We start from the raw sequence: 46,922 nt of genomic DNA on the forward strand, positions 1-46,922 counted from the left end.
GTGTTAGGCCTGCCGCCAGCGTTCAATCTGAGCCATGATCAAACTCTTCAGTTTAAATCGTTGTGTTAACCCGAAGGCTAACGGCTCAATGTCACAATTAAACGTACATGAATTTACAGGTATGTTCACTTGATCAATTAAGCATCTTAAAGTGTTCAAAGCCGAAGCTTTGTTACCGATGCAATCGCACAAGCGCCCACACGAATTGTCTGATATCTTGTTAAAGAACGTTTGCTCTGGATAACTGGTCACTGGCAACCGCCAACCGACCACCGAAAGCAAGGCCGCCTATCTTACCGTGGCGGCTTTCGTTGTCAAGCATTCGTTTTTCAGAAGAAGAAAGAAGCTTTCCAACTCGCTAACGTTGCTCTCAAGCCCTGTCAGCGGAGGCGCAACTTACCGCGCCAGTTTGATTTGTCAACCGGTTGTTTTTCATTCAACCCATCTTCAAACCGTACTTCCCGGTCAGCGATGATGATTCATTCTGCTGATCCGTGGGTGACCGTTTGGGTCAGTCCGTGGAAGTGGGGCGCATTATACGCAATTGAATGACTGTGCCAACCCTCGGTTAGCACGTATACGACATCAGCTTTATGTTTCAGTCTCCCGATGCAGCAGACCAGTATCTGGAAATATAGCTACCGCTTTCTGCCAAGAGAAAACACCCGGGTCCTCAGCAGCAACAGGATCGCCAGTAAAGCGCCATAAATGACAGGTTCCGTATAGTCACTTTTAACCAGCCAGAGAAAATGAATAACCGCAAGAACAGCAGCAACGTAGACCAGTCGATGTAATTGGCTCCACTGCCTACCCAGCCGCTTCATCATTTTTTTTGTTGAAGTCACACCCAGCGCAACCAGAATCGATAGTGAAAAAGCACCGACAATAATATAAGAACGCTTATAAAGGTCTTCTAACAGTGTCTGCCATTCCCAGGACAGCATAAAAGCCAGGTAAGCCAATAGATGCAAAACTGCATAAAATAAGGCGAATAAACCCAGCATCCGCCGGAACCGGATCAGTTTTCCTATACCCGTCAGCCGTCGTACTGGTGAGATAGCCAGCGATAAGAGCAAAAATATTAATGCCCACTCTCCCAGCCCGTGGGTGAGAGCGCTGGCAGGGTCTGGCCCCAGATTGTTTTCCAGAGCCTTTATGATCAGATCGGCTAATGGAAAAAGGCTGAGAGGAAATACAGCAAGCTTGATGTTGGCAACCCGATCCATAGCCCTGTCCTTTATACAACTCAGTAAAAGCGTGTTAAATCCATGCCCTTGTATAAGTCAGCAACTTCTTCGCCATAGCCATTAAAAGGCTGAGTCTCAATCCGGTTCGGTGCCAGCAGTGTGCTTGGCAACCGTCGTTCATGTTTCTGACTCCAGCGAGGGTGATCAACCGCAGGGTTTACATTGGCATAGAACCCGTACTCCTGAGGTGCTGAGGTTTCCCAGGTGGTTTTCGGCTGCTGTTCGGTCAGACGAATTTTCACTATGGATTTGATGCTTTTGAAACCATACTTCCAGGGTACCACCAGCCGGAACGGCGCACCATTCTGATTGGGCAAGATATCGCCGTATAGCCCGGTCGCCATCAGGGTCAGCGGGTTCATGGCTTCATCGATTCTCAGCCCTTCAACATAAGGCCAGTCCAGGGAGCCAAAGGATGCCTTCTGCCCCGGCATCTGCTCAGGATCATGCAGCGTGGTGAACTCGACAAAACGGGCCTTGGACGTCGGCTCAAACTGCTTAAGGATATTGGCCAGGGGGATACCAATCCAGGGGATCACCATGGACCAGGCTTCAACACATCGCAGCCGATAGATGCGCTCTTCCATCGCATGAGGCTTGAGAATATCTTCCAGATGGTATCGACCAGGCTTTGCAACCTCACCTTCCACCACCACTGACCATGGATCTGTTTTCAGAGAATGAGCGTTTCTGACCGGATCACCTTTCCCTGTGCCAAACTCGTAAAAGTTATTGTAGGTAGTAACCACTTGATGTGGTGTAAGTGCTTCAGTCGTCGTGTAAACGTTAGGGTTAAATGCAATAACCTGCTTTTTTAGCCATTCGGGACCCGGCTGAAAAGGAAGAACATCGTCTTGTGTTTTTTTACTGATGGCTTTGGCTTCACCTTCCTGCGAGCATCCTGCCAACATCAACCCCAACCCGGCCAGAGCAAAACGCCCGGACTGCTGCATAAAACGTCGTCGGTCATGATAGATATGCTCGGGTGTAATTTCACTACTGCCGATATCTGAGCGTTTTTTTATTTTCAGTAGCATGATATCTCCTTACCAAACACTGCTTTTGTTACGGTCATTCTGGCGAGGCGATCACATGAAAGGCCGCATTTCCACATAATGCCAAGGGATATTGCCAAGCTCAAGCCTCCCTCTCTCGCAGGTATAAAAAAGCCAGCAATGCCGGCTTTATCAAGAAGCAAAGAGAAACTAAACCGTTTCTTCGTGATCACTCTTGTTTTCACCAAGCCGCCAGATCGCGGTAATCGGGCCAGAGCAGGCATAAGCGAGAAAGATCATCAGCAGTGTTCGGGGCGGGTCCATAAACACCACGGCAAAGGCCAGAACCATCGCCAGCAGAAACACAAAGTGTACCCGACCTCTCAGATCAATCTTCTTAAAACTCTGATAGCGAATATTGCTGACCATAAGGACACCAGCCCCCCCGGTAATCAGCGCGCCAAGTAAGGCTACCAGGGTGGACTCACCATCGAAACCAAAGTCACTTAATGCCCATACCATACCAATCACTACCGCCGCCGCCGCCGGACTGGCCAGGCCGGTAAAGTAGCGACTGTCGGTGACTTCAATCTGGGCATTAAACCGGGCCAGCCGCAGGGCTGCGCAAGCTGCATAGACAAACGCAATCATCCAGCCAAACTTGCCAAGATCCTGCAGCGCCCAGCTGAAGACCACCATGGCCGGGGCAACACCAAAGGTGACCATATCCGCCAGGCTGTCATACTGCTCACCAAACTTGCTCATGGTGTTGGTCATCCTGGCGACACGACCATCCAGACCATCCAGAATCATGGCGACAAATACGGCAATACAGGCCAGGGAAAAATGACCCGCCTGCGCAGCGATAACGGCGTAAAAACCACAAAACAGGTTGCCGGTGGTGAAAAGATTGGGTAACAGGTAGATCCCTTTGCGACGGATCGCCTGCCCTTCTTCAATCACCTCTTCTTCGTGCTCGTCTACAGGAAAAAAACCGTCGACGGCATCTTTATTACTCTCCGGCTTTTCCATTTTCTCAGTCATTAGTGCATCTGCTCATCATTACAGAATCAGCGTGAGACTGTATCACGAATACGCTTTTTGAGGGACACCGTCAGATCAAACATTAGGTCAGTGACCACCCCTGCTGACATCGTTTACCAAGTGCAGACCAAAACCGCTCAGCGCCGGCGTGCAGACGAACATCATTTCGGTAAAGCTTGATTTCAATAGCGCCCCAATACTTCTCCCGCTGATCCAGACCGACAAAGTCCACCAGCTGAAAACGGGGCAGGTTGTCGATTTTTCTCAGCAGGCCGCTCACCTGACGCCCCATAAAAGCCCCGGAACTGTAGCCCAGCAGCGGAATCGGCCCGGACTTTCCAGTCAGGCGAAAAAGTGGTTGGCCGTGCGCATTTCAGTGGTGCCAAAGGGGAGACTGAGGAATGGCGTTGCAGCAACGCTTCGATATCGAAAGCCAGCAGGCCATCAAATACCATCTGCATACTCCGAGAGCCTTGTTCCGGGCGACCGACTTTAATGTTGTAAATCGCAGTCATCGCCTGTAGCTGGGCGAGATCCTCCGAAACCAGGCACTGACCACCCATGCAAAATGCAGGCACTGCGATCAGGTATTTGCGGTACGTTGTGTACCAGCATCGGCAAATGCTCCTGATCGCTGTTCGCCAGACTCAGGGCGATCACTTTCTGCATAAAATCCACGGTAGCCAGCGGCCCCATTCCCCCAAGGATACCCAGCATTGCTATGCTCCCAACCATAACGGGTTATTGAGCACAGTGTTTGCCAAAACACCACAGGTTGTGAAATGCTGAAAATGGCCGGTTTATGCCGAAAAAGCATTGTGATACAAAATCGGGCAATAGTTAATTAGTGAACAGGTTGACAGGTTATGCGCTATTTTCTGGCCATTATTTTACCGCCGCTGGCTGTGCTACTTTGTGGTAAGCCATTTCAAGTGATCTTGAACATCATCCTTACCTTATGTGCCTGGCTGCCGGGTGTTATCCATGCGTTGTTCGTGGTGAATAGCCATTTGGCCGACAAACGCAACAAAGAACTGATCGACGCCATTGAGAAGAATCACCGATGAAAACTGCAACACTGAAGACAGCCACCCTGTTCGTAGCGACGCTCCTGCTGGCCGGTTGCCAGAGCACTTATTACAGCGCCATGGAAAAAGTAGGCATCCATAAGCGCGATATTATGGTGGATCGCATTGAAGATACCCAAACTGCACAGGAGCAGGCACAGGTGCAATTCCAAAGTGCACTGGAGCAGTTCCAGAGTGTTATCAACTTTGAGGGTGGCGACCTGGAAGCCGCCTACAATGACCTGAACTCAGAATACCAGGACAGCCTGACCGCTGCTGAGCGAGTAAGAGACCGCATTGCCAGTGTCCAGAATGTGTCTGATGCGCTGTTTGACGAATGGGAAGACGAACTCAATCTCTACAAGAGCGATAGTCTGCGCAGAGCCAGTGCCCAGAAGCTGAAAGACACCCGACGTCAGTATCAGCGTATGATGGTCAGCCTGGAAAAATCTGAACAACGGATGCAGCCGGTACTGGATGCCTTTCAGGATCAGGTGCTTTATCTGAAGCATAACCTGAACGCCCGGGCTATTAGCGCATTGAAAGGAGAGTTCAACACCATCAAGGCAGATATTGATCGCCTGATCAGTGATATGCAGGTTTCCATTGACCAGTCACGGCAGTTTATTCAAGCGCTCAAGCAGCCCTGATTTTCGGCTCTTTATATTCAAGAATGTGGTACTCACAGAAAAACAGGATATTTCTGGCAAAATACCCTGTTTTTTCGAGTGGCAACTCTAAATACCCATTCTTAGTTTTTCTCTTTATCAACCAGCTTGTTAGCAGTGATCCAAGGCATCATTTCACGCAGCTGAGCACCCACTTTCTCAATCGGGTGGGCCGCATTATTGCGACGATAGGCGGTCATGGATGGATAATTCAGAGCACCTTCAGAGATAAACTTCTTGGCATACTCACCGTTCTGAATATCTTTCAGCGCTTCACGCATTGCCTTGCGGGACTCGTCGTTGATAACCCGTGGGCCAGTCACATACTCACCGTACTCCGCATTGTTGGAGATGGAGTAGTTCATATTGGCGATACCACCTTCGTACATCAGATCAACAATCAGCTTGAGTTCGTGGAGACACTCAAAGTAAGCCATTTCCGGTGCATAGCCCGCTTCCGTCAGGGTTTCAAAACCGGCCTTGACCAGCTCAACAGCACCACCACAAAGCACGGCCTGTTCACCAAAAAGGTCGGTTTCCGTTTCGTCTTTAAACGTCGTTTCGATAATGCCGGTACGACCACCGCCGACACCAGACGCGTAGGAGAGCGCAACGTTTTTGGCCTGGCCGGAAGCGTCCTGGAAAATAGCAATCAGGTCTGGGATGCCGCCGCCTTTAACAAACTCTGAGCGCACAGTATGGCCCGGTGCCTTGGGGGCAATCATGATGACATCAAGATCAGCACGAGGTACTACCTGGTTGTAGTGGATGGCAAAACCATGGGCAAAAGCCAGGGTCGCTCCCTGCTTCAGGTTCGGTTCAATCACCTCCCTGTAAAGCTGGGACTGGAACTCGTCCGGTGTCAGAATCATAACCACATCAGCCTGGGCAACAGCCTGGGGTACTTCTGCCACCAAAAGACCGGCTGCTTCCGCCTTGGCCCAGGAAGAGGAGCCCTTACGCAGGCCAACCGTTACTTCAACACCAGAGTCTTTCAGGTTATTAGCGTGGGCATGCCCCTGAGAGCCATAGCCAATGATAGAGACTTTTTTGCCACGGATAATGGAGAGGTCACAGTCTTTATCGTAATAAACTTTCATCGAATAGCTCCTGAAAGAAAACACCGGTCCGGTGGATTTAGGCTTGTTATTTACACAGCGGCTTCGCACAGTCGCCGCTCTTCCAACGTGGAGTACACCATAACCGATAGGTGATTCTGCGTATAGTTGCATTTAGTGATATATTTGCAACTTAAGCTTGCAAAACATGAAATAATCTTGATTTATTTATGGCTATAGACCTTCGCCCTCTGAAACAGTTCCTCGCACTGGCAGAATCCCTGCATTTCAACAGGGCCAGCCTTATTTGCCATGTCAGCCCGTCAACCCTTAGTCGCAACATCAAGCAGCTGGAAGATCAGCTGGGGGTAACACTGTTTGAAAGAAATAATCGAAGTGTCTCGCTCACACCAAAAGGCAAACGATTCCAGGCTTATGCCCGTGAAGCGCTCTCGCAATGGGACATAATTCATCATGAACTGGTGGCTGGTGCCGGGGAACTTCATGGCTCATTGAGCATGTATTGCTCAGTCACCGCCAGTTATAGCTTTCTCTATGAGATACTCAGCCAGTTTCGACCAAGATACCCGGGCATTGAAATCAAACTGCATACCGGTGATCCTGAGCCAGCGATTCAACGGGTATTAACCGAACAGGAAGACCTGGCCATTGCCGCCAGGCCTGACAACCTTCCTGCCGGACTGGCATTTCAGCAAATAGCCGTTTCACCGCTACGGTTTATTGCCCCTGCTGAATCCCTGCTGGCAGAAACCCTTAACGCCAAATCCCTGCTGGTTAATGACTTTGAAGGCATTCCCATGATTCTGCAGGAGAAAGGAATAGCAAGGCAAAGACTGGATGCCTGGTTTCAGGCTAATGGCAGGCACCCACAAATCTATGCCCAGGTGGCTGGCAATGAGGCCATTGTCAGTATGGTCAGCCTTGGTTTTGGTGTTGGAGTGGTCCCTGAGATTGTCTTGAATAACAGCCCGCTGGCTGAAAAGGTTCAGGTGTTAACCGTCAGTCCGGAACTTAAGCCTTATCAAGTGGGGCTGTGTGTACTGGAAAAGAAGTTAAAGAATCCACTGATTGCCGCATTCTGGCAGCAGCTGTCCGAGTAACCGGGGTTGCACGTCACTGAATGAGTTGTCTTTTTACAGAGGTAGAACGGCTGTATTTGGAAAATCCAAAAATAGGGGATGTTGCTTTCTGCAAGGGTGACTGGATTCTGGTTGTAGACGGAAGAGTTCTGCCATGCAGACCGTCGACGTTTGATGAACATTATGAACAGGCTGAGTAACTGTAGCCTTTGCGTAAGGCGCACTGGTTCCCTTGACGCTGTTGTTGAACGAAAAGAAAAGCTCCGTGGAGGTGCCGGAGGAATTCACCATCGGCGTTGCTCCCTTCCATAACGGTGATAAGTACGAGCTGAAAGCCCGCCTGCGTTATCGCATCCATGAAGGTCAGCTCACCATCTGGTACCAGCTGATTGAACCGGAGCAGGTCATTGAAGATGACTTTAAAGGCGTCTGTCAGGAGATCGCCGAGGCATTGCCAGAGCTCCAGCTACTGGAAGCAGAGTTGCCACGATAAACAGCCACCGATAACCACAGGCCACCAGCCACTATCACAACAACGAGGTCAGACCATGAGCAACGTATTGCCCTTTCGACCCAAAGCCATTGACCACGAAAAGCGCCTGCAACAGCGCTTTGCCGAAACCGATCGCCTGACCCTGTTGTTTGATCAATGATGAACCGGTCACGGTGCGCGGTGTGGATTACTCCATTAATGACGTCTTTGCTGATTTGGAAAACAGCGAAGACCTGCGCCGCCACCTGATCAACCTTTTACAGGCGACAGAGTCACAGGAAACGGAATGCGTCAGCCGTTTGAATCGTTTCCTGATTGCCGGTGCCAGGGAACTGGCGTTTCGATTACCCGCCGATTTGCCACAACGGAAGAGAAACTAACCATGCGCCTCTCTGCCCAATACCTCCGTCGCCCACTGGTTAATGCTCTGGCCATTGGCTTCAGCCGCCATGATCACAGCGGCGTGCAGCTCCGGTGGAACCCGCAGCATCAGTTTTCCGGAGCAGGGCTTCTGGGCAGGCCTGCCGGTGGTTTCGCTGATGGCGAGGTAGTTATCCACAGACTCATGGAAAGCCTGTTCCAGTTCATCCACCGTGGTACCATGAAAGCCGACAATGTCTTGAATTCCGGCAAGGTGCCCGACAAAAATCCGGTCTTCATCGTCGTATTCCACACGGGCCAGATAGCCCCGGTATTTCATTTTATTCATGGTTTCACTCCTGCGTTTTCGAGAAAGCGCCGGGCGTCTTTTATCCGGTATCTCAGTGAAGCCTTGTCCGGGTGTGGGCGGTGGAAGTCTGCCCGCACACCGTTCAGCACAAAGCTGACCGCCGAGCCGCCCGGCTCCGTGCGTTCTGCCCCAAGGGCCACCAGCAGCGCTTCTACCTTGCGCCACTCCAGGTTGCCATTCACCGGTTCGGCAAAGATCGCCTCAAGGGTTTTTGCGTGTTTTCGGTTCATGGATTTAATGATAGCACTTTTTGCTATCACTGCCAGAAGCCTTTTAACCAGGAGTTACACAATGCCATTGACACCCGCGTCCGTTTGCCACTATCCAGAAAAAGCACTGGCCGTAAATTACCCTTCTACGAAATGACCAAAGACGGCTTCATGTTCCTGGTCATGGGCTGCAAACAGGCCGCCAAATTCAAAGAGGCGAACATCAACTGCTTCAACCAGATGGAAGCCGACCTGCACACCCCACCGGCCACACCGAAGCCCGACAACACCGCCGCGCTGTCCACCGATATGTTTGACCGCGCCCTGGCCGACAGGCAAACCAGCCACCAGCCAATACCACCCGAACCCAAACCGGAACCCAGGGAAACCCTTGCCCAGCGTTACCTGCTGATTGTCGAGAACGGCAAACTCATGCCACCACTGGCACTGCCCTACAACGTGGCCCTGGCCACCAGCGAAAACATCAAAGACCTGGTGGCCGACATGCTGCCCGGTTACAAGCTGGTGCCCTGCAACGAAGCGGACAGGGAGGTGGGGCGCGGCTCTCACGCCTGGTTTCAACAACAAATCGACGAGCTCGGCCCAAAGCCATAGCCACGAGGCAGAAGAAGAAGCAGAGACAGAGCCAGCGACGTTACCCGTCGCGCCAATTATCTGGGGGAGGGATGTCATGGTGAATTACATACGGATTGAGAAGTTCTGTGAACTCACCGGCTGGAAGCCCAGCTGGGTTTACAAACGCATCAGTAAAAAAATCTGGACCGAAGGGAGGGAATATATCCACGTCTCCGGCAACAGGGTCGTCGTCAGCATCAGGGATTATGAACAATGGGTAGAGAGGGGACAACAGGCGTCAGGGCCGTCAGCAACAGCACCATCGAGATCAGTTTCCCCTATAAGGGAAAGCGATGCCGGGAAAGGCTTCGGCTCAAGCCCACCCCCGCTAATATGAAGCGGGCGGCAAGGCACCGGGCAGCGATCATGGACGCCATTGATAAAGGCACCTTCGATTATGCGGTGACCTTCCCCGAATCCCCCAGGGCGAAAGAGTTCGCCAGGATGCCGGGGGACGCCTTTGCCATTCGTGGTTACCTGAGCAACTGGCTGAACGACAAGAAGACCTGGACATTCCTGGCAGGGGAGCACGTTTTCCACAATCCACGCACCAATGAACCGTGGACCGGTGACCAGCCCATTCGCAAAACCCTGTGGACACCGGCACTGAAAAAGGCCGGTGTCCTGTACCGCAACCCGTACCAGACACGGCATACCTATGCTTCCATGATGCTGTCGTCCGGTGAACACCCGATGTGGGTAGCTAAACAGATGGGGCATGCCGACTGGACCATGATTGCCAGGCGTTACGGCAAGTGGATGCCGGATGCGGATCCGGAGTGTGGTAACCGTGCGGTTGGGTTGTATGCACAACCGGAAGATCAACAGCGAAAGAAAGGTAATTCACAATGACCTCTGCTTCAACGGCGCAATCTATCCTTATTCGTTAGGTGGCGTGTTACTTGCTGGCAAGGTGGTTGACGATTTGAATAAGCAACTCTTCGGTTTTGTCGAAACGCTGGTCAACCGCTTTGTTGAATGCTTTTTGTTCTGCAATAAACGCATTAACCTCTTTATTGAATGCTTTTTGTTCTGCAATAAACGCATCAACCTTTTTGAACTTCTCACGTTGTTCATTAAGGATCAGGGATACAACTCCATGAGTCGCTTCAAGGATTTTGTTGTTTTCCTGGAACGCATAGTCGAGAGCGTTTACCTTGGCTTCCAGTGACATAGGTACTACCTGTTTTTATTGAACGAGCCATGAACATAGCAGACTTTGAGAGATAGCACAGGGACACCCGACAATGTGCTTATGCGAACTCATTTCGCATAAGCAACATATCCATTTGTGAAGCCATATTTGATTGCTACTTCTATCCTTAATGATGCCGTTCCGATACACCAGAGCCGGGTGGGGGATCCTCCAGTTTAATCGTTATAAGCAGGGAGTCATTTTGCACAATTTCAGGATTGCTCAGATCATTCAGCGCCAGGAATTTAGAAAAGCCCCATCCGCTATTTACCCGCTTTTGCGGTTTTTGGAAGCTCGGCTTCTCCTCGGAGGCAAACATTCCCCCTGCACGTTTGGCTGGGTCATTTTGATTAACCAGAGACACCGTGATCACCTTATTCATTGGCCAGTGAATCTGCTCATCGTATTGACCTTTCCACACAGCGATATAGACCCCAAGAAAACCTTTTGCACTGGCTTGTTCATAAGAAGAAAGTTGTCCGGACACACAGTAGCGGTCTGTTGTATAGACTGCCGGACAATAATGACTCTGATCTTTCTTTGTTGCGGCATCTGCCAGCCATGACTGGACCCCATCTATTCGCCATAAAAAAACGTCAACACATCTACCTGTATTGTCAGACGACTCCATGGGAGACAAACTTCCAACCGTTACGTAATATCGCTGCAGGTTAATCAGGTATCTTTGCTCGGCGGCTAAACTCTCGGCAGCTGATTGCCGGACACTTCGGAAAACAAAACTATTGAATTGCCGCTCCATGTTACCAGTGCGTTCTTCCAGTCGATCAAGCCGCGTTCGTAATCTGTCGATGCTCCGATTCGCATTGCCTAAGCAGAGAACGGCTCTGGTCAATAATGGCAGCAGGTTCTCTGCATCTCGTTTCAATAGCCGAAGCGTTCCTTGATCCAGCGCTTCATATTTCTGATTCAGAGATTGTATCCTCGCACTTTGTTTCTTCTCTGAATTCATGAGTTGTGCTTGCAGCTCTTTTAGCTGCTGACCCTGCATCATTAATTTGGTGCTGTCGGGAATTCCATTACATTCATCCAGGTGAGATTTGACCTCACGGTAAGCGCCTTTCCAGGTACAGGCCGGTTCATGGCGAGGTTCAAATGTGGTAGCAGAAGGGCAAGGTATCTCTGTGTGCCCGAAACTGCGGGTTTCGGCAATATCATCCACGACATCGGAGCCGTCAAGTGGACATTTGGGCATTTCAGCCAGGGTTCCGGGGCTGGAGGTCAACTGACAATCCCGGCACAAAAGATGCCCTTCTCCCAGACACTGCGCTATCGATGTTATTAAATGGTTTTCACCGCTGCACTGTATTTTTTTCGAGGGAAGATCCATTGTAAAACGAACATTTCGATGAGAAAAAGTGGCCGTTGGGGATTTTTCCGGAACATCGGCAGGATCACTGATATTAGCAGTGGCAATTGAAGCCCGGGCTGAAATCGGTGTCATTATGATTTCCTCTTTAACTACCCTGGAATATTTGACGACTGTTTTCAATATCACCCGTTGACTTACAACATGAGCAGTCTAGATCTTATCTGAGGTAGATCAAGTGTCTATTCAACATCCTGGCATAGCCCGATGATTGAGCACACATATCTCTTTTCAATCCTTGCAGTGGAATAATTCTTAACCTCCTATAGTATAAATTCTCGTAGTACCTATTGGGACATTCAGTTATGCAGTTATAACCATTTCAAGATCTTCTTAATGCTATACCGTTAAATAATCATCAACACAAAAGCAGCAAAATACACGTATTAACGCTTTTTCAGCCAGTAACGAAAAATTGCTTTGGAGATACATTCATGATTAGTAATAATTCTACATTTCAACCTCAATTCACCAATGAACGGATAAAACAAGAAGAAATAATTGAACGAGAAAAAGATACCCGGAATATTGCTGATGACCATGTCAGCCCGGAAAACCACAATACAAAAAAAATCTTTGAAAATGATATTTTTGTAACGTCTGCCATAAATCAGCTAAATAAACCAGAAAATACGCTGGAAAAATTATCACCTGGCAACCTGTCTGAACCAGAGCATTGTTCTGCTCCAACCAATAAAGGAATGAAGTGGCATGATCGAAAAAAAACCGCTTATGAAAGTTCAGCATGTTGGGGAGTCTCGGCAAAAGCAAAAAATCGTAAAAAGTCTTCAATTATTGAAAGTAGTACACTTCAGCAAGTTGATTGCTTGATACCAAAGGACAAACAATGGATATCTTTTCTAGAGAATTTTTTCAAAAAGGCACCGATTCAGGCCTCATCCATGAATAGAATCACCTCTTTACAAACTAAAGCTGGAAAAGTTGAAGAAATCGTTTTCCTGGTAGAAAATCGTTCATATAATCATGGCTATGGTAATTTAAACCTGTATATAGAATTTTTAAGGAATTTTGTCAGACTTTCTCCTGGCACTTTACGTCAAATTCGCTTTTCTGGCTGTGAACACACTCTCAGCACTAAATTACCAAATCTTATTTCTGGCTTACCTGACCGTGATATTGATGATTCGATCATTCACGGGAGTCACAGATCCTCCTCGCCGAAGATAAGACCCAATGAGATCTTTGGTATTCCATTCATAGTACAACGTAGAATACCAACCGACTTTTTATCAAAAAACACACTGCAAATTTACACAGTTTGGGACGCTTTTAGAACAACACCAAAAGCCCCGTTATTTCAAATAACTAATTATCGATGGTTCCCTAGGTGTGTAGAGGTTGACCTCCTGCAAAATGAGGAAAATCATCTGCCTGTTTATCCATACGAAGTCAGTAAAAATACGTCAACACCAGAGTTAATGAAAAAGGAGATCGCTAACATTTTACAAACAATGAATCCAGCAACACTTGGTACTGATAATGATACCGAAACATTAGCTCAATTTTTTACCAACCTATTTCAATCAGCCAAGGAAAAAAAGATATATTTAGCCCTTTCTTATCATTATGCCGGGATGTCAAAATATACGTATTACAACTACACAAACACTGCCAAGGCGTGTTTCAGTGACAAACCTATCATTATTATTGCACCACACAACGAGAAAAAATACCTGTCTGAAAAAAAACAAAAAGAACTCAGTGATACCGGTAAGATACAGTTTTCAACTAATTACTCCTTAAACTTTACCACTGAGAAATCAATTAAAGATAATGTTACCGTATTTGAATTCGGCTTTTTACCGAAGCGATTATTTGAGTTGGTTTGTTATTTTTCCAACATCCCCATTTATGCACCGGGAGCCAGCACCGCTAATATTGCACAGTGCTTAAATAAACCCTACCTGGGACTTTCGGGTCATGAAATTCCAGAAACAGGTAACCCGGAACTCTTGAGCCGCTGGTATTTAGCAAATGTTGCATTGTATTTTGATTCATTCAGAATGCAGGAGGTTAAATCGGCTCTGTTAATAATGAGCAAAGAGCAAATTAAGTTAAGTAGCAGAAAAAACTTTGATTCTTGGCATAAGCCTGAGAATGCCCATTTAGAACTTGAAAAGATATACCAGACAATCACCAGCCATATCTTGACAGGTCATGGGCTGATCGCGACGTTAATGCCACATTTTTTTAATGGAACGGACACCTCAAAAATTTATAAATGTACCATAATCTCAGCTGATGATCGGCAAAGTTACTTTACGCGATTATTAGACGAAGGTAGATTACCCGAGTTTTGCCAATTCGTCTGTGACACATTCAATGAGATATTGCTCGATTATATGTCACGAACGACTACGCCAGGAGATGACTTTTATGAACTGGCCAGGGAATTACAACAAAAGGCATTGCATCCTGACAACAACATGATGCTGGAAGTATTGGAAAGACACCTTCCGAATAACTGACATTCGGCTAAGTCAAAAATAGCCCTTCAAGGTGTTATTGTAAATAACTGACTTGTTAGTAATTTATGAAAAAGCAAATTGTTTACTACTTAACATTATTAACCCAACAACCGTGAAACCCAAGTATTAACACGATCTCAGCTAATGAACGAAAAATTTGGTCAGGAGATATATCATGATGATTAACAATAATATTACAGCTCAGCCTCATCTTACCAATGAACCGCCCAATGAATTGCTAAAACAAAAAGAAATAATTGAACAAGAAAAAGATGACCATAATTTAAGCAAGCCCTTTCAGAATAATATTTTTACAACTTTTATCATAAACCAGGCAAACAAATCGGAAAATACTCCAGAAAAATTATCTGCTGAATTCCTGTCCAAACTAGAGCATCATTCTGTTTCAACTCATGAAGGATTTACATGGTATGATCGAAAAAGGGCAGCTTATGGAAATTTCACAACAGAGGCACTTCCAGAAAATGCAAAAAAAAGTAAAGAGCCGCCTTTCATCAAAAGAACTGCTCTTCAACACGTTGTCTGCCCGATAACAAAGGACAAGCAATGGCTATCTTTTCTTCAGGATTTTTTCAAGCAGATGCCGATTCAAGCATCATCTATAAATAGAATTACCGTTTTACAAACTAAAGCTGCAAAAGTTAAAGAAATCGTTTTTCTTGTAGAAAATAAGTCGTACAATAGGGGTTATGGAAATTTAAACCTCTATATAGAATTCTTGAGGAATTTTGTCAGACTCTCTCCTGGCACTTTAAGTCTAATTCGCTTTTCTGGCTGTAAAGACACTCTGAGCAACAAACTACCAAATCTTCTTTCTGGCTTACCTGACCGTGACATTGATGAATTTATCAATCATGGAGATCACAGGTTATCATTACCAAAAATGTGCTACGATAAGATATTTGGTATTCCATACGTAATACAAGATAGAATACCAAACCTTTTTTTATCGAAAGACACGCTGCAAATTTACACCGTCAGGGACTCATTTTTTGAAATATCACAAAACCATCCATCAATTCAAATAACTAACTATAGATGGTTCCCTGGGAGTGTAAGGAAAAACCTACCAAAAAATCAAGAAAATCATCTACCGATTTATCCGTACGAGGCAAGTAAAAATACCTCAACACCAGAGTTAATGAGAAGGGAAATAGCTGACAGTTTACAAAATTCAGCTACACATGGTTATGATGCTGAAAAATTAGTTCAATTTTTTACCAAATTATTCCAATCGGCCAAAGAAAAAAAAATATATTTAGCCCTTGCTTATCATGCTTCCGGGATGTCAAAACCCATGTATTACAATTACACAAATGCAGCTAAATCGTGTTTTAGAGATAAGCCTATCATCATTATTGCACCACGCAATGAGAAAAAGCGCCTATCTGAAAAAGGACGAAAAGAGCTAAGTGATACTGGTAATATACAGTTTTCAATTAATTACTCCTTAGACTTTACTACTGAGAAATCACTTAAAGATAATGTCACCGTATTTGAATTTGATTTTTTACCGAAACGATTGTTTGAGTTGGTTTGTTATTTTTCCAATATCCCCATTTATGCACCGGGAGCCAGCACCGCTAATATTGCTCAGTGCTTAAATAAACCCTATCTGGCGGAAATTGGTGGTCATGAAATGACAACAATAGGCAATCCGGAATTCTTAGGTGGCTGGCAGGTAGCAAATGATGCATTTGATTTGGACTCATTCCGTATTCAGGAGGTCAAATCAGCCCTGATAACAATGAGCAAAGAGCAAATTAAGTTATGTGACAGACATAACTACAAGCTATGGAGTAATCCTGAGAATGCCCATTTAGAAATCCATAAAATATGTGAGGCAATCACCGACGGTATCCTAAACTATCATGGGCTAATCGCAACACTGATTCCACATTTTTTTAATGGTACGGATACCTCAAAAATCAATGAGTATACCGAACTCTCAGCTGATGATCGGAAAAGTTACTTTATGCGGTTATTAGACGAAGGCAGATTACCTGAGTTTTGCCAGTACGTCTGTGATAAATCCAATGAGATACTGGTCGATTATATGTCACGAGCGACTACACCAGGAGAAAGTTTTTATGAACTGGCCAGGGAATTACAACAAAAGGCATTGCATCCTGACAACAACATGATGCTGGAAGTATTAGAAAGCAATCTTCCCAGTGACTGACATCCGGCTAAGCCAAAAATAACCAGATCAAAGGGTTTTGAATGAACTTCCCCGCATCAAGCTGCGGGGTATATGACTAAAAATTAACAGGCAATGCTTTTGGTAAGCAAAACAGCCCCCACTTTTTTTCTACAGAGGAAATGAACTAATAGCTTATTGGTCAGTCAAACCAATCAAACAGCTTGAAAGATGAGTTATTTCCAAAAATCTGTAACGTAGTGATAATAGTAATGAGTCCCCCCCTGAGCCCGCTCAATGTCGGTCATAGTAACCCGATAACAGCTTCAGCCCCGTTGGTCCGTCAAACAGATGATGTGGAAACTGAAAAATGTGCTATCTGCCTTGAAAACCAGGGTAACAGTCGCATTGCTGCAACGTTTCCCTGTACCCATATCTATCACAAGTGGTGCATTGATAATTGGCTTAAAGATTTAAAGCATGCCGATTTCGGTTGTCCAATCTGTAAACGTAAAATTGCCCTTTGTTTGTACACTGAGAAGACGCCACTCCACGTGGCAGCAGCCAGAGGTCAGTCTGATATTGTCGAAGGTTTGCTAAAACAGGGTGCACATGCCAGCGCCATCACCAAAGGCGGGATAACTGCCCTGCACTGCGCGGCTGGCAAAGGTGATGTAGCGACAATCAAGTGTCTTGTTAAACACGGTGCCGACGTCAATGCCCTCACTAAAGGCAAGCTTGGTGATACCCCCCTCCACCTTGCGATGTTAAATAGTCATCCAGAGGCCATAATAGCCCTTATTGACAGTGGCGCTGACATTAATAGCCTCACCCCTGATGAAAGACGCCCACTTCACTTTGCAGCTGCAAAAGGTTACCTCAAAGTCATCGAGATTTTGCTTAACAAAGGCGCTGATATCAATGCCGGTAGCAAGACCCCCCTCCATTTTGCGGTAGAACATGGGCAACATAATACCATTCGGCTATTGCTTGAAAGGGGCGCTAATATCAATGCCCAAGCCTCATGGTTGCCTAAATTGTGTGCGCTTGAAATTAGAATATGCCATTTCCTTAGTAGCATAGTAAGAATGTGGAATAGAACCGACCAATCCACAGTAAGATACGGTGAAATGGAAGACCACCTGAAACAGTTCGAAAAAACACCGCTTCACATTGCTATTGAGACCGGTCAGGCAAAGACCGTTGATCTTTTGCTGATCGCTGGCGCAGCCACCAATGTACTTATTAACCGTGGCGAGACGCTATGGAGCTGGATAAACAGAGAAAACAAACTGACTGTACCCATAATCAGGTCGTTAGCCAGTGCCCTGTGCCGCTCTGAGGCATCTTGTGACGATATGCGTGCCGGTTTACTCGCTGAACTGATTAAAATCAATGAATGGGATTTATTCGACCGATTGCTAACCAGAACTCCGGGTGCTGACATTAATACACTTCATTATCCAGGCTCTCGTAAATCAGCCTTTTACGAGGTGATTAAAGAGGGACAAAAAGAAAAAATCCAGGCCATGATAACCCGTGGTGCCGATGTTAATGCCCGTGACCATTCTGGAAAGACGCCCCTGCACTGTGCAGTCTTCAGCCGCTACGCAAAGGACGCCATTGAGGTACTGGTTGACGGTAAGGTTGACGTCGATGCCAAAAATAGCCGGGGACAGACACCTCTGCATCTTGCGGCTCAATCTGGTAAGTCAAAGGTTATTGATCAACTGATTGGCCATGGTGCTCTCGTCAATGCTACCAGCAGCACAGTGGATGCCGCACCGGATTGGATGGCAAAGGATGTTGGCATGATGACTCCCCTCCATTATGCGGCCATTGAAGGTCAGTTACATGCAGTTCAGCACCTGATTGACCAAGGTGCCTCCATCAACGACAGAACCCAGTACGGAAAGACCCCCCTTGAACTTGCAGAATCTGTTCTGATGATAGCTGAAGAGTCCGTAGGGGTAGATCACTTCTTTAGTAGTCTGACATTCTCCAACACACTCTATATGGCCAAACAAGCAAAAATCAAAACCTACACAGACATCGTCAAACTTCTGAAGGTTCAGTTGCCATCAGTAAATCTATCTGAGAACCTTTGATGTTGTTATTCAATCGGGGGCAAAATAAGCAGCAGCAAGAGGAATAAAAGGCATGGCATCCTGACAACAACATGATTCTGGAAGTATTAGAAAGAAATCTTCCAAATAACTGAAACCCGGTTAAGCCAAAAACTCCCCCATCAAGGGGCTTTGAATAATTTACCCCGAAGCCCGACTCCGGGGTAAAAGATTAACAGGCAGCGCTTAAAGAGATAACACTTTTTCCCCACGGGAAATCCCGGTCACCCCACTTCGCACAACTTCCAGCACCTGTGCCTGACCAATGGCTTCAATAAAGGCATCCAGCTTTTCACCGGTTCCGGTCAGCTGGATGGTGTAGACAGAGCTGGTCACATCAACGATCTGACCACGGAAGATATCCGCTGTACGCTTCACCTCAGCACGCAGTGGCCCACCGGCACGCACCTTGATCAGCATCATCTCCCGCTCAATATGGGCACCTTCGGTCAGATCCACCAGTTTTACCACATCCACCAGCTTATTCAGCTGTTTGGTAATCTGCTCAACGACCTGGGGATTACCCACCGTGGTCAGCGTCAGGCGGGACAGTGTCTTGTCCTCCGTTGGTGCAACATTCAATGTCTCAATGTTGTAATTACGCTGGGAGAAAAGCCCGACAATACGCGACAGTGCACCGGGTTCGTTCTCAACCAGGACAGAGATAATCCGTTTCATCAGGTCCTCTCCGTTTTGCTGAGCCACATATCGGCCATATTGCCGTCCTTGATCTGCATGGGGTAAACATGCTCACTGGTATCCACCTGGATATCCATAAAGACCAGTCGGTCTTTCAGCGAGAACGCTTCCTCCATAGCCGACGTCAGCCTGGCCGGGTCGGTAATTCTCATGCCCACATGCCCGTAAGACTCCGCCAGTTTGACAAAGTCTGGCAGTGATTCCATGTAAGAATGGGAATAACGACTGTCATACTGCATATCCTGCCACTGTCGTACCATGCCCAGTGCCTGATTATTCAGGTTGATGATTTTGACGTTCAAATCATATTGCAGACAGGTAGAGAGCTCCTGAATATTCATCTGAATACTGCCCTCACCGGTGACACAGGCCACATGGCTGTCCGGAAATGACAGTTTTATCCCCATCGCGGCAGGCAGACCAAAGCCCATGGTTCCCAGGCCGCCGGAGTTAATCCAGCGGTTTGGCTTATCAAATGGATAATACTGGGCAGCAAACATCTGGTGCTGGCCGACATCGGAAGTGATGAAGGTGTCTTCACCCCGGGTCACGTCATACAGTGTTTCAATAACCTGCTGTGGCTTGAGAATGGTGCCGTCGCCCTTGTCGTAAGGGAACAGGCCGCCACGACCTTCACGCCACTCATTGATCTGGTGCCACCAGCTATCGAGCGCTTCCTGACCAATACGGGTATCGGTCTCTTTTATCTGGCGGATCATGGTATCCAGAACGGCATCCACTGGCCCGACAATCGGCACATCCGCCGGTACATTCTTGGAGATACTGGCCGGATCAATATCAATATGAATGATCTTTGCATCCGGGCAGAACTTTGATGTGTTATTGGTGACCCGGTCATCAAAACGGACGCCCACGGCCAGAATCAGGTCCGCATTGTGCATCGCCTGGTTCGCGCAGTAACTGCCATGCATACCGAGCATACCCACAAACTGATGGTCAGAACCGGGGTACGCACCCAGGCCCATCAGAGTATTAGTCACCGGTACATTCAATATTTTCGCCAGTGCTGTCAGTTGTTCAGAGGCCTTGCCCAAAACAACACCACCACCGGCATAGATAATGGGTTTTTTAGCCTCTGCCAGCAGTTCAACCGCTTTGCGAATCTGGCCATTGTGACCTTTAACCGGTGGGTTATAGGAACGCAGCCGTACCTTCTGGGGGTAATGGTATTCGTACTTTTTGCTCAGGTCGGTAATATCCTTGGGGATATCAACCACAACAGGCCCCGGGCGACCGGTCTGCGCAAGATGGAAAGCTTTCTTGATGACCTCTGGAATATCTTCAGCCCGTTTGACCAGGAAGCTGTGTTTTACGATGGGTCTGGAAATACCCACCATATCCACTTCCTGAAACATATCACTGCCTATAAAGGCAGACGGCACCTGACCGGAAAGCACCACCATGGGGATGGAGTCCATGTAGGCAGTGGCAATACCGGTAATGGTATTCGTTGCCCCCGGACCAGAGGTTACCAGGGCCACACCCGGCTTGCCGGTTGCTCTTGCGTAACCGTCTGCCATATGGGTGGCAGCCTGTTCATGACGTACCAGGATATGGGTAATGGCCTTCTGCCGGAAAATGGCGTCATAGACGTGCAGCAGAGCCCCCCCCGGGTACCCGTATATATACTCGACTCCCTCATCTGCCAGTGATCGGACCACCATGTCCGCGCCGGATAATAGCTCCACTTGCTAACCCTCGGCTTTATTTGGAATTAATTTTTATATCGCCCCGAATTGCTATTAACATCTTCTGCAGCTGAATATCCCGACTCAATGTCAACAGTCCCTGAAACAGAGCGTGTTAGAAATTGGCGAACACGAAAAGGCGTCTCTTAACGATCATCCTTCACCAACAAGTGCAGCTCCGGGCTGCATGAGACTCACAATTCTGGCTTGCAGAAATGCTACATTCCTGTGCGGGTAGGAGCAGTGCACCAACAAATGATCTCAGCACGCAACGAAACGTCAACAGGCCCTACGGAACACTCTTATCTGAGCCGCAGATAAACGGCATCAAATTGTCGCATAATTCCCAACGCAGCTTCTTGGGCGGCTTCAGGAGGTGCCATTTTTGACTTTCCACAGCCATCCGTCAACACAAATACCGATTTTGCTTCGGTGAATACGAATCTTTTTCGAAGACAGAAAGACGATGAATAGCTAATGCAACAATAATGATCAGGGACCAGTAACGTGAAGCAACGACTGTTTTTCATGGCTCTGTGCTGTCTTTATGGGCAATAGCTTCTGCATCCATGCAGTCGGGTGGTTTAAACTCCATTTCTGAGTCATGAGGATTTCCTGACCGGTAAGGCTTCAGAAAATCACGTAACTTTGATAATTTTTCGTTGTTGTCGCTGCTGCATTCTACGATATCAGATAACTCTCTGAGGGTATCAATGTGATGGTTAGCTATCGTGTCGGATATATATTTCTGGACATTGACACTAAAGGCAGGTGGCTCATCTTTCGACACGCCTTCGTTGGATATCATAACATACCTGGCATCCACCAGGGTTTGCGGAATCATGGCACCAAAAATATGCAAAGGATAACAGCGGTTGCCGTCTGAATACTGGAGTATCTTGTCGAGATCATCAGAATCAGATTCGTCGCTGGACGAGATATCAGACTCTTCAATGGACGACCTGATATGGTTAATTATCCACTCATTCACTTTTGGATTTTCGACAAAATGAATCTGCCTTTTGGATTGACCACAGTCGTGCCTTTCGCTACAGGTATCCGAGGCATCAATCACACTGCACATCTTCATAGCACTGGACAACTCTTCATCAGAAAACCCGCTCTGACGCATTAGGCCTTTCCCGTATTCAGTGAACTGGACGTGTTTGACACCATCAGCCGCGCTTTTGTTGACATAGTAGACCGTACACTTCTTATCGTCTGATAATTGCTGTTTGACCCGTTGGCTTATTTCATTGCTGAGTTTTATGTGTGCAGGCAATGTAGCTCCCCCGGACCATGAATTACCTGTTGTCGGAACCGTGTCTCTGACGTGATGTTGCTCACGTAATTGAGGCTGTAATGCCGCAACTGGCAGTTGATAGACAGCTCTTGGTCCGACGGTGGCTGGGGAAACAGGGGGAGAATGACCGTCATTAACAGGAAAACCAACGTTTGGTGCAAAAGGCCCGGTCAGATCAGCGCGATTCATAGTCGTTAAAGTCCCTGGGTTGCATGGGAATTAATGACTCAGACCACCATTTTTGACGAACGTTCCTGTCCCTAGAGAAGAGAACTGCCGATACCGGTAGTGTATAGGTGCATCACAACGATTTGCCATGCACTTCACAGGTTGGTCAATCAAAACAGGCCAATGTATCTGCTCACCCACTGCCAAATCCTGCCGATTTTAAACAGTCAATGTGTTGGCTCACGAACATTGGTCATGGAAAAGGCTACAGGGAAATGATGGCTCATATTCAACGGTCAGGATGGATTCGCCGTAAAACCAGATACCTTAAAGCAATCATGGCTGGCTGGAGAGCAGCCAGGGCAGGCTGGCAAGCAGCCCGGGAAAAGTACTCGCAGCACTATCCCGGGCATGGCAGATCGGCCACCGCTCGCAAGATATCAGGAGGGACATTTTCCAGATATCTGAAACGTCGTGATGGGCAGTCACTTATCAGGCCTTTGAACTCAGCGACGATGCCATATGAGCAATTCGAGAAGTATGAAAGGGAGCTACTGGCTGCCCTCGATGTAGAAGAGCAGCCTGAAACCCGAAATATTGCCATCTCCGGAGCCATTGGTGTCGGCAAAAGCGCGTTTATTCATGCATTCACAGAGCGTAACCCACAATTCAAGTACACCCGTTTTTTTTTGCCACCGCTATCCGAAATCATTCCCCCCATTACTCCAGATAGCAATGAAAATGAGAAAGGATTATTAGAGCAACTTCTGTGCAGCATCACAGGCAAGTTACCCGATGACATCAAGGCGCTACAGCATAAACCCAAAGGCTGGAGAAAAGTCATTGGCGCGCTTCTGGCCTTATTGACCAGCTATTCTATTGCAACACTGGGCTATCTCAGCGGTAGTCTGGGCATTGATCAAAGTACAACGGTCAAAGCACTCCATCTGTATTTACCCGACCCGATGCTGGCCTTTGCCAAAAAGTATGCCCCCTTATTGGCTGAACTCTCCTTGTTCCTGGTGGCAACACTGATCGTACTGTATCTATTCACGGGGTTATTGAAAACAGGCCAGAGAAAGAGGCGAACCCGGCTGGAGAACCGTGCAGACAGATCAGATGTCAGTCATTATCTCCATCAAATCAATCATGCTTTTAACCACGGCAGGTATGATGTGGTCATTGTCGAGAACCTGACAAGCCCTTCCCAGCAGACAGCATTGGAAACACTGTATTGTGTCAATGGCTACCTGAATGGCTCAGGCCATATTAAACAACCCGTCTATTTTATCTATCTCCTGGCGGATGAAATACTGACGGCTAGCGAACGTACCCGGTTTTTTGACCTGGTTGTTCCCATTATTCCCGCTCCCAATGCTGAAAATACCGGACCGGAACTGTATAAGCAGCTGAAAACCATCAATAGCCGTGAGATGGATAAAGCATTAATTTACAATGTGGCAAGCGCCATTGACGACATGAAACTGATGACCAATATCGTTAATGAGTTTCATATTTACCTTGATCAGTTATCCACGGATTATAAAGCGCCGAATAACAACAAGCTGTTTGCCATGGTCGTCATTAAGAACCTTTATCCCAAAGAGCATGCAGAATTAACCGATGATATGGGGCTCTTTTGGACGGTTTTCCATGACAATAAACTACCCGGTAAAACAGTGGCCGAAACGCTGCGGCAGGGTTTCATGGCGGATTCAGTGTTAAGAGCGCTGACTGAAGAGCGCTTCGGCCCTTTACTTTACTTACTTATGAATGGTTATTTTGCTGAAGATTACCGGGACTACCTGTTTTATTTCTATCCAGATACTCCTTTCAATGGATATCCCATAGCTTCATGGCAACCGGCCACGCCCCTACCACAATCTCTTGAGCATCAGGCGAGTAATTTCAGCCGGAAAAGCAGTAACCAGGACAGCGGAAAGTATCTCAACGGCTACCTGCCCAATGACTTTCAAGTGGCCACACATTGGCAAGTAAGCGAAGCTCCGGAAGTCTGGCAACACCGGGAGCTTGAGGCGAATGAATACAGTTTACCAGACAGCAACGAAATCCATGATGCAACGTTAAACCAGCTACTCTCTGCATTTACTGACTTTTACCTTGAGCAACTGAACCTCACATATTTATCCCCAAGCCGGATTGAGATCATTATTCAGCACCCCAAGTGTCGGTTCTCATTGAAAAGCCTTGAGTGGCTGGCAAAAAGTGAAAACCAGTTTAAGGCAGACACCACCTATTACTACCTGCTACGTTTCTGGAACGAATATAAAACCAATGCCGTGAGTACCGCTCAATTAACGGTTAATACCATTGTAAAATTATTATCCGGCAGCGAAATCAATATTGATGATAAGTTATGGCTCTGCAACCTGTTAAACAATGAAAATGAAATTGATAGCCGTATATTGGCTGCAATGCTTGCCCCCATAACCTCACAGCCTGCCGAAAGCTTTACAATGACAATCAGGTTCGGCCGACTTGAAATGCTTATGGCAACCGCCAGAACACTGCCGGAAAAGATTCGTCTACTCTCCCAGCAGGTAAAATACCTATCCCGGCAAGAGGTGTTAACACTGCTTTCACAGTTGGATATTGATGGTACCGGTCAACTTACGAAAGAAAATAACCACTTCTCACTATCCGATACCCGGGAGAATATTGAATTAATAAACGCGTTTAAGTGAGAATATCCTGTAGAGGCAGTTTTGAGAAAAAGATAAAAAAATTTGGGCATATATATAAGATAATGTATATGTAACCTGAAATTTAGATGAATTACCTTATCTTCCTGAATTTACATCAACAAGAAGAAACTACCGGTGAAAATATTGGTCTATGTAATGCTTTAATGACCTTTTAGAGGTAGCTATGGATTCTTCTGTTACTGGTTCAGCCCCCATATTATATACACAACAAAGTCAACCAATTGGTACTCCTTCTGCCGCAAGTTCAGAGCCAGAAGTTTCAAGATCACGGGAAACATTATTACCACCTCCCGATTCGTTTAATTCAGAGCAGGTGCCAAATGATAAAAAAGCGGCTGACCGTGCGATTAATCCACAACCGGAAGGTGAAATCATACCGCAACTGGCCAGTGTTGATAGTATGTCCTCCGTATTAGATCCACTTTCTCAAATTGGAACAAAATTATCAGATGCAATATCAGATCATGACCACAATATCAGTGATTCTCAGCCAGAGGACAAACCACAAGACCTGCAAACCTCACAGGCAGAACCTTTACCGGAAGCGTTAGAAACGCTTCCACAAGAGCCTCAACCAGTCAGAGGCAGTACAGCTGCTATAGCCGACTTTTTTCGCAGCTGTTGTGGTATTCGGGATCGACATGCCAGCCATCCGCCACCAAGACCCGGCACCTGAATATCCAACACTTGCCTGTAGATTCCATAAACTATTGACCTGCGACAGCAGGTCAACTCATTAATCGGTCAAACTGCTCAATAATCAGCAACAGCTTTTCACTTTCCAGCCGCTCAAGGGGCAACACCTCTTCTGCATAGGATTTGATATTTGAACCTTTTGGCAGAGTGCCGCCCCCATCAATGATAGCCCTGACGCGGGGAACAAATATCCACTGCAACCACTGGCTGAATGCCATGGTATCCATGCAAAAAGGTGTGGTGCTGTTCATGGCTTCAACCGACGGAGGCATGGGAAGCCAGACATCCTGCCTGCGCAGCTCTGACTCCATAGCGTCCAGCAAAACAATAACTTCTTCAGACATATCAGCTATTCAACGCACTTAACAAATGATTGATTTTTCGTTCCAGCATAAAGCCCGGTCCCAGACTTAATGCTCTCTCAGCCAGTTGCCGGGACTGGGCAACACGCCCCTGATCCTGACGCAGCAGGGCCAGCTGGTAATAAACGTCCGGAGCCGTTGGACCGATACGCATCGCCCGTCCAAGTGCACTCTCGGCCTCATCAAACCTGCCAGCTTCCCGGGCATTCCAGGCCTGGTGCAATAATGTACCCAGTGCATCCTGACGCTGTTCATAGGGTGACGATAATACTCCGTACTGCTCTTTCTGCATCAATACCGGCGTAGAGCAACCCGTCAGAACTGCAGCCAACAACAGCGCAACGAAAAATCCGGGTGGAAAAGATATCGCTTTGCCACGCCACTCACAGATGGTGTCATACTTCATTCAAACCACCCTTTGATTTTGTCAAACAGAGAATCCTTCACATCAGCTTTACAACCGGCATAGGCCTTTGGCTCAGAACCCTTGATATAGGGCAATGGTATAGCGCCCTGACAATAGCGATGACTGCGACCATTTGCCGACGGATTTACCCAGACGCTGGTCACATTGCTGGCTCCCAGGGATTTTACCGATTGCACCGGCACATTCGACATAAAGTTACCCCAGATCTTCAAAGCACCACTGCTGCCAGTGAGTTTTGTTGGGCTGTTGTCGTCGTGGCCAATCCAGGTCACTGCCACCAGATCACCGGAGTAACCGGCAAACCAGCTATCCCGGAGATCATTGGTGGTGCCTGTTTTACCGCCCAGGGCAATACCCGGCTCAACATACTGATATACGCCACGTCCCGTACCGTCTTCCATTACCATACCCAAAGCGGTACGCAGCAGTTCCATTGGCCCCGGCTGAAAAGCCCGCTCGACAGAAATACTGTACCGGCTGAGTGGCTTACCCTGGCTGTCTACCACCGCATCGATAGCCCGCAACGGCATACGAAAACCACCACTGGCGATGGTTTGGTACATCTTGGCAACCTCAATCGGAGCCATGGATGGAGAACCAAGCAATACCGAAGGATAAGGTGGTAACTCCTGCTCGATACCCAGCCTCTTAAGCGTATCCAGTACCGATGACAAACCAACCGCCATCCCGGTATTGGCTGCCGCCTGATTATAGGATTTTGCCAGTGCCAGATAGAGTGGCACCTCCCCATGGGATTCACGACTGTAATTCTGAGGCTCCCAGTAACCACCACGACCATCACTGATTTTCACCGGCGTATCATGGACAGGCGTCGTTAATGTGTACTGGCCGGGTCGTTCAAGAGCAGTTAGATAGATTGCCGGCTTCAACAGGGAGCCAACCGGTCTGCGTGCCTCAAGGGCACGGTTAAATCCGGCATACCCGGGGTTTCGATCGCCCACAACCGCGAGAAGATCCCCCGTTTGGGCAGAGCTAACCACCATGGCACCCTGAAGCTGATTGCCCTTACCCAGAGTCGTTAACGTGCTGGTAACGCTGTTCTGGGCCTCCCGCTGAATCATCGGGTCCAGGTTGGTGAAAATTCTCAGCCCCTCAGAGGTCAGATCCTTCTCATCATAATCCTTGCGCAGCTGCTCTTTCACCATATCGATATAGGCAGGAAAATCGTTGGTACTGATCAGTTCCCGACTGACGACGCCTAATGGCAATCTTTTAGAGCGCTCAACTTCGGCAGCAGGCACGATGGATCGCTCTGCCAGGACATCCAGCACCAGGTTTCGTCTCTTCAGGGCGCGCTCAGGGTATCGCCTTGGGTCGTAATAAGATGGTCCTTTGACCATAGCCACCAGCAAAGCCGTGCGGGCGAGATTCAACTCCTTAAGGGGCTGGGCAAAGTAGAACTGGCTGGCCAGGCCAAAACCATGAATAGCCCGACGTCCGTGCTGCCCCAGGTAAACCTCATTTAAATAGGTTTCAAGAATCTCTTCTTTGCCATAATGCAGCTCAAGCAGCAGTGCCATAATGGCTTCTTTACCTTTACGGACCAGAGTGCGCTCATTGGTCAAAAAGAAGTTTTTCACCAACTGCTGGGTAATGGTACTCCCCCCCTGAACAACCCCTCCGGCTTTCAGATTGGCCACCATGGCCCGGGCAATGGAGGTGGGTGAGATCCCGACATGGTCGTAATAGTCCCGGTCTTCAATGGCCAACAGAGCAGGAATCAGATACCGGGGAGCCTGGGCGGTACGAATCAGCAGGCGGTCTTCATAGCTGGCCGGATAAATACCCCCAATGGGCTGTGGATCAAGCCTTAACAGTGGCAGGTTTTGACCATCCCGGCCGACGAGACGAATCACCTCATTGCCTTGAAAGTCAACCTGCACATAGCGTGGTGGCTCAGCACCATCGGGAAAGTGAAACCCCCGGCTATAAATAACGAACTGGCTGCCATTGCGGGCAAACGTACCTGGTCGCGCCACATCACGCACCGCCTGATAGCCCTGACGCCTGAGCTGGGACTGGAGATCACCGGGGGTTATCAGCTTGCCAGTATACAATTCAACAGGACGGGCAAATACCTTGGCCGGTATCGCCCACTTTTTCCCTTCAAACTGTTTAGTAACTACGGCATCCAGATAGACAGCGTAAGCACCAACCAGAACCACCAGCGTCAAGCCCAGCTTGAGCAGGATAGATTTCCACGGTACCGGATTGCCCTGCCTTTGCTTAGAGGATGATTTTGTCTTTTTGGCAGGCCTGCCTTTTTTAGTCGTCGATTTCTTTACCATGATGGCGATTATACGCTGGAGCCTGTTGTTGATCTTGTTCGGAAAATGAAAGTGATCGGGAAATGTCTATATTGTTTCCCTTCAGGAAGTATTTTGGTATCGAAAATGATGGTTTATTAGTAAATGCGGGACCCGTGTCGCTTACTGTGGATAATAAAGTGGCTTTATCAGCCATCTGGTTGCCAGTACATGGTTTCAATGTGATTGATGGGTTCCTTCTATCAATGACTACCAAGCTCCGTTCCTCCTGAGCGGAGATTGTACACATCACACTCATCGAAATGATGTACTGGAAAGTCCCAACAAGGCGTCAAAATACCATTGCGTCAGTAATAACTGATAACTCTATGGGAGGACTTCAAAAGTCTGGTCTATTCTTAAGGGAAAATGACTTCTGAGTTTTTAATAATCATGCTGTCTCTGGTACGGACGCTAGAGTTGAGTTAGGGATCCAGTACATGGCAACTGATCTGATCGAATTAAAAAACCTTGGCAAAACATCCGTACAATGGTTAAACGCTGTAGGCATCAGAACGCTCGAACAACTCCATGACGTAGGCTCTGTTGCAGCCTACTGCAAGGTTCGTGACCGTGGCTTTAAAGTTTCCAAGGTATTGCTCTACGCCCTTGAAGGAGCCCTTATTGGCGCGCACTGGAATGACCTGGACCCGGATTACAAGGCCCGTCTGTTAGAGGCAGTAAAAGACAGTCCTCCACCACCCTGACACCTCCCTCATAAAAGTTTGACGCCATTTACACCCGGCTGCAGACAGGACACTCCGGATCTGCCTGCAGCCCCATGGTCTGCCACTCCATGGTCATCGCGTCAAAAATCATCAAACGACCATTCAATGTTTTGCCAAATCCGGCAATCAGTTTGATGGCTTCCAATGCCTGCATGGTACCTATCATTCCGACCACTGGGCCCAGAATTCCCGATTCAGAACAGCTGAGATTTTCATTGCTCTGCTCATCGTATAGACACCGATAACAGGGTGCATCAGGCTGACGACGATCATAAACTGTCAGCTGGCCATTAAGCCTGATAGCGGCACCGCTGACCAGGGGAACAGAGGCCCTGACACAGGCAGCATTGATGGCAAACCGACTGGTAAAGTTATCGGTACAATCCAGAACCACAGTCACTCTTCTCACCTGCTCTGACAGGCCTTCACCTGCCAGACATCCATGGATGGTCTCAATCTGAATACTGTCATTGACTGCCAACAGCCGGGCCTGTGCAGCGGAGACTTTTGCAGCCCCCAAATCATCAGCACAATAAAGGGACTGCCGCTGAAGGTTGGTAGTATCCACCGTATCCGGGTCAACCAGCACCATGTGCCCCACGCCTGCTGCTGCCAGGTACTGAGCTGCCGGACAGCCCAGCCCACCCAGACCAAGAATTAAAACGCTTGATGACAGCAACCGTTCCTGCCCTTCGATATCAACCTGGGGAAGCATAATTTGTCGGCTATAGCGGAGTAACTGCTCATCATTCATGGATGGTTGCTGTCCTTATAAAAAATAGCTTGAAAGATAGGCTGAACCGTCAGGAAATTCGGCACTAAGGTGAAGTATAAGGAGAGCATCAAGCCGATAACACACCCACTGCTATCTGCTGGCAGTAGGTGGTTGGTAACAGGTAATGACTTCAGATGCAGGGATCAGCTTGCCCGAAAGCAATCAAGACTCTGACTCAATAAACTCACCATAGGCTTCTGCATCCATCAGATCACCGAGTTCACCATCATCATCAAGTTTCATCTTGAAGAACCAGCCATCATTATAAGGATCACTGTTGACGGTTTCCGGAGCGTCTTCAAGAATGCCATTAACGTCAATAACTTCACCCGTCAATGGCACATAGATCTCGGAGGCAGCTTTTACAGACTCTACAGCGCCGGCCTCATCACCTGCAGCGAGTAAAGCACCCTGCTCAGGCAGTTCAACAAAAACCACGTCCCCCAGGGCTTCCTGGGCATGATCTGTAATACCAATAGTGACGGTACCATCTTCCTCCAACCTGACCCATTCATGGGAACGCAGATACCGTAACTCAGAAGGTATATTGCTCATCTATTTTTCCTCGGTTGACTCTCAGTAAAGCTAGGGCCTCACCCTGTTATCCCCCTCCGGGAAGACAACGCGGTGAAATCAAACGCTGTTTATTGGCTCATGACTGTCAAAGAGCTCAGGGCTGTCGAAGAGCTCAAGGCTGTCGAAGAGCTCATCGCTGACTGGCACGAGCATTCTAACTAGTTTAGTGGGAAGTTTACATAGCACCATCCCGGTTAACGACCTGGATAGAACGTACCTCTGAATTTTTTGAGCTGACTACCCTGAGCTGACTACCCTGTATACAAAACTCGACAGCCTGTGCAACACTGAAAAGGTATAAGACAGAGCTAAGAAGCCCGAAGTGTGCCGTGGGCCTGATGTTGCGCCAACATGGCACGGATTAATGGTAAATCAAGTGATAAGGTTCAGAGTCGAATGTCACTATCCAATGCCTGCCGATGTAATGAACAGTTGTTGTCTGAGTTGATTCAGGTTATTGAAGGACTTCCTGCAAATACTTGTCAGAAATCTGTCGTTCCTGACAAAGCTCAAACCATAGGCGCTCATGTACGTCATATCATTGAGTTTTATCAGTGTTTTTTATCCGGTCTGGATAGTAGATACATTAACTACGACAACAGGGACAGAGACCCGGAATGTGAGAGGAATGTCTCTTCTGCAGTTGGCGCTTTACTGAGTATTAAAGAGCAGCTGGTGAAACTGACAAAGAATACATCGGGTGAGATCCATCTCACACTCAATGCCTGCATTGATACCAATGGAACTGTCGTTAAGACGGAAACATCCGTCGTTCGTGAGCTGTTATTTTTGCAATGTCACACCACGCACCATTTGGCCATCATCAACTTGCTGCTGCAACAGTCAGGCCACCACCCCCCCAAAAATTTCGGCGTTGCCACCTCAACACTGATTTATCAAAAACAGCAGGAATCATCCTCTGAAAACTAAACTGTCGTTCTACGATACTTCGTACAATCGCGGCAACACTCAGTTCATTTCTGGCCAATTCTTATCCGCAGCTTTAATAAAGCCCGGAATATCCACCAGCCATTTTTCCTGCACACTGTTGTCGTAATTCAAATACAGTTTGTCATCGACAATTTTCCAGTATTTCGGGTCTCCCGGTGCCCTTTGTTTTGTTGCAGCAACAGCCCACGCACAGTAGCCGCCGTATTGAGGCATATACTGCTCAGGATGCGTCTTAAACAGGCTGAGATGTTTTTCTGAAGAGAAGTACCACTCCACGCCCAAGTGCTCAAATTTATACTTGGCACTCCCTTTTATGGGCTTTCCTTCCGTGAAATAAGCAACGGCATCATAGCCGTTGATGGCTTTACTGCTGAACCAGCCAGTATAAATATGTTTGTCAGCAAAGGTGTTGACGCTCAATGCCATCAACAGGACCGAAGCTATTCTTAACAAGGTATTCATGAAGCATCACCCTCTTCAGTTGTTGATTTTATTTTGTCCAGGGATATCGGCTGACCAAGCTTCCCCTATTTCCATGCCTTAATAAATTCTACAGTAAATGCCCCAAAAAAGCGCCAGAAAAGCCAGCTATGATGGGATAAAACCATCAATGCTGACCAGTGCTGCCGAAATAATGGCAGCGTTTTCCAGAAGACAAATCGACAGTAACATCAAACCTGCCAATACCATTAGGTGCTTTGTGACGTCCAATATAAGATCAGCCGTCAACCATCCAAAATACTTTGAAGCCTCTATTTCCATCCACCATACTTTTTTCTTAGGTGGATTCCAAATTCCTGCAAGTAGTTAACCAAATAGAATTGAACATTTTGTTTGGTTAATTATTTACCCCTGAGGCAAGCATCAATGAACTCACTGCTGACAAGGATTGTTTTAGCAGCAACACTGTTAACACCAACATTTATTTCACAGGCTGAAGTGGATAATTACCGACTTTTATTACAACGCACAGATAGAGTCATTGTTCACTTTAAAGAAAAGCCTACCGAAGCCAGAGCATTAGCTTTTATTAAACAGGGTGTAACCCATGGTGGTTATGGGGTTGCTGCCGGAAAAAGGCAGGAAGTGCTGTCAATAGGAGCCACCGTTAATCTTGACGATGCAAAGACGCTGGCAGCCGGATTAGAAGATGACCCCCAGGTAAAGTTTGCTGAGCCAGATCTGGTAATGCAGGCCATGAGAGTCCCCAACGACCCACTTTATAATCAGCAATGGCACTACTTTGAAACCGGAGCGGGTATTAATCTCCCTGCTGCCTGGGACATATCCATTGGCAGTACTGACAATGTGATCGGTGTTATTGATACCGGAATTACTGACCACCGGGAGATTAATGACAGGCTGGTAGCAGGTTATGATTTTGTTTCTGATCCCTGGATGGCTAATGATGGTGATGGCTGGGATAGCAACCCCCGGGATCCGGGAGACGCCCTGCAGCCAGGAGCCTGTGGCTCCTCATTCGGTGACCCGGTTCCGGCTAATGCCCGAAAGAGCAGCTGGCACGGAACTCATGTTACGGGCACGATTGCGGCGACAACCAATGATAGCATCGGTGTTTCAGGGGTTACCTGGCTCTCCAGGGTGCAAACTCTCAGGGCACTTGGGCGATGTGGTGGTTATACCTCCGATATCGTTTCAGCCATGCGTTGGGGGGCAGGCCTGAAAGTCTATGGACTTCCGACAAACCCCAATCCAGTCAACGTACTGAATCTAAGCCTTGGTGGTGAAGCGCTCTGGTGTCCGCAAACCTATCAGGATGCCATTGATGAAGTGGTTGCTGCGGGTGTCACTGTGGTGGTTGCAGCAGGCAATGAGCAACAAAATGTGGCGATGAGCACGCCGGCAAATTGCAAGAATGTCATTGTTGTTGGTGCTATCAATCGCACAGGAAACCGCAGCTGGTACTCAAATTATGGTACCGAGATCGACATTATGGCTCCCGGTGGTGAAACACTGTTCCAGGGCAATGGCATCCTGTCATTGTACAATTCCGGGCTGAACGGTCCGACAAGTGGCTCCTACGCTGAGCTTCAGGGCACCAGCATGGCAGCACCACATATCGCCGGTTTGATTGACCTTAGCTACGCTGTCAATCCAACGCTGTCACCCTCTGAGCGTGAGCGCCTGTTGAAAGAAACAGCCAGACCATTTGCCTCAGATAGCGATTGCTCAACCTTCAGATGTGGTTCCGGGATTGCTGATGCAGCGGCCTTTCTGAGAGCAATCCAGAAGGCTAAGTGAGAAATAGTCAGACAAGCCCTGAAATCAGGGCTAGGTTTTTAATAAGGGCTAATAAGATAAACAGGTATTGCAAGGCTTCAAAGATCAAACAATGGAGCAGTAATACCCGGGATGAACAGAGAACGATTCAGCAGCACTTCTCTCTTCAATAAATCCAATGGAGTGGAACCTTGAAACCATCAAATCATGCGCTGCTGCTGGCTGGAATTTTTTCTTCTCTCATCGCTCCCGTGAATCTTCAGGCTGATTCCGATCCGGAAATAACCGATGATGGGCTTCTGGATCTCAGCCTGGAAGAGCTGATCGCACTGGATGTCCCCGACGTCACATCGGTATCCAAAAGAAAACAGCGCCTGATGGACTCTCCTGCTGCTGTGTTTGTTATCACCAATGAGGATATTCAGCGTTCAGGAGTGACTTCAATTCCAGAGGCACTGAGAATGGTGCCAGGCATGCAGGTAGCCCGGTTGAATAGCAATACCTGGTCCATCAGTACCCGGGGCTTTAATTACATTTTTGCCAATAAATTGCTGGTACTGATCGATGGGCGCACCGTTTACTCGCCTCTGTTCTCAGGTGTTAACTGGGATGTTCAGGACACCATGCTGGAAGATATTGCCCGCATTGAGGTGATTCGCGGTCCGGGGGCAGCGCTGTGGGGTGCCAATGCCGTGAATGGTGTGATCAATATTATTACCAAACATGCGGCAGATACTCAGGGTGGTCTGCTGTCTACCGGGTTTGGTTCGGAAGAGAAGGCCTTTGGGGCTTATCGCTACGGAGGGGAATTAGGGGATTACGGCTACTACCGGGCATTTTTCAAAACCTTCAACCGCGATGGATTAGCGAACAAAGACGGTACCGATGCCAATGATGACTGGACATTAAAACGAGCGGGATTTAAAGCGAATTGGCGAACAGCAAACGGGGCTGAAGCGTCACTTCAGAGTGAACTTTATGACGGCACAACCCGCCCCGACTTAAAAATCTTCAATGAAACCACACTGAGCCCGGATCGCATTATCAATCAAAGCAGAGACCAAAAGGGTGGGCACCTGATCGGCAGCTATAAACAGTACCAGGCTGACGGCAGCCACTTTACGCTCAAAGGCTACTATGACCGCTATGAAAATTATGATTACCGGTTCACGGAAAAGCGAGATACTGCCGACCTTGAGTTTCAGCACCAGATACTACCCGGCAACGATCATGACATCATCTGGGGCCTGGGTTATCGACTGACCCAATATAACCTCAACAGCGCCACGAACAACATCACCATGGCACCTGCCAGGCGAACGGACCGGCTATACAGCGCATTTGTTCAGGATCATATTACCCTTTCACCGCAATGGGCTCTGACGCTCAGCTCCCGCTTTGAGCATAACGACTTTACCGGTTACGAGATTCAACCCAATGCCAGTCTGACCTGGAAGATATCGGACGAGCAAACCCTCTGGATGAAAGCGGCCAGTGCGTTAAAGACGCCATCAATCAGTGAAACATCGGTAATTTCCCGTGGAATTGCATTCCTGCGAGAAGAGGACGCTCCTGTACCGGGAACCGCTACTCCAGACTTATTGGCTATCAGTGGCAATGATCAACTGGATTCGGAAAAATTATTTGCTTTGGAGGTGGGCTATAGAGAGCAATTTAATAACCGACTACTGTTTGATATCACTGCATTTTTCAACCAGTACAGAGATCTTTTGGCTTACGTTGATCAACCCGGTTGCCTGGATAGAACCACTTTTGACAGTTCAGTCATGCTTTGCTCCTATGGCGATAATGGAGGCAAACCCGCCGTAGAATATTCAACCACATTTGCCAACGGGCTAACGGCTAACACTTATGGTCTGGAGGTAACAACAGACTGGCAGGCAACCCCCTGGTGGAAACTGCAATTTAACTACAGTTTTCTGGGTGTTGATGCATTCAGCAAGGATTCCGGTTCAGCTATAACCAACAGCTACCTTAGGGGAAATGAACACTTACTGGAAACCCTCAGTGCCAACAATACCGCCAATATCCGTTCTTACATGAACTTACCCCACCAGTGGTATCTGGATTTCTGGGTACGCTATATGGATAACCTTAAAGATGCAGAAGTTAGTGCCTACACGGCTCTGGACTTCAGGGTAGCCAAAAAATTCGGCAAAGACCTTGAATTATCCCTGACCGGCAAGAACCTGTTCGACAAACAACGGCTGGAATTCGATGAAATATTCAGCGGGCTCGGCGAAACTGAGGTACAGGAATCCTGGTACCTGCAGTTACGCTGGCAACATTAATCGGATGGGGGAGATCACTTCATGCCGATCATAATCAACAAAATGTACGCAATCATTGCAATAGCTCTGCTCTGCTGCTTAAACATAACTCAATCAGCAGCCAGCGAAGTTACCAAAGCGGATAAGGTTAAGGCTGCCATTGTCTATAAACTTTCCAAGTTTGTTGCCTGGCCCGGAAAAAAGCAGACCCTGGCACTGTGCATTATTGGCAGCGGAGCCATCAACAGTGAACTGCAAAAAATCAATCATAAATTCAGCAGGGGACGGCGTATATCAGTCACTCATAAAATTCATAGCGCCCCATTGGAAAAGCTATGCGACATTGTCTACATCCATAACTCAACGCCATATGTCGTATCCGGGATCTTAAAGAAATTAAAAAATGAATCAGTACTGACCATCAGTGATAGCGAGAACTTCGCTTATCAAGGTGGCGTGATAGGACTGATCCGTACCGGTAGCCGGATTCAATTTGCCATCAGTCAGAGTGCGACCAGAAATGCGAGCCTGTCAATTAACGCCCAATTAATGAGGTTAGCCAAGGTTGTTAAATAGTCATTATGATCACATTTAAGAACCTGCCCATTAAAAAGAAGTTACGATACGCCATGCTGATAACGGCGTATTCCGTTCTGCTGGTGACCCTGAGTGTGCAAACCGTCAGTGAATATATGCATTCACGGTCTTTGCTGGTCAGTAAACTGGAAACCCTGGTTGAAGTGATTGGTGCCAATGCCCAGGCAGCTTTGATGTTTGAGGATACGGTAGCGGCTGAACAACTATTGAACGGTTTCTCCAGCACCAATGAAATAGAAGCGGCCTACTTATTAAATCCGGAAGGTGAGCGCGTCGCCGACTATCATCGGGAAAAGAAACAACCCTGGGCTTTTACCCTGCAGGAACTCAACCAGCCCGTTACCTTATTCAGCAAAGCCAAGCTGCATTTATATCGCCCTATCAATTTGGATGGTCAGTTTATTGGTGCCATTTATATCCAGTCAAACCTGAGTGAGCTCTACCTGCACCTCACTCATATCTTATTTTTGGTCATGATTGCGGCATTAATTTCTATCGTACTGGCGGCAATGCTGAGTGCCAGGCTGCAAAAATTGCTGGCACGTCCCATTACAGAGCTGGCGGATACCATTAGCGAAATCACTGAATACCAGCAATATGATCGCCAGGTGCAAAAATACGACAACGATGAGATTGGACAACTGTATGACTGCTTCAATAACATGCTCATGCAGATCAAAGAGCGAGATGACCGACTGCAGCAGCATCGTGAAAATCTGGAAGCCACCGTTACCAGTAGAACCAATGAACTGAAAATGGCCAATCGGGGGCTAAAAGAAAATCTGAAGGAGCTTAATGAAGCCAAAGAAGCCGCATTGGATGCGGTCAAAGCCAAAAGCTCCTTCCTGGCCAATATGAGCCATGAAATCCGTACGCCGATGAATGGTGTGCTTGGCATGCTGGACCTGATGAAAGACACCCCGCTCACAAAAACACAAAATGATTTTTTGAATACCGCTTATTCCTCTGCTGATTCGCTACTTTCCATCATTAACGACATTCTCGACTTTTCAAAAATTGAAGCGGGCAAAATGACCATTGAGGAAGTGGATATTTCAGTCCGGGATGTTGTTGAAGATGTCTGCACATTACTGGCAGGCACCGCCCGGGAGAAGGGCCTGGAGCTTAGCTGCTATACCGATGTTGATCTGCCAGCCACACTGAAAGGAGACTCGGTAAGACTGAGACAGGTGCTAACCAACCTGATTGGCAATGCCGTAAAATTCACCATCAAAGGAGAGGTCAGCGTTAAAGTAAACCTGATCAAACGATCACAGACGTCGGCTCAAATTGAATTTTCTGTGGAGGATACCGGCATTGGTATTGCTGAACATATCCTGCCAACCCTGTTCAATGAGTTTACCCAGGCCGACGGCAGTACTACCCGGAAGTTTGGAGGCACCGGTCTGGGCCTGACGATCTCCCGACAATTAGTTGAGTTAATGGGAGGCAACATCCGTGTTATCAGTGCTGAAGGTCTCGGCTCCACATTTACCTTCACCCTGGAAATGGCAATATCCCAAAACCAATGCAGGCAAAAGTCTCAGGTACTTCATGCACTGGATGGTATAAGAGCCCTGGTCGTTGATGATAACCACACCAACCGGGAGATTCTCCGCCACTATCTAACGGCCTGGGGCCTGGATCACAACGAGGCATCAACCGTAAAAGACGCTCTGCAGATATTGAGAAAAGCTTATAACAATAACCAGCCCTATGAGCTTGTCTTTCTGGATATGAATATGCCCGACATGGATGGGCTGGAATTGTCTAAAGTGATCGAAGACGATCCCGACTTACAGTCCATTCGCAGAATAATGCTCAGCTCTACCGGTTTTATCACTCAGGAACAACAGCAAGCGGCCGGACTGTCCGCTTGCCTGAGCAAACCATTCCGACAATCCAGATTACTGGATACCACCATGCAGGTGATGCATTACCATCACGCCAGCCAACAACCGGATGGCCTGACAGACCAACATGAACCAGAAACGGCAGTATTCCCCGAAGGCATCCAGATACTTCTGGTAGAAGACAATATGGTCAACCAGAAAGTCGCTACCAGCATGCTGAAAAAAATTGGCTTGAGTCATATTCATTTAGCAGAAGATGGTCGTGAAGCCCTCGACATGAGCCGGCACCAAACCTACGACCTGGTGCTGATGGACTGCCAAATGCCTGAGATGAGCGGATATGAAGCCACAGGTCTGATCAGACAGAGAGAGCGTGAGCAACAGTTACCCAGAATACCGATCATCGCAATGACTGCTAACGCAATGGCTGAAGACCGGGAAAAGTGCCTGGCTGCCGGTATGGATGACTATCTGAGCAAACCGGTCAAAATTGACCACCTCAGGGAGAGGCTGGCACACTGGCTGATTCACGACACGCCTCCACAGACAGCAACACCGGAAGCTGCAGAAACAACCCGGGCGATTGCCAGCAAACCGGATCAATCAAAACAGCATCCATTAATTGATCAGTCCGTATTCAATGCACTTCAAGAGTTGATGGAAGAAGAGTTCCCGGTACTGATTAACAGCTATCTGGAAGACGCACCTAAATTAATGGCCGATATCCGGTTCTCCTCCAAAGATGCAGACCGTGAGGTTCTGGTAAGAGCAGCCCATACCCTGAAATCAAGCAGCAACAATCTTGGTGCCACACAGCTGGCAATGATTGCAGCCGACATTGAGAAGGAAGGGAAAGCCAACCAGCTGGCAGAGGCATCAGCGTTAATCGCTTCGCTGGAATCAACGCTTGATGAAACCCTGAAAGCTCTAATAATAAAAACCAAAAACAATCAAAAAATTGACTGATCAAAATGACCCGTGATTCATCTGAATACGAATAGGTCCTTTTAAATATGTTGACTGATTATATCTCACATCAAACAACTACAATTACCGAATAAGTTCATGAACCGCATGTAAGCCGGACAACACCTTAGCGGAAGAGGTAAACTGATGAATTCTGACAACAATGTCCCTGTCATAGGATATGTAACCGATGCCACTTCAGCCATTGAAGTCACTGATTCAAATGGAAACATTGTCACCAAAAAGGTTGGTGACCCCATTTTTCTTGATGAAGTCATTAATAATGAGTCCGGTTCAGAAGTTGTCGTCAAATTATTAAATGGACAATCACTTACGGTTCCGGTGGCGCAACAAGTAGTGATGGGGGCAGAGATCGTTAATAGTCTTGATCCAACGGCTGCCGGCGAAGAAGGTGATCAAGATAAAGAAAGCGAAGAAAGTGATCAAACGGATGAAAGCGATGAAGCTGATGAAAGTGATCAAATTAAAGAAAGCGAACAGGTTAATGACTCACCAACAGAGCAATCAGATAATTCAGATTCAACACAGAGCACTTCAGATCAATCAGATACAGGCATTAACCAATCACGGTTACCTACTACGGTCATCATTGAGCAGGAAAACAGTCAAAATACGGACCGCCAATCAACGGAAGAGCAATCAAAAGGTAACGAACTTAGTCAACTGGAGTTCAACTCAATTAGTCAACTGAGTGACAATCAACCTTCTGTCTCTGAAAGCATTGCTCCAGTCATCGAAAGTCAAAACTTTAACGTTAATGAAAACGTCCCTGAAGACGGCTCTACGGTCGTAGGTCAAGTTATTGCCAGCCAATCTGACAATATAACGTTTGCCATTATCGGAGGTAATGAAGACAACGCCTTTGCCATCAAGCCCACAACCGGTGAACTGCTCGTTACCGGCCCCCTGAATCATGAAATAAGAGATAGCTACAACTTAACCGTCGAAGTAACTAGCCAGAATGGTCTCAGCAGAAATGCCTCCATCAGTGTTTCAATTAATGATCTCAATGAAGCGCCTGAAGCTTATGACGATATTGATGACAGCCATGAAAATAATGTACTGATCATCGATGTACTGGCAAATGATGTCGATGCAGATCTGGCTGATAGCCCCGACAACTTCAACCTCCACAGCGCTGAGATTGTCGATAACCTGGGCAATGTCATGGCTGGTCAGGGCTCTGTCACCATTGTTGATAACCGGCTGCAGTTTACCCCCGGGGCAGATTTTGATTATCTGGCAACCGGTGAGTCCGCTGTCATCACCATTCACTACATCATGAGTGACGATGGTGGTATGACCTCAAACGCCATCACCACTATTACCGTCACCGGAGCCAACGACGGGCCAGTAGCCACCGCCGATATTGACACAACTGGGGAAAACAACAGCGTTTTCGTCGATGTCATTGCCAACGACAGTGACCTGGATAGCAACAATATGCTCAGTGTCAGTGCTGCCAGCATTGCCACCATGACCAACAACAGTGACAGCCAGGCCATTGTGCCCGGCACCGCCAGTGTCAGCTTCAGTGGCAACAACGTAATCTTTTCCCCTGGCAACGACTTTGATTATCTGGCCACCGGTGAAACCGCTACCGTCGTGGTGAACTACACCGTTACCGATGATGATGGCACACCACTGACGGATAGCAGCAACCTCACCATTACTGTCACCGGCACCAACGATGCACCGGTAGCCACCGCAGATACCAGTGGTACCGGAGAAAACAGCAGCATTACTGTCGATGTGATCGCCAATGACAGTGACCTGGACACCAACAATGGGCTCAGTGTCAATGCCGCCGGTATTGCCAGCATGACCAATGATGGCGACAACCAGACCATTCTCCACAATACTGCCAGTGTCAGCTTCAGCGGCAATAATGTTATCTTCAATCCCGGTACCGACTTTGATTACCTGGCCAGTGGCGAAACGGCCACGGTGAAGGTGAACTACACCGTCACCGATGATGATGGCGCACCACTGACGGATAACAGCACCCTGACCATCACGGTAACCGGCACGAATGATGTCCCGGTAGCCACCGCCGATACCGACGCGACTCAGGAAAACAACAGTATCAGCGTGGATGTTATTGCCAATGACTCTGACCCGGATGCCAGCAACGGACTCAGTCTCAGCGCAGCCAGCATTGCCACCATGACCAACAACAGTGACAGTCAGGCTGTTCCGCTGAGCACCGCCAGTCTCAGCGTCAGTGGCAATAACATCACCTTCAATCCCGGTAGTGACTTTGATTATCTGGCCACCGGCGAAACCGCTACCGTTCTGGTGAATTACACCGTTACCGATGATAATGGCACACCACAGACTGATAGCAGTACCCTGACCATCACCGTTACCGGCACCAACGATGCACCGGTGGCCACCGCAGATACCGATAACACCTGGGAAACAAGCGCCATCACCGTCGATGTAATCGCCAATGATAGTGACCCGGACACTAGCAATACGCTCAGTGTCAGTGCCGCCAGCATTGCCACCATGACCAATGATGGTGATCAACAGCCCATCACTCTCAACACGGCCAGTGTCAGCTTCAGCGGTAACAATGTTATCTTCAATCCCGGTACCGATTTCGAATATCTGGCCAATGGTGAAACGGCCACGGTGATACTCAACTACACAGTCACCGATGATGATGGCACGCCACTGACTGATAGTAGCACCCTGACCATCACCGTCACCGGCACCGACAGCAATGCTCCCACCATCACGGCTGTGACAGATGTGACCGGAGCCATAACCGAAATTGCCAATGATGCCAATGGTGAGAACATCAATACACTGTCTGACAACGGCAGCTTCACCATTGCTGATGTTGATCTGACCGATGTCCAGACCGTCAGCGTCACTTCAGACACCACCGGATATCTCGGATCCTTCACCCCCACGGTCAGCAATAACACCACCGGCGATGGCACCGGCCAGGTGGACTGGACCTTCAGCGTGCCCGATGCGGATATTGATTACCTGGCAGCAGGCCAGGTGCTGACCCAGACTTACACCGTCACCGTGGACGATGGCCGGGGTGGCAAAGTGGATCAGCAGGTGACCATCACGATCACCGGCACCAACGATGCACCCGTGGCCGTCGTCGATACCGGCACCACTCAGGAAAACAACAGTGTTACCGTAGATGTCCTTGCCAACGACGATAATATCGATAGCAGTGATGCGCTCAGTGTGAGCGCTGCCAGCATTGCCACCATGACCAACAACAGTGACAGCCAGGCCATTGTGCCCGGCACCGCCAGTGTCAGCTTCAGTGGCAACAACGTAATCTTTTCCCCCGGTAACGACTTTGATTATCTGGCCACCGGTGAAACCGCTACCGTCGTGGTGAACTACACCGTTACCGATGATGATGGCACACCACTGACGGATAGCAGCACCCTGACCATCACTGTCACCGGCACCAACGATGCACCGGTAGCCACCGCAGATATCGGTGATACCGGAGAAAATAGCAGCGTTACTGTGGATGTGATCGCCAATGACAGTGACCTGGACACCGGCAATGGGCTCAGTGTCAATGCCGTCGGTATTGCCAGCATGACCAATGATGGCGACAACCGGACCATTCTCCACAATACCGCCAGTGTCAGCTTCAGCGGCAATAATGTTATCTTCAATCCCGGTACCGACTTTGATTACCTGGCCAGTGGCGAAACGGCCACGGTGAAGGTGAACTACACAGTCACCGATGATGATGGCACACCACTGACGGATAACAGCATCCTGACCATCACGGTAACCGGCACTAATGATGTCCCGGTAGCCACCGTAGATACTGACGCGACTCAGGAAAACAACAGTATCAGCGTGGATGTTATTGCCAATGACTCTGACCCGGATGCCAGCAACGGGCTCAGTCTCAGCGCAGCCAGCATTGCCACCATGACCAACAACAGTGACAGCCAGGCCATTGTGCCCGGCACCGCCAGTGTCAGCTTCAGTGGCAGCAACCTGATCTTTTCCCCTGGCAACGACTTTGATTATCTCGCCACCGGCGAAACCGCTACCGTTCTGGTGAATTACACCGTTTCCGATGATGATGGCACACCGCTGACAGATAGCAGCACCCTGACCATCACCGTTACCGGCACCAACGATGCACCGGTGGCCACCGCAGATACCGATAACACCTGGGAAAACAGCACCGTCACCGTTGATGTAATCGCCAATGATAGTGACCCGGACACCAGCAATACGCTCAGTGTCAGTGCCGCCAGCATTGCCACCATGACCAATGATGGTGATCAACAGCCCGTTACTCTCAACACGGCCAGTGTCAATTTCAGCGGTAACAATGTTATCTTCAATCCCGGTAACGATTTCGAATATCTGGCCAGTGGCGAAACGGCCACGGTGATACTCAACTATACAGTCACCGATGATGATGGTACGCCACTGACTGATAACAGCACACTGACCATCACCGTCACCGGCACCGACAACAAGCTTCCCACCGTTACGGCTGCGACAGATGTGGCCGGAGCCATAACCGAAATTGCCGATGGTGCCAATGGTGAGAACATCAATACACTGTCTGACAACGGCAGCTTTACCATTGCCGATGTGAATTTGACCGATGTCCAGACAGTCAGCGTCACTTCGGACACCACCGGATATCTCGGATCTTTCACCCCCACGGTCAGCAATAACACCACCGGCGACGGCACCGGCCAGGTGGACTGGACCTTCAGCCTGCCCGATGCGGATATTGATTACCTGGCACCAGGCCAAGTGTTGACCCAGTCTTACACCGTCACCGTGAACGATGGCCGGGGTGGCACCGTGGATCAGCAAGTGACCATTACGATCACCGGCACCAACGATGCACCCGTAGCCGTCATCGATACCGGCACCACTCAGGAAAACAACAGTGTTACCGTAGATGTCCTTGCCAACGACAGTGATATCGATAGCAGTGATGTGCTCAGTGTAAGCGCTGCCAGCATTGCCACCATGACCAACAACAGTGACAGCCAGGCCATTGTGCTCAGCACCGCCAGTGTCACCTTCAGTGGCAAGGACATCACCTTCAATCCCGGTACCGACTTTGATTATCTGGCCACCGGTGAAACCGCTACCGTCGTGGTGAACTACACCGTTTCCGATGATGATGGCACGCCACTGAATGATAGCAGCACCCTGACCATCACCGTCACCGGTAACAACGACGGACCAGTACTGGACGCAGCGCTGGCAGACCAGAGTGCCGATCAGGACGACGCCTTCAGCTACCAGCTGCCAGTAAACAGCTTCAGCGACCTGGATGGTGACACCCTGAGCTACAGCGCCACCCTGGCCGATGGCAGTGCCCTGCCCGCCTGGCTCAGCTTTGATGCCGCCAGCACCACCTTCTCCGGCACGCCTGCCAGTGGCGATGTGGGCTCGCTGTTGGTGACGGTCACCGCCAGCGATGGCGTGGCCAGCACCTCAGATAACTTTACCCTGGACATCACCGGCGATGCCCCGGCCGTGATTGCGGGCGACGACAGCGCCACAGTGACGGAAGACAGCAGCAACGTCCTGAGCGCCAGCGGTACCCTGACCATCAGTGACAGCGATGTCGGCGAAGCGCAGTTTATCGCCACCACCATCACCGGGAGCTACGGTGACCTGACCCTTAATGCCAATGGTCAGTGGACCTACAGCGCCGATAACAGCCAGTCAGCCATTCAGCAGCTCGGGGATGGCGAAACCCTCACCGAGACGCTGACCGTAATGTCAGCGGATGGCACCACCCACACGCTGACCATCACTCTTAACGGCAGCAACGACGGGCCAGTACTGGATATCGCCCTGGCCGATCAGAACGCCGATCAGGACAACCCCTTCAACTACCAGCTGCCAGCAAACAGCTTCAGCGACCTGGAGGGTGATACCCTGAGCTACAGCGCCACCCTGGCCGATGGCAGTGCCCTGCCCGCCTGGCTCCGCTTCGATGCCGCCAGCACCACCTTCTCCGGCACCCCCGGCAGTGGTGATGTGGGCTCGCTGTTGGTGACGGTCACCGCCAGCGATGGCTTAGCCAGCACCTCGGATAACTTTACCCTGGACATCACCGGTGATGCCCCGGCCGTGATCGCTGGCGATGACAGTGCGGCAATGACCGAAGACAGCAGCGACGTCCTGAGCGCCAGCGGTACCCTGACCATCAGTGACAGCGATGCCGGCGAAGCGCAGTTTATCGCCACCACTATCACCGGCAGCTACGGTGACCTGACCCTGGATGCCAGTGGCCAGTGGACCTACAGCGCCGATAACAGCCAGTCGGCCATTCAGCAGCTCGGGGAGGGCGAAACCCTGACCGAGACGCTGACCGTGACCTCAGCGGATGGCACCCCCCACACCCTGACCATCACCCTCAACGGCAGCAACGACGGACCGGTACTGGATGTTGCCCTGGCCGACCAGAGTGCCGACCAGGACACCCCCTTCAGCTACCAGCTGCCAGCGGACAGCTTCAGTGACCTGGACGGCGATGCCCTGAGCTACAGCGCCACCCTGGCCGACGGCAGTGCCCTGCCCGCCTGGCTCAGCTTCGATGCCGCCAGCACCACCTTCTCGGGTACGCCCGGCAGTGGTGATGTGGGCTCGCTGTCGGTGACGGTCACCGCCAGTGATGGCCTGGCCAGCGCCTCGGACACCTTTACCCTGGCGGTAGCGGCCGACCCCGCGACCCCACCGGCAGACAATCAGGCACCCGAGTTACAGGCCTTCCCCGGTGCCGATGCGCTGGCGGCCTTTGCCCTGGCGGGCAGCAGCGGCGATGTGGCTGCCGATCTGACCGACCACGGCCACCAACTGACCTTCAACAGCGGCGTCACCCACAGTGACTCGGGCGTTCACCTGAACAGCGCCG

At 48.7% G+C, this 46,922-nt stretch carries 40 protein-coding genes and 1 pseudogene; 23 read left to right on the plus strand and 18 right to left on the minus strand.

The features are described from left to right. Positions 1 to 638: 638 nt before the first annotated feature. The 4 genes from msrQ to J7438_RS19915 all read right to left on the minus strand — a co-directional run bounded on the left by msrQ (position 639) and on the right by J7438_RS19915 (position 3,578). The gene (gene msrQ, locus J7438_RS19900; protein ID WP_209277932.1) at positions 639 to 1,226 is read right to left on the minus strand and encodes a protein-methionine-sulfoxide reductase heme-binding subunit MsrQ; all 588 of its coding nucleotides are present in this window, start codon (positions 1,224 to 1,226) and stop codon (positions 639 to 641) included. Positions 1,227 to 1,246: 20 nt separating this feature from the next. After that, entirely contained in the window at positions 1,247 to 2,284 is a 1,038-nt protein-coding gene (gene msrP / locus J7438_RS19905; RefSeq protein WP_209277933.1) for a protein-methionine-sulfoxide reductase catalytic subunit MsrP, read from the minus strand. Positions 2,285 to 2,452: 168 nt separating this feature from the next. Further along, positions 2,453 to 3,286 carry a CDP-diacylglycerol--serine O-phosphatidyltransferase gene (gene pssA, locus J7438_RS19910; RefSeq protein WP_209203597.1) on the minus strand — a complete coding sequence of 278 codons (834 nt, stop codon included), beginning with the start codon at positions 3,284 to 3,286 and terminating at the stop codon, positions 2,453 to 2,455. Between the two features lie 82 nt (positions 3,287 to 3,368). Further along, positions 3,369 to 3,578, minus strand: a complete 210-nt coding sequence (locus J7438_RS19915; protein WP_209277934.1) for a hypothetical protein — start codon at positions 3,576 to 3,578, stop codon at positions 3,369 to 3,371. 109 nt (positions 3,579 to 3,687) lie between these two features. Between J7438_RS19915 and J7438_RS27910 the strand changes: the two genes are divergently transcribed. From J7438_RS27910 to J7438_RS19930, 4 genes are all read left to right on the plus strand, one after another. Further along, positions 3,688 to 3,810 (plus strand): hypothetical protein, encoded by a 123-nt coding sequence (locus J7438_RS27910; RefSeq protein ID WP_286196742.1) that lies wholly within the window; start codon positions 3,688 to 3,690, stop codon positions 3,808 to 3,810. 97 nt (positions 3,811 to 3,907) lie between these two features. Continuing rightward, positions 3,908 to 4,075: a hypothetical protein gene (locus J7438_RS27915; protein WP_286196743.1), complete on the plus strand. Its 168-nt coding sequence runs from the start codon at positions 3,908 to 3,910 to the stop codon at positions 4,073 to 4,075. Between the two features lie 77 nt (positions 4,076 to 4,152). Next, positions 4,153 to 4,353, plus strand: a complete 201-nt coding sequence (locus J7438_RS19925) for a YqaE/Pmp3 family membrane protein (protein ID WP_101749129.1) — start codon at positions 4,153 to 4,155, stop codon at positions 4,351 to 4,353. Next, positions 4,350 to 5,003 carry a DUF2959 domain-containing protein gene (locus J7438_RS19930; protein WP_209277936.1) on the plus strand — a complete coding sequence of 218 codons (654 nt, stop codon included), beginning with the start codon at positions 4,350 to 4,352 and terminating at the stop codon, positions 5,001 to 5,003. The genes J7438_RS19925 and J7438_RS19930 overlap by 4 nt, the downstream gene beginning before the upstream one ends. Before the next feature lie 101 nt (positions 5,004 to 5,104). Here the strand turns inward: J7438_RS19930 and ilvC are convergent, their stop codons facing one another. Beyond that, positions 5,105 to 6,121: a ketol-acid reductoisomerase gene (ilvC, locus tag J7438_RS19935; RefSeq protein WP_209203601.1), complete on the minus strand. Its 1,017-nt coding sequence runs from the start codon at positions 6,119 to 6,121 to the stop codon at positions 5,105 to 5,107. 188 nt (positions 6,122 to 6,309) lie between these two features. Between ilvC and ilvY the strand changes: the two genes are divergently transcribed. The 3 genes from ilvY (at position 6,310) to J7438_RS19950 (ending at position 8,052) form a co-directional block, all read left to right on the plus strand. Continuing rightward, positions 6,310 to 7,200 (plus strand): HTH-type transcriptional activator IlvY, encoded by an 891-nt coding sequence (gene ilvY / locus J7438_RS19940; RefSeq protein ID WP_286196744.1) that lies wholly within the window; start codon positions 6,310 to 6,312, stop codon positions 7,198 to 7,200. A 211-nt stretch (positions 7,201 to 7,411) separates the two neighbouring features. Beyond that, complete coding sequence (locus tag J7438_RS19945; RefSeq protein ID WP_209277937.1) at positions 7,412 to 7,672, plus strand: DUF2303 family protein; 261 nt, start codon at positions 7,412 to 7,414, stop codon at positions 7,670 to 7,672. A gap of 149 nt (positions 7,673 to 7,821) precedes the next feature. Continuing rightward, on the plus strand, positions 7,822 to 8,052 hold the full coding sequence (locus J7438_RS19950; protein WP_209277938.1) for a hypothetical protein: 231 nt from the start codon (positions 7,822 to 7,824) through the stop codon (positions 8,050 to 8,052). Here the strand turns inward: J7438_RS19950 and J7438_RS19955 are convergent. Both J7438_RS19955 and J7438_RS19960 read right to left on the minus strand, forming a co-directional pair. Continuing rightward, complete coding sequence (locus tag J7438_RS19955) at positions 8,049 to 8,381, minus strand: type II toxin-antitoxin system HicB family antitoxin (protein WP_209203605.1); 333 nt, start codon at positions 8,379 to 8,381, stop codon at positions 8,049 to 8,051. The genes J7438_RS19950 and J7438_RS19955 overlap by 4 nt on opposite strands. After that, complete coding sequence (locus J7438_RS19960) at positions 8,378 to 8,632, minus strand: type II toxin-antitoxin system HicA family toxin (protein ID WP_209203606.1); 255 nt, start codon at positions 8,630 to 8,632, stop codon at positions 8,378 to 8,380. The genes J7438_RS19955 and J7438_RS19960 overlap by 4 nt, the downstream gene beginning before the upstream one ends. On the opposite strand from J7438_RS19960, the gene J7438_RS19965 reads away from it, so the two are divergent. The 3 genes and pseudogenes from J7438_RS19965 to J7438_RS19970 all read left to right on the plus strand — a co-directional run bounded on the left by J7438_RS19965 (position 8,618) and on the right by J7438_RS19970 (position 10,099). After that, entirely contained in the window at positions 8,618 to 9,226 is a 609-nt protein-coding gene (locus tag J7438_RS19965; protein WP_353620168.1) for a Rha family transcriptional regulator, read from the plus strand. The genes J7438_RS19960 and J7438_RS19965 overlap by 15 nt on opposite strands. 76 nt (positions 9,227 to 9,302) lie before the next feature. Next, positions 9,303 to 9,416, plus strand: a pseudogene (locus J7438_RS28695) (hypothetical protein); the annotation flags it as partial. A gap of 44 nt (positions 9,417 to 9,460) precedes the next feature. Further along, positions 9,461 to 10,099, plus strand: coding sequence for an Arm DNA-binding domain-containing protein (locus tag J7438_RS19970; RefSeq protein ID WP_209277939.1), 639 nt, complete (start codon positions 9,461 to 9,463; stop codon positions 10,097 to 10,099). 46 nt (positions 10,100 to 10,145) lie between these two features. Here J7438_RS19970 and J7438_RS19975 read toward each other — a convergent pair whose 3' ends face one another. Both J7438_RS19975 and J7438_RS19980 read right to left on the minus strand, forming a co-directional pair. Beyond that, the gene (locus J7438_RS19975) at positions 10,146 to 10,421 is read right to left on the minus strand and encodes a hypothetical protein (protein WP_209203609.1); all 276 of its coding nucleotides are present in this window, start codon (positions 10,419 to 10,421) and stop codon (positions 10,146 to 10,148) included. A gap of 148 nt (positions 10,422 to 10,569) precedes the next feature. Continuing rightward, positions 10,570 to 11,454 (minus strand): MATH domain-containing protein, encoded by an 885-nt coding sequence (locus tag J7438_RS19980; protein WP_209277940.1) that lies wholly within the window; start codon positions 11,452 to 11,454, stop codon positions 10,570 to 10,572. A 132-nt stretch (positions 11,455 to 11,586) separates the two neighbouring features. Between J7438_RS19980 and J7438_RS19985 the strand changes: the two genes are divergently transcribed. The 4 genes from J7438_RS19985 to J7438_RS20000 all read left to right on the plus strand — a co-directional run bounded on the left by J7438_RS19985 (position 11,587) and on the right by J7438_RS20000 (position 18,587). Continuing rightward, positions 11,587 to 11,745 (plus strand): hypothetical protein, encoded by a 159-nt coding sequence (locus J7438_RS19985; RefSeq protein ID WP_209203611.1) that lies wholly within the window; start codon positions 11,587 to 11,589, stop codon positions 11,743 to 11,745. Between the two features lie 518 nt (positions 11,746 to 12,263). After that, positions 12,264 to 14,318 carry a hypothetical protein gene (locus J7438_RS19990; protein WP_209277941.1) on the plus strand — a complete coding sequence of 685 codons (2,055 nt, stop codon included), beginning with the start codon at positions 12,264 to 12,266 and terminating at the stop codon, positions 14,316 to 14,318. A gap of 175 nt (positions 14,319 to 14,493) precedes the next feature. Further along, positions 14,494 to 16,521, plus strand: a complete 2,028-nt coding sequence (locus J7438_RS19995) for a hypothetical protein (protein WP_209277942.1) — start codon at positions 14,494 to 14,496, stop codon at positions 16,519 to 16,521. 314 nt (positions 16,522 to 16,835) lie between these two features. Then, entirely contained in the window at positions 16,836 to 18,587 is a 1,752-nt protein-coding gene (locus J7438_RS20000) for an ankyrin repeat domain-containing protein (RefSeq protein WP_209277943.1), read from the plus strand. 204 nt (positions 18,588 to 18,791) lie between these two features. Here the strand turns inward: J7438_RS20000 and ilvN are convergent, their stop codons facing one another. The 3 genes from ilvN to J7438_RS20015 all read right to left on the minus strand — a co-directional run bounded on the left by ilvN (position 18,792) and on the right by J7438_RS20015 (position 22,505). After that, entirely contained in the window at positions 18,792 to 19,283 is a 492-nt protein-coding gene (gene ilvN, locus J7438_RS20005; protein WP_209203615.1) for an acetolactate synthase small subunit, read from the minus strand. Further along, complete coding sequence (locus tag J7438_RS20010) at positions 19,283 to 21,013, minus strand: acetolactate synthase 3 large subunit (protein WP_209277944.1); 1,731 nt, start codon at positions 21,011 to 21,013, stop codon at positions 19,283 to 19,285. Before J7438_RS20010 ends, ilvN begins: the two co-directional genes overlap by 1 nt. Before the next feature lie 526 nt (positions 21,014 to 21,539). Further along, positions 21,540 to 22,505 (minus strand): hypothetical protein, encoded by a 966-nt coding sequence (locus J7438_RS20015; protein ID WP_209277945.1) that lies wholly within the window; start codon positions 22,503 to 22,505, stop codon positions 21,540 to 21,542. 254 nt (positions 22,506 to 22,759) lie between these two features. Here J7438_RS20015 and J7438_RS20020 point away from each other — a divergent pair, with 254 nt between their 5' ends. Next, positions 22,760 to 25,189 carry a YobI family P-loop NTPase gene (locus J7438_RS20020; protein ID WP_209277946.1) on the plus strand — a complete coding sequence of 810 codons (2,430 nt, stop codon included), beginning with the start codon at positions 22,760 to 22,762 and terminating at the stop codon, positions 25,187 to 25,189. 184 nt (positions 25,190 to 25,373) lie between these two features. Beyond that, positions 25,374 to 25,886, plus strand: a complete 513-nt coding sequence (locus tag J7438_RS20025; RefSeq protein ID WP_209277947.1) for a hypothetical protein — start codon at positions 25,374 to 25,376, stop codon at positions 25,884 to 25,886. 52 nt (positions 25,887 to 25,938) lie between these two features. Here the strand turns inward: J7438_RS20025 and J7438_RS20030 are convergent, their stop codons facing one another. Genes J7438_RS20030 through mrcB form a run of 3 tightly spaced genes read right to left on the minus strand, consistent with a single transcriptional unit; the run spans position 25,939 to position 29,004 of the window. Then, positions 25,939 to 26,250, minus strand: coding sequence for a YqcC family protein (locus tag J7438_RS20030; RefSeq protein ID WP_209203620.1), 312 nt, complete (start codon positions 26,248 to 26,250; stop codon positions 25,939 to 25,941). 1 nt (position 26,251) lies between these two features. Then, positions 26,252 to 26,674 carry a tetratricopeptide repeat protein gene (locus tag J7438_RS20035; protein ID WP_209203621.1) on the minus strand — a complete coding sequence of 141 codons (423 nt, stop codon included), beginning with the start codon at positions 26,672 to 26,674 and terminating at the stop codon, positions 26,252 to 26,254. Continuing rightward, complete coding sequence (gene mrcB, locus J7438_RS20040; protein WP_209277948.1) at positions 26,671 to 29,004, minus strand: penicillin-binding protein 1B; 2,334 nt, start codon at positions 29,002 to 29,004, stop codon at positions 26,671 to 26,673. The genes J7438_RS20035 and mrcB overlap by 4 nt, the downstream gene beginning before the upstream one ends. 458 nt (positions 29,005 to 29,462) lie before the next feature. Here mrcB and J7438_RS20045 point away from each other — a divergent pair, with 458 nt between their 5' ends. After that, entirely contained in the window at positions 29,463 to 29,729 is a 267-nt protein-coding gene (locus J7438_RS20045) for a TfoX/Sxy family protein (RefSeq protein WP_209203623.1), read from the plus strand. A 28-nt stretch (positions 29,730 to 29,757) separates the two neighbouring features. Here the strand turns inward: J7438_RS20045 and J7438_RS20050 are convergent, their stop codons facing one another. Both J7438_RS20050 and gcvH read right to left on the minus strand, forming a co-directional pair. After that, entirely contained in the window at positions 29,758 to 30,504 is a 747-nt protein-coding gene (locus tag J7438_RS20050) for a HesA/MoeB/ThiF family protein (RefSeq protein ID WP_209277949.1), read from the minus strand. A gap of 183 nt (positions 30,505 to 30,687) precedes the next feature. Further along, positions 30,688 to 31,080: a glycine cleavage system protein GcvH gene (gene gcvH, locus J7438_RS20055; RefSeq protein ID WP_101748033.1), complete on the minus strand. Its 393-nt coding sequence runs from the start codon at positions 31,078 to 31,080 to the stop codon at positions 30,688 to 30,690. A gap of 372 nt (positions 31,081 to 31,452) precedes the next feature. Here gcvH and J7438_RS20060 point away from each other — a divergent pair, with 372 nt between their 5' ends. Next, on the plus strand, positions 31,453 to 32,031 hold the full coding sequence (locus tag J7438_RS20060) for a DinB family protein (RefSeq protein WP_209277950.1): 579 nt from the start codon (positions 31,453 to 31,455) through the stop codon (positions 32,029 to 32,031). Positions 32,032 to 32,070: 39 nt separating this feature from the next. Here J7438_RS20060 and J7438_RS20065 read toward each other — a convergent pair whose 3' ends face one another. Continuing rightward, complete coding sequence (locus J7438_RS20065) at positions 32,071 to 32,514, minus strand: YHS domain-containing (seleno)protein (RefSeq protein ID WP_209203626.1); 444 nt, start codon at positions 32,512 to 32,514, stop codon at positions 32,071 to 32,073. Positions 32,515 to 32,919: 405 nt separating this feature from the next. Here J7438_RS20065 and J7438_RS20070 point away from each other — a divergent pair, with 405 nt between their 5' ends. From J7438_RS20070 to J7438_RS20090, 5 genes are all read left to right on the plus strand, one after another. Continuing rightward, positions 32,920 to 34,314, plus strand: a complete 1,395-nt coding sequence (locus J7438_RS20070; protein ID WP_209277951.1) for a S8 family peptidase — start codon at positions 32,920 to 32,922, stop codon at positions 34,312 to 34,314. 170 nt (positions 34,315 to 34,484) lie between these two features. Continuing rightward, positions 34,485 to 36,605, plus strand: coding sequence for a TonB-dependent receptor plug domain-containing protein (locus J7438_RS20075; RefSeq protein WP_209277952.1), 2,121 nt, complete (start codon positions 34,485 to 34,487; stop codon positions 36,603 to 36,605). Between the two features lie 21 nt (positions 36,606 to 36,626). Next, positions 36,627 to 37,160, plus strand: coding sequence for a YfiR family protein (locus J7438_RS20080; RefSeq protein WP_209277953.1), 534 nt, complete (start codon positions 36,627 to 36,629; stop codon positions 37,158 to 37,160). 5 nt (positions 37,161 to 37,165) lie between these two features. Then, the gene (locus tag J7438_RS20085) at positions 37,166 to 40,000 is read left to right on the plus strand and encodes a response regulator (RefSeq protein ID WP_209277954.1); all 2,835 of its coding nucleotides are present in this window, start codon (positions 37,166 to 37,168) and stop codon (positions 39,998 to 40,000) included. Between the two features lie 147 nt (positions 40,001 to 40,147). After that, on the plus strand, positions 40,148 to 46,922 hold a 6,775-nt coding region (locus tag J7438_RS20090), incomplete at its 3' end, for a VCBS domain-containing protein (RefSeq protein ID WP_209277955.1).

The organism is Thalassotalea sp. G20_0 (assembly GCF_017744175.1).
Taxonomy (GTDB): domain Bacteria; phylum Pseudomonadota; class Gammaproteobacteria; order Pseudomonadales; family Endozoicomonadaceae; genus Endozoicomonas.

Coding starts and splice junctions, on each gene's coding strand:
- msrQ (WP_209277932.1), bottom strand. CDS start 1,226: ATGGATCGGGTTGCCAACATCAAGCTTGCTGTATTTCCTCTCAGCCTT.
- msrP (WP_209277933.1), bottom strand. CDS start 2,284: ATGCTACTGAAAATAAAAAAACGCTCAGATATCGGCAGTAGTGAAATT.
- pssA (WP_209203597.1), bottom strand. CDS start 3,286: ATGACTGAGAAAATGGAAAAGCCGGAGAGTAATAAAGATGCCGTCGAC.
- J7438_RS19915 (WP_209277934.1), bottom strand. CDS start 3,578: ATGGGGCGTCAGGTGAGCGGCCTGCTGAGAAAAATCGACAACCTGCCC.
- J7438_RS27910 (WP_286196742.1), top strand. CDS start 3,688: ATGGCGTTGCAGCAACGCTTCGATATCGAAAGCCAGCAGGCCATCAAA.
- J7438_RS27915 (WP_286196743.1), top strand. CDS start 3,908: ATGCTCCTGATCGCTGTTCGCCAGACTCAGGGCGATCACTTTCTGCAT.
- J7438_RS19925 (WP_101749129.1), top strand. CDS start 4,153: ATGCGCTATTTTCTGGCCATTATTTTACCGCCGCTGGCTGTGCTACTT.
- J7438_RS19930 (WP_209277936.1), top strand. CDS start 4,350: ATGAAAACTGCAACACTGAAGACAGCCACCCTGTTCGTAGCGACGCTC.
- ilvC (WP_209203601.1), bottom strand. CDS start 6,121: ATGAAAGTTTATTACGATAAAGACTGTGACCTCTCCATTATCCGTGGC.
- ilvY (WP_286196744.1), top strand. CDS start 6,310: ATGGCTATAGACCTTCGCCCTCTGAAACAGTTCCTCGCACTGGCAGAA.
- J7438_RS19955 (WP_209203605.1), bottom strand. CDS start 8,381: ATGAATAAAATGAAATACCGGGGCTATCTGGCCCGTGTGGAATACGAC.
- J7438_RS19960 (WP_209203606.1), bottom strand. CDS start 8,632: ATGAACCGAAAACACGCAAAAACCCTTGAGGCGATCTTTGCCGAACCG.
- J7438_RS19970 (WP_209277939.1), top strand. CDS start 9,461: ATGGGTAGAGAGGGGACAACAGGCGTCAGGGCCGTCAGCAACAGCACC.
- J7438_RS19975 (WP_209203609.1), bottom strand. CDS start 10,421: ATGTCACTGGAAGCCAAGGTAAACGCTCTCGACTATGCGTTCCAGGAA.
- J7438_RS19980 (WP_209277940.1), bottom strand. CDS start 11,454: ATGATGCAGGGTCAGCAGCTAAAAGAGCTGCAAGCACAACTCATGAAT.
- J7438_RS19990 (WP_209277941.1), top strand. CDS start 12,264: ATGATTAGTAATAATTCTACATTTCAACCTCAATTCACCAATGAACGG.
- J7438_RS19995 (WP_209277942.1), top strand. CDS start 14,494: ATGATGATTAACAATAATATTACAGCTCAGCCTCATCTTACCAATGAA.
- ilvN (WP_209203615.1), bottom strand. CDS start 19,283: ATGAAACGGATTATCTCTGTCCTGGTTGAGAACGAACCCGGTGCACTG.
- J7438_RS20015 (WP_209277945.1), bottom strand. CDS start 22,505: ATGAATCGCGCTGATCTGACCGGGCCTTTTGCACCAAACGTTGGTTTT.
- J7438_RS20020 (WP_209277946.1), top strand. CDS start 22,760: ATGATGGCTCATATTCAACGGTCAGGATGGATTCGCCGTAAAACCAGA.
- J7438_RS20025 (WP_209277947.1), top strand. CDS start 25,374: ATGGATTCTTCTGTTACTGGTTCAGCCCCCATATTATATACACAACAA.
- J7438_RS20030 (WP_209203620.1), bottom strand. CDS start 26,250: ATGTCTGAAGAAGTTATTGTTTTGCTGGACGCTATGGAGTCAGAGCTG.
- J7438_RS20035 (WP_209203621.1), bottom strand. CDS start 26,674: ATGAAGTATGACACCATCTGTGAGTGGCGTGGCAAAGCGATATCTTTT.
- mrcB (WP_209277948.1), bottom strand. CDS start 29,004: ATGGTAAAGAAATCGACGACTAAAAAAGGCAGGCCTGCCAAAAAGACA.
- J7438_RS20045 (WP_209203623.1), top strand. CDS start 29,463: ATGGCAACTGATCTGATCGAATTAAAAAACCTTGGCAAAACATCCGTA.
- J7438_RS20050 (WP_209277949.1), bottom strand. CDS start 30,504: ATGAATGATGAGCAGTTACTCCGCTATAGCCGACAAATTATGCTTCCC.
- gcvH (WP_101748033.1), bottom strand. CDS start 31,080: ATGAGCAATATACCTTCTGAGTTACGGTATCTGCGTTCCCATGAATGG.
- J7438_RS20060 (WP_209277950.1), top strand. CDS start 31,453: ATGGCACGGATTAATGGTAAATCAAGTGATAAGGTTCAGAGTCGAATG.
- J7438_RS20065 (WP_209203626.1), bottom strand. CDS start 32,514: ATGAATACCTTGTTAAGAATAGCTTCGGTCCTGTTGATGGCATTGAGC.
- J7438_RS20070 (WP_209277951.1), top strand. CDS start 32,920: ATGAACTCACTGCTGACAAGGATTGTTTTAGCAGCAACACTGTTAACA.
- J7438_RS20080 (WP_209277953.1), top strand. CDS start 36,627: ATGCCGATCATAATCAACAAAATGTACGCAATCATTGCAATAGCTCTG.
- J7438_RS20085 (WP_209277954.1), top strand. CDS start 37,166: ATGATCACATTTAAGAACCTGCCCATTAAAAAGAAGTTACGATACGCC.